General features: G+C 67.2%; 51 protein-coding genes and 2 tRNA genes (1 of these 53 running past the window's edge). 36 read left to right on the top strand and 17 right to left on the bottom strand.

Annotated elements, in window-relative coordinates; genetic code table 11:
* Both EEB19_RS03580 and EEB19_RS03575 read left to right on the top strand, forming a co-directional pair.
* Positions 1 to 963, top strand: partial view of an alpha-E domain-containing protein gene (locus EEB19_RS03580; protein ID WP_187583276.1) — the 3' portion only. 21 nt of this gene lie to the left of the window's left edge; the window shows 963 of its 984 coding nt (coding positions 22-984); the start codon falls outside the window, past its left edge; the stop codon is at positions 961 to 963.
* Complete coding sequence (locus EEB19_RS03575; RefSeq protein ID WP_187583274.1) at positions 960 to 1808, top strand: transglutaminase family protein; 849 nt, start codon at positions 960 to 962, stop codon at positions 1806 to 1808. The genes EEB19_RS03580 and EEB19_RS03575 overlap by 4 nt, the downstream gene beginning before the upstream one ends.
* Positions 1809 to 2071: 263 nt before the next feature.
* On the opposite strand, the gene EEB19_RS03570 is transcribed toward EEB19_RS03575, so the two are convergent.
* Both EEB19_RS03570 and EEB19_RS03565 read right to left on the bottom strand, forming a co-directional pair.
* Positions 2072 to 2491 (bottom strand): type II toxin-antitoxin system PemK/MazF family toxin, encoded by a 420-nt coding sequence (locus EEB19_RS03570; RefSeq protein ID WP_187583272.1) that lies wholly within the window; start codon positions 2489 to 2491, stop codon positions 2072 to 2074.
* Positions 2488 to 3156 (bottom strand): alpha/beta family hydrolase, encoded by a 669-nt coding sequence (locus EEB19_RS03565; RefSeq protein WP_187583270.1) that lies wholly within the window; start codon positions 3154 to 3156, stop codon positions 2488 to 2490. Before EEB19_RS03565 ends, EEB19_RS03570 begins: the two co-directional genes overlap by 4 nt.
* A 47-nt stretch (positions 3157 to 3203) precedes the next feature.
* On the opposite strand from EEB19_RS03565, the gene lepA reads away from it, so the two are divergent.
* Both lepA and EEB19_RS03555 read left to right on the top strand, forming a co-directional pair.
* The gene (gene lepA, locus EEB19_RS03560; protein ID WP_262365411.1) at positions 3204 to 5147 is read left to right on the top strand and encodes a translation elongation factor 4; all 1944 of its coding nucleotides are present in this window, start codon (positions 3204 to 3206) and stop codon (positions 5145 to 5147) included.
* Between the two features lie 4 nt (positions 5148 to 5151).
* Positions 5152 to 7191: a M3 family metallopeptidase gene (locus EEB19_RS03555; protein WP_187583268.1), complete on the top strand. Its 2040-nt coding sequence runs from the start codon at positions 5152 to 5154 to the stop codon at positions 7189 to 7191.
* A 38-nt stretch (positions 7192 to 7229) separates the two neighbouring features.
* Here the strand turns inward: EEB19_RS03555 and EEB19_RS03550 are convergent, their stop codons facing one another.
* A complete protein-coding gene (locus EEB19_RS03550) occupies positions 7230 to 9260 on the bottom strand; it encodes a glycoside hydrolase family 15 protein (RefSeq protein ID WP_187583266.1) in 2031 nt (676 codons plus the stop codon).
* A gap of 128 nt (positions 9261 to 9388) precedes the next feature.
* Here EEB19_RS03550 and EEB19_RS03545 point away from each other — a divergent pair, with 128 nt between their 5' ends.
* From EEB19_RS03545 to EEB19_RS03525, 5 genes are all read left to right on the top strand, one after another.
* Positions 9389 to 9589 (top strand): hypothetical protein, encoded by a 201-nt coding sequence (locus tag EEB19_RS03545; RefSeq protein ID WP_187583581.1) that lies wholly within the window; start codon positions 9389 to 9391, stop codon positions 9587 to 9589.
* A gap of 271 nt (positions 9590 to 9860) precedes the next feature.
* Positions 9861 to 10940, top strand: coding sequence for a sulfate ABC transporter substrate-binding protein (locus tag EEB19_RS03540; RefSeq protein ID WP_187583264.1), 1080 nt, complete (start codon positions 9861 to 9863; stop codon positions 10938 to 10940).
* Positions 10937 to 11791, top strand: coding sequence for a sulfate ABC transporter permease subunit CysT (gene cysT, locus EEB19_RS03535; protein WP_187583262.1), 855 nt, complete (start codon positions 10937 to 10939; stop codon positions 11789 to 11791). The genes EEB19_RS03540 and cysT overlap by 4 nt, the downstream gene beginning before the upstream one ends.
* A complete protein-coding gene (cysW, locus tag EEB19_RS03530; protein ID WP_187583260.1) occupies positions 11788 to 12720 on the top strand; it encodes a sulfate ABC transporter permease subunit CysW in 933 nt (310 codons plus the stop codon). The genes cysT and cysW overlap by 4 nt, the downstream gene beginning before the upstream one ends.
* Position 12721: 1 nt before the next feature.
* Positions 12722 to 13717 (top strand): sulfate/molybdate ABC transporter ATP-binding protein, encoded by a 996-nt coding sequence (locus EEB19_RS03525; protein ID WP_187583258.1) that lies wholly within the window; start codon positions 12722 to 12724, stop codon positions 13715 to 13717.
* Here the strand turns inward: EEB19_RS03525 and EEB19_RS03520 are convergent.
* From EEB19_RS03520 to EEB19_RS03500, 5 genes are read right to left on the bottom strand one after another with little or no spacing between them, the layout of a single operon-like run.
* On the bottom strand, positions 13675 to 14445 hold the full coding sequence (locus tag EEB19_RS03520) for a sirohydrochlorin chelatase (protein WP_187583579.1): 771 nt from the start codon (positions 14443 to 14445) through the stop codon (positions 13675 to 13677). The genes EEB19_RS03525 and EEB19_RS03520 overlap by 43 nt on opposite strands.
* A gap of 45 nt (positions 14446 to 14490) precedes the next feature.
* Positions 14491 to 15810, bottom strand: coding sequence for a sulfate adenylyltransferase subunit 1 (locus EEB19_RS03515; protein ID WP_187583256.1), 1320 nt, complete (start codon positions 15808 to 15810; stop codon positions 14491 to 14493).
* On the bottom strand, positions 15810 to 16763 hold the full coding sequence (gene cysD, locus EEB19_RS03510; RefSeq protein ID WP_187583254.1) for a sulfate adenylyltransferase subunit CysD: 954 nt from the start codon (positions 16761 to 16763) through the stop codon (positions 15810 to 15812). Before cysD ends, EEB19_RS03515 begins: the two co-directional genes overlap by 1 nt.
* Positions 16760 to 17509, bottom strand: coding sequence for a phosphoadenylyl-sulfate reductase (locus EEB19_RS03505; RefSeq protein WP_187583252.1), 750 nt, complete (start codon positions 17507 to 17509; stop codon positions 16760 to 16762). Before EEB19_RS03505 ends, cysD begins: the two co-directional genes overlap by 4 nt.
* A complete protein-coding gene (locus EEB19_RS03500) occupies positions 17506 to 19290 on the bottom strand; it encodes a nitrite/sulfite reductase (RefSeq protein ID WP_187583250.1) in 1785 nt (594 codons plus the stop codon). Before EEB19_RS03500 ends, EEB19_RS03505 begins: the two co-directional genes overlap by 4 nt.
* 480 nt (positions 19291 to 19770) lie before the next feature.
* Between EEB19_RS03500 and hemW the strand changes: the two genes are divergently transcribed.
* Positions 19771 to 20982 (top strand): radical SAM family heme chaperone HemW, encoded by a 1212-nt coding sequence (gene hemW, locus EEB19_RS03495; RefSeq protein ID WP_262365410.1) that lies wholly within the window; start codon positions 19771 to 19773, stop codon positions 20980 to 20982.
* Between the two features lie 29 nt (positions 20983 to 21011).
* On the opposite strand, the gene EEB19_RS03490 is transcribed toward hemW, so the two are convergent.
* Complete coding sequence (locus EEB19_RS03490) at positions 21012 to 21479, bottom strand: type II toxin-antitoxin system VapB family antitoxin (protein WP_187583575.1); 468 nt, start codon at positions 21477 to 21479, stop codon at positions 21012 to 21014.
* Positions 21480 to 21600: 121 nt separating this feature from the next.
* Between EEB19_RS03490 and hrcA the strand changes: the two genes are divergently transcribed.
* The 13 genes from hrcA (at position 21601) to EEB19_RS03425 (ending at position 34643) form a co-directional block, all read left to right on the top strand.
* Positions 21601 to 22635, top strand: coding sequence for a heat-inducible transcriptional repressor HrcA (gene hrcA / locus EEB19_RS03485; protein WP_187583248.1), 1035 nt, complete (start codon positions 21601 to 21603; stop codon positions 22633 to 22635).
* 87 nt (positions 22636 to 22722) lie between these two features.
* On the top strand, positions 22723 to 23883 hold the full coding sequence (dnaJ, locus tag EEB19_RS03480; protein WP_187583246.1) for a molecular chaperone DnaJ: 1161 nt from the start codon (positions 22723 to 22725) through the stop codon (positions 23881 to 23883).
* Between the two features lie 18 nt (positions 23884 to 23901).
* Complete coding sequence (locus EEB19_RS03475; protein ID WP_187583244.1) at positions 23902 to 24654, top strand: 16S rRNA (uracil(1498)-N(3))-methyltransferase; 753 nt, start codon at positions 23902 to 23904, stop codon at positions 24652 to 24654.
* Between the two features lie 13 nt (positions 24655 to 24667).
* Positions 24668 to 25447 (top strand): S9 family peptidase, encoded by a 780-nt coding sequence (locus tag EEB19_RS03470; RefSeq protein ID WP_187583242.1) that lies wholly within the window; start codon positions 24668 to 24670, stop codon positions 25445 to 25447.
* A 154-nt stretch (positions 25448 to 25601) separates the two neighbouring features.
* Positions 25602 to 27764: a PhoH family protein gene (locus tag EEB19_RS03465; protein ID WP_187583240.1), complete on the top strand. Its 2163-nt coding sequence runs from the start codon at positions 25602 to 25604 to the stop codon at positions 27762 to 27764.
* The gene (gene ybeY, locus EEB19_RS03460; protein WP_187583239.1) at positions 27761 to 28327 is read left to right on the top strand and encodes an rRNA maturation RNase YbeY; all 567 of its coding nucleotides are present in this window, start codon (positions 27761 to 27763) and stop codon (positions 28325 to 28327) included. The genes EEB19_RS03465 and ybeY overlap by 4 nt, the downstream gene beginning before the upstream one ends.
* Positions 28328 to 28329: 2 nt before the next feature.
* Positions 28330 to 29757 carry a hemolysin family protein gene (locus tag EEB19_RS03455; protein ID WP_187583237.1) on the top strand — a complete coding sequence of 476 codons (1428 nt, stop codon included), beginning with the start codon at positions 28330 to 28332 and terminating at the stop codon, positions 29755 to 29757.
* Complete coding sequence (locus EEB19_RS03450) at positions 29754 to 30113, top strand: cytidine deaminase (RefSeq protein ID WP_187583235.1); 360 nt, start codon at positions 29754 to 29756, stop codon at positions 30111 to 30113. The genes EEB19_RS03455 and EEB19_RS03450 overlap by 4 nt, the downstream gene beginning before the upstream one ends.
* Complete coding sequence (gene era, locus EEB19_RS03445; RefSeq protein WP_187583234.1) at positions 30110 to 31036, top strand: GTPase Era; 927 nt, start codon at positions 30110 to 30112, stop codon at positions 31034 to 31036. The genes EEB19_RS03450 and era overlap by 4 nt, the downstream gene beginning before the upstream one ends.
* Before the next feature lie 85 nt (positions 31037 to 31121).
* Positions 31122 to 32594 carry a YhgE/Pip domain-containing protein gene (locus tag EEB19_RS03440; RefSeq protein ID WP_262365430.1) on the top strand — a complete coding sequence of 491 codons (1473 nt, stop codon included), beginning with the start codon at positions 31122 to 31124 and terminating at the stop codon, positions 32592 to 32594.
* 33 nt (positions 32595 to 32627) lie between these two features.
* The gene (recO, locus tag EEB19_RS03435) at positions 32628 to 33386 is read left to right on the top strand and encodes a DNA repair protein RecO (RefSeq protein ID WP_187583230.1); all 759 of its coding nucleotides are present in this window, start codon (positions 32628 to 32630) and stop codon (positions 33384 to 33386) included.
* 13 nt (positions 33387 to 33399) lie between these two features.
* A complete protein-coding gene (locus EEB19_RS03430; protein WP_187583228.1) occupies positions 33400 to 34221 on the top strand; it encodes an isoprenyl transferase in 822 nt (273 codons plus the stop codon).
* Positions 34218 to 34643: a hypothetical protein gene (locus EEB19_RS03425; RefSeq protein ID WP_187583225.1), complete on the top strand. Its 426-nt coding sequence runs from the start codon at positions 34218 to 34220 to the stop codon at positions 34641 to 34643. Before EEB19_RS03430 ends, EEB19_RS03425 begins: the two co-directional genes overlap by 4 nt.
* Positions 34644 to 34778: 135 nt before the next feature.
* Here EEB19_RS03425 and EEB19_RS03420 read toward each other — a convergent pair whose 3' ends face one another.
* The 3 genes from EEB19_RS03420 to EEB19_RS03410 form a co-directional block, all read right to left on the bottom strand.
* The gene (locus EEB19_RS03420) at positions 34779 to 35195 is read right to left on the bottom strand and encodes a Fur family transcriptional regulator (RefSeq protein WP_187583223.1); all 417 of its coding nucleotides are present in this window, start codon (positions 35193 to 35195) and stop codon (positions 34779 to 34781) included.
* Positions 35192 to 35566, bottom strand: a complete 375-nt coding sequence (locus EEB19_RS03415; RefSeq protein ID WP_187583221.1) for a metalloregulator ArsR/SmtB family transcription factor — start codon at positions 35564 to 35566, stop codon at positions 35192 to 35194. The genes EEB19_RS03420 and EEB19_RS03415 overlap by 4 nt, the downstream gene beginning before the upstream one ends.
* A 69-nt stretch (positions 35567 to 35635) precedes the next feature.
* Entirely contained in the window at positions 35636 to 37114 is a 1479-nt protein-coding gene (locus EEB19_RS03410; RefSeq protein ID WP_187583572.1) for a M28 family peptidase, read from the bottom strand.
* Between the two features lie 205 nt (positions 37115 to 37319).
* On the opposite strand from EEB19_RS03410, the gene EEB19_RS03405 reads away from it, so the two are divergent.
* The 4 genes from EEB19_RS03405 to dnaG all read left to right on the top strand — a co-directional run bounded on the left by EEB19_RS03405 (position 37320) and on the right by dnaG (position 42690).
* Positions 37320 to 38708, top strand: a complete 1389-nt coding sequence (locus EEB19_RS03405) for a glycine--tRNA ligase (protein WP_187583219.1) — start codon at positions 37320 to 37322, stop codon at positions 38706 to 38708.
* 236 nt (positions 38709 to 38944) lie between these two features.
* Entirely contained in the window at positions 38945 to 39412 is a 468-nt protein-coding gene (locus tag EEB19_RS03400) for a cold-shock protein (RefSeq protein WP_187583570.1), read from the top strand.
* Positions 39405 to 40706, top strand: a complete 1302-nt coding sequence (locus EEB19_RS03395; RefSeq protein ID WP_187583217.1) for a deoxyguanosinetriphosphate triphosphohydrolase — start codon at positions 39405 to 39407, stop codon at positions 40704 to 40706. Before EEB19_RS03400 ends, EEB19_RS03395 begins: the two co-directional genes overlap by 8 nt.
* Before the next feature lie 52 nt (positions 40707 to 40758).
* Positions 40759 to 42690: a DNA primase gene (gene dnaG, locus EEB19_RS03390; protein ID WP_187583215.1), complete on the top strand. Its 1932-nt coding sequence runs from the start codon at positions 40759 to 40761 to the stop codon at positions 42688 to 42690.
* Positions 42691 to 42807: 117 nt separating this feature from the next.
* On the opposite strand, the gene EEB19_RS03385 is transcribed toward dnaG, so the two are convergent.
* Positions 42808 to 44208 (bottom strand): cutinase family protein, encoded by a 1401-nt coding sequence (locus tag EEB19_RS03385; protein WP_187583213.1) that lies wholly within the window; start codon positions 44206 to 44208, stop codon positions 42808 to 42810.
* Between the two features lie 471 nt (positions 44209 to 44679).
* Positions 44680 to 44756: transfer RNA gene (locus EEB19_RS03380), tRNA-Ile, on the bottom strand.
* 167 nt (positions 44757 to 44923) lie between these two features.
* Between EEB19_RS03380 and EEB19_RS03375 the strand changes: the two genes are divergently transcribed.
* The 6 genes from EEB19_RS03375 to EEB19_RS03350 all read left to right on the top strand — a co-directional run bounded on the left by EEB19_RS03375 (position 44924) and on the right by EEB19_RS03350 (position 50174).
* Positions 44924 to 45628 (top strand): GntR family transcriptional regulator, encoded by a 705-nt coding sequence (locus EEB19_RS03375; RefSeq protein WP_187583211.1) that lies wholly within the window; start codon positions 44924 to 44926, stop codon positions 45626 to 45628.
* A gap of 56 nt (positions 45629 to 45684) precedes the next feature.
* Positions 45685 to 47124 carry an allophanate hydrolase gene (locus tag EEB19_RS03370; RefSeq protein ID WP_187583209.1) on the top strand — a complete coding sequence of 480 codons (1440 nt, stop codon included), beginning with the start codon at positions 45685 to 45687 and terminating at the stop codon, positions 47122 to 47124.
* A complete protein-coding gene (locus EEB19_RS03365) occupies positions 47109 to 47816 on the top strand; it encodes a cysteine hydrolase family protein (RefSeq protein ID WP_187583207.1) in 708 nt (235 codons plus the stop codon). Before EEB19_RS03370 ends, EEB19_RS03365 begins: the two co-directional genes overlap by 16 nt.
* Before the next feature lie 40 nt (positions 47817 to 47856).
* Positions 47857 to 49455 carry a regulator gene (locus EEB19_RS03360; protein WP_187583205.1) on the top strand — a complete coding sequence of 533 codons (1599 nt, stop codon included), beginning with the start codon at positions 47857 to 47859 and terminating at the stop codon, positions 49453 to 49455.
* A gap of 100 nt (positions 49456 to 49555) precedes the next feature.
* Positions 49556 to 49628, top strand: a tRNA-Asn gene (locus EEB19_RS03355).
* Between the two features lie 120 nt (positions 49629 to 49748).
* A complete protein-coding gene (locus EEB19_RS03350; protein ID WP_187583204.1) occupies positions 49749 to 50174 on the top strand; it encodes a pyridoxamine 5'-phosphate oxidase family protein in 426 nt (141 codons plus the stop codon).
* A gap of 163 nt (positions 50175 to 50337) precedes the next feature.
* On the opposite strand, the gene EEB19_RS03345 is transcribed toward EEB19_RS03350, so the two are convergent.
* Positions 50338 to 51093, bottom strand: coding sequence for a GntR family transcriptional regulator (locus tag EEB19_RS03345; RefSeq protein ID WP_187583202.1), 756 nt, complete (start codon positions 51091 to 51093; stop codon positions 50338 to 50340).
* A complete protein-coding gene (locus EEB19_RS03340; protein WP_187583200.1) occupies positions 51050 to 52189 on the bottom strand; it encodes an acyl-CoA dehydrogenase family protein in 1140 nt (379 codons plus the stop codon). The genes EEB19_RS03345 and EEB19_RS03340 overlap by 44 nt, the downstream gene beginning before the upstream one ends.
* Positions 52190 to 52324: 135 nt before the next feature.
* On the opposite strand from EEB19_RS03340, the gene EEB19_RS03335 reads away from it, so the two are divergent.
* Positions 52325 to 53053, top strand: a complete 729-nt coding sequence (locus EEB19_RS03335; protein WP_187583198.1) for a hypothetical protein — start codon at positions 52325 to 52327, stop codon at positions 53051 to 53053.
* Here EEB19_RS03335 and EEB19_RS03330 read toward each other — a convergent pair.
* Entirely contained in the window at positions 53027 to 54262 is a 1236-nt protein-coding gene (locus EEB19_RS03330) for a TetR/AcrR family transcriptional regulator (protein WP_187583196.1), read from the bottom strand. The two genes, EEB19_RS03335 and EEB19_RS03330, sit on opposite strands and share 27 nt — an antisense overlap.
* Positions 54263 to 54458: 196 nt before the next feature.
* On the opposite strand from EEB19_RS03330, the gene EEB19_RS03325 reads away from it, so the two are divergent.
* On the top strand, positions 54459 to 55268 hold the full coding sequence (locus EEB19_RS03325) for an enoyl-CoA hydratase-related protein (protein ID WP_262365409.1): 810 nt from the start codon (positions 54459 to 54461) through the stop codon (positions 55266 to 55268).
* 105 nt (positions 55269 to 55373) lie between these two features.
* Positions 55374 to 56978: a fatty-acid--CoA ligase FadD5 gene (gene fadD5 / locus EEB19_RS03320; RefSeq protein WP_187583194.1), complete on the top strand. Its 1605-nt coding sequence runs from the start codon at positions 55374 to 55376 to the stop codon at positions 56976 to 56978.
* Positions 56979 to 57172 lie beyond the last annotated feature (194 nt).

Below are 57172 nucleotides of genomic sequence, written 5' to 3'. Positions count from 1 at the left end.
GAATCGCTGTACTGGATCGGTCGCTACGTCGAACGCGCCGACGACATGGCGCGCATCCTCGACGTCGCCATCCATCAGCTCCTCGAGGACGCGACCGTCGATGTGGACCGCCAGGCGCGGTTGGTGATCCAGGTCCTCGGATTGGAATCGCCGCCGTCCGACGACCCGCTCGACGTGTGGGCACTGACCGAACGGGTTGCCTACGACAAGGATTCGGTCGGGTCGATCGTCGACCTGATCAGGTCGGCTCGCGAGAACGCGCGCGGTGCACGCGAGGTCACGTCCAGCGAGATGTGGGAGTGCCTCAACACCACCTACAACGGACTCGGTGATGCCGAGCGTCGCGCACGCCGACTCGGTCCTCATGAGTTCCTGTCGTATGTGAAGAACCGCGCTGCCATGTTCGCAGGGCTCGCCGATGCGACGCTCAGCCACGACGACGGCTATCGGTACCTGCTGCTCGGTCGGTCGGTGGAGCGGGTCGACATGACCATCCGGATGCTGTTGTCGCGCGCCGGCGATCGCGTCAGTTCGCCTGCCTGGGTGAACGTGCTGGTGTCCGCGGGTGCGCACGACACGTTCCTGCGGACCTACCGTGGCCTGCTCGACGCCGAGAACGTCGTCGAGTTCATGCTGCTGGACCGGCTCTTCCCGCGGTCGGTCTTCCACGCGCTCAGCGTCGCGGAGAGCAATCTCGTGGATCTGGAGAAGCGTCCCAGCCGCGTCGGTGCGCAGGCCGAGGCCCTGCTGCTCCTCGGCCGTGCACGCAGTTCCCTGGAATTCCTGGAACCGGGCAACCTGCTCGACGAACTCCAGGATCGGCTGTTGGACCTGCAGGACACGTGCCGCGCGGTCAACGAGGCCGTCACCGGCCAGTACTTCCATGTGTCGCCGTATGTGTCGTGGGCAGATGCCCGGGTCAGCGACGCCGAGGACCACGTGATCGAGGAGAGTGAGCTGTGAGCTGGCGTCTGCGCGTCGTGCATTCCACCGGATTCGCCTACAAGAGTCCGGTGACCTCCTCCTACAACGAGGCCAGGCTGACTCCGCGAAGTGACAACCGGCAGAACGTGATCGTGAATCGCGTCGAAACCGTGCCCGCCACGAGGTCCTACCGCTACACCGACTACTGGGGGACCGCGGTCACCGCGTTCGACCTGCACGCCCCACACGAGGAGTTGGAGGTGTCGGGGATGTCGGTGGTGGAGACCGAGGCGGGGGAGCGTCCGGCGCCGGAGGATCAGGCGGGTTGGGACGACGTCCGCAGTGAGTACGTCGAGGATCGCTACGACGAGATGCTTTCGTACACGACCTATGTGCCGAAGAACCGGCAGCTGACGTCGGCGGCGAACCGTGTGGTGAAGGGCCTCGGACCGGAAGAGGCGGTCGAGGCGGTCTGTCGCTACGTGCACGAGGAGATGCAGTACGTCCCCGGCACGACCGGTGTGCACACGACGGCCGTCGACGCGTGGAACGAACGCAAGGGCGTCTGTCAGGACTACGCCCACCTGTCGCTGTCGATGCTGCGCAGCCTGGGCATCCCGGCGCGCTATGTGTCCGGCTACCTGCATCCGAAACCCAATGCGGGCATCGACAAGACCGTCGAGGGACAGAGCCACGCGTGGATCGAGGCGTGGACCGGTGGATGGTGGGGATATGACCCGACCAACGACACCGCGATCTCCGAACAGCACGTGTCCGTCGGTGTCGGCCGCGACTACTCAGATGTGTCTCCGCTGAAGGGCATCTACACCGGCGGTGGCGCAACGGATCTCGATGTGGTGGTGGAGATCACGCGGCTGGCGTGAGGTTTCGACACGCGTCGGGCTCGCCCGCTCGCACGTCGCTACTCAACCAGCGGGTGGGAACGTCGGGCTCGCCCGCTCGCACGCCGCTACTCAACCAGCGGTGGGGGAGCGCTCCACCCGCTGATCGAGTAGCCTCCGAGCCGTTAGGCGAGGCGGCCCTCCCTCCCGCTGATCGAGTAGCCTCCGAGCCGTTAGGCGAGGCGGCGCACCTTTGCTGTTGATCGAGTAGCCCCCGAGCCGTTAGGCGAGGCGGCGTATCGAGATCACCGCCACCCGAAGCGATTCCGCAGCTCGACCGCGACGAGGTCGAAACGGGACCGTTCGAGGACGGCGCCCTCGCGGCGGATGTCGTTCTCGGGCACGGCGAGTACCCGATCGAGCCGGACGAAGCTCGAACGATGCTGCGCATCCCAGACACCGGTCCCGAGTTCCAACCAGTCCGGGTCGTCGCGGTGATAGTCCTTGCTCGACAACATCAGACCGAGCAGATGAGACCGGTCGGCGTCGGTCCGGTCTCGACCGACCACGAGGACGGGCCGATCCTTGCCCCGATGTGGGTCGTCCTCGAAAACCACCCAGGTCCAGACGATCTCACCGGGGTCGGCTGCGCCGTCGAGATCGGGAGCGTAGATGATCTCGCGGGCGACGTCCGCCGTCGGATGGGCCGGTGGACGTCTGATCATCGGCGACCGCCATCGGTGAGCAGGAACTCGACCACGGCATCGGCGGTGAGCGCGGCGGTCGGTTTCCGGTCGGGCTTCAGATCGTGGCCGACCTTCTCGATCTCCACCACCCGGGTGGGCCCGGCGATGAGGGCGACTGCGTCGGCCATCTCGGCCGTCGTCCCGAACGGATCGGTGCTGCCGTGCACGATCACGGTCGGCGTGGTGACCGACGGCAGGTGCTCGGTCCGCAGGCGCTCGGGCTTGCCCGGTGGGTGCAGTGGGTAGGAGGTGAGCAGCAGCCCGTCGGCGAGCTCGGCGTCCTCGGCCACCGCCATCGACGCCTGACGGCCGCCGTAGGAGTGGCCGCCGACGATCAGCGGGCCCGACGATTCCCCGCGAAACGCGGCACACGCCGCGACGATGCCCTCGCGATCGGCGGCCGCGGTCGACGGGCTCGGTGGGCCCTTGGGTCGGCGCTGCCGGTACGGCAGGTCGATACGGGCGACGACCAGACCGCGGTCACAGAGTTCGGCGGCGATCGCACGCAGGATGACGGCGTTGCGGTCACCGCCTGCGCCGTGCGCGACGACCGCCACCCCGCGGGGATCACCGTCAGGTCTGGAGACCTCGGCCACGACCCCGTCTGCGTCGTATGAGCTGGTCTGGCGGCCGGTAGAGGTCATGGTGATCACCGTAGCGGTGAGCGTCGCCGACGACGGCGGGGCGACTCATGAGAAACTGGTACGACGACGTGGACCGGGCCGGTCCCTGTCCTGTCCACGCGACCCGTGCCGCACGTTCGAGGAGCAGTTCGATTCCCACCTTTGCCGACACCACCTTCACCGACCCCGCGCGGATCCGGAACTTCTGCATCATCGCCCACATCGACCACGGCAAGAGCACGCTGGCCGACCGGATGCTGCAGCTCACGGGCGTCGTCGAGGAGCGCCAGATGCGCGCGCAGTACCTCGACCGGATGGACATCGAGCGTGAGCGCGGCATCACCATCAAGGCGCAGAACGTACGTCTGCCGTGGCAGGTCACCGGCGACGACGGGGTGACGACCGACTACGTCATGCACCTCATCGACACCCCAGGGCACGTGGACTTCACCTACGAGGTCTCCCGGGCGCTCGAGGCCTGTGAGGGTGCGGTCCTGCTCGTCGACGCCGCGCAGGGGATCGAGGCGCAGACACTCGCCAACCTCTACCTGGCGATGGACAACGACCTGACCATCATCCCGGTGCTCAACAAGATCGACCTGCCCGCCGCCGACCCCGATCGCTACGCCGCGGAGATCGCCCACATCATCGGCTGCGACGCCGACGACGTCCTGCGGGTCTCCGGGAAGACGGGCGAGGGCGTGGGTGCGCTGCTGGACGAGGTGGTCAAGTTGATCCCGCCGCCCGTCGGTGACGCGGATGCGCCCGCACGCGCAATGATCTTCGACTCCGTCTACGACACCTATCGCGGTGTCGTCACCTACGTCCGTGTCGTCGACGGCAAGATCGTCCCGCGCGAGAAGATCGCCATGATGTCGACCGGCGCGACGCACGAACTGCTCGAGGTCGGCATCGTGTCACCCGAACCCAAACCGACCAAGGGACTCGGCGTCGGCGAGGTCGGCTACCTGATCACCGGAGTGAAGGACGTTCGCCAGTCCAAGGTCGGTGACACCGTGACCACCGCCCGGCACGGCGCGACCGAGGCACTCACCGGGTACCGCGAGCCTCGTCCGATGGTCTACTCGGGTCTCTACCCGATGGACGGCTCCGACTACCCGGTCCTGCGGGAGGCGCTGGACAAACTGCAGTTGAACGACGCAGCGCTGACCTACGAGCCCGAGACCTCGGTGGCCCTCGGCTTCGGCTTCCGCTGCGGCTTCCTCGGACTCCTGCACATGGAGATCACCCGCGAGCGCCTCGAGCGTGAGTTCAACCTCGACCTCATCTCCACGGCGCCCAACGTGGTGTACCGCGTCGTGATGGAGGACGGCGCCGAGCACACCGTCACCAATCCGTCTGACTGGCCCGACGGCAAGGCGCGCCACATCTACGAGCCGGTGGTCAAGACGACCGTCATCGCGCCCAGCGAGTTCATCGGCGCGATCATGGAGTTGTGTCAGTCGCGCCGCGGCGAGCTCGGGGGCATGGACTACCTGTCCGAGACCCGCGTCGAACTGCGTTACACCCTGCCGATGGCCGAGATCATCTTCGATTTCTTCGACGCCCTGAAGTCCCGCACCCGCGGATACGCCAGCCTCGACTACGAGGAGGCCGGTGAGCAGGAGGCCGACCTGGTCAAGGTGGACATCCTCCTGCAGGGCGAGGCGGTGGACGCGTTCAGTGCGATCGTGCACCGCGACGCCGCGTACGCCTACGGCAACAAGATGTCGACGAAACTCAAGGAACTCATCCCGCGCCAGCAGTTCGAGGTGCCGGTCCAGGCCGCGATCGGATCGAAGATCATTGCGCGCGAGAACATCCGGGCGATTCGCAAGGACGTGCTCGCCAAATGCTACGGCGGTGACATCAGCCGGAAGCGCAAACTGCTGGAGAAGCAGAAAGAAGGCAAGAAGCGGATGAAGACCATCGGTCGCGTGGAGGTGCCGCAGGAAGCGTTCGTCGCCGCACTGTCGACCGACGCCGTCGGGGACAAGCCGAAGGGGAAGTAGCGCCATGGCGGACAGCCGCACGATCAATCCCGTCCTCGCCGCGAGCTCACTGCCGCACGGGCTGCCTGACTTCGCGTCGATCAGCGATGACGACTTCCTCCCGGCGTTCACCGAGGCGATGACGTCGCAGCTCGCCGAGATCGAGGCCATCGCGACCGACCCGCGGCCGGCGACCTTCGCCAACACGATCGAGGCCCTCGAACTGTCGGGCCGCGATCTCGCGCGCGCGAGCGGGGTCTTCTTCAATCTCGTCGGACCCGACACCAATCCGCAGCGAAACGAGATCTCCCAGCAACTCGCGACCCTGCTGACCGATCATGCGAACACCATCGCAATGGACGGCCGGCTCTTCGGGCGGATCAGCTCGCTGTTCGATCACATCGACGATCTCGGCCTGACCGAAGCGCAGGAGCGGTTGCTGGCCAAGCGATATCGAGAATCCGTGCGCGCCGGTGCGGGCCTCGGTCCCGACGAGCAGGCCCAGATGCGGCAGATCTCCTCGCGCCTGGCGTTGCTGACCACCACGTTCTCCCAGAAGATCCTCGACGACACGAACGCCTCGGCGGTGTGGGTCGAGGAGGTGTCCGCGCTGAGCGGACTCTCGGACGGGGAGATTGCCGCGGCGCGCCGTGCCGCCGCCGACGCGGGGCGAGACGGCGGGTACCTCATCACGTTGGAACTGCCCACGAGTCAGTCCGTCCTCACGTCCCTGACCGATCGCGCCGTGCGACAGCAGGTCTTCGACGCGTCGATCGCGCGATGCTCCCGCGGGAACGAGCACGACACCCGGGCGCAGATCCTCGAGATCGTCACGCTGCGGGCGCAGCGGGCCCGCTTGCTCGGCTACACCTCGCACGCCGACTACGTGATCGCCGAGGAGACCGCACCCGATCCGGCGGCCGTCGTCGGATTGCTCGGTGAGCTCACCGAATCCGCGCTGCGCGCGGGCGGACGGGAACTGACGAGACTCAACCGGTTGACCGACGAGGAGATCGGACCTGCCGACCTGACGTTCTGGCTCGAACGCGAACGCCGATCGTCGGCGTCGGTTCCCCTCGATGATTTCGCCCAGTACTGCGAACTCGACACCGTGGTGGAGAAGGGTGTCTTCTACGCTGCCGGTGTGCTGTACGGCCTGCGATTCGTCGAGCGTCCGGATCTGCACGGCTATCATCCGGACGTCCGGGTCTGGGACGTGATCAACGATGCGGGACGCAGCATCGGACTCTTCCTCGGCGACTACTACGCCCGGCCGTCCAAGAGGGGCGGTGCGTGGATGAACAACCTCGTGGATCAGTCTGCGGCCCTCTCGATGACGCCAGTCGTCGTCAATGTGCTCAACCTGACCCAGCCGGATGTGGGAGAACCCTGCCTGCTGAGCATGGATCAGCTCACCACCCTGTTCCATGAGTTCGGACACGCGCTGCACGGGCTGCTCTCGGCGGTGGACTATCCGTCGCAGTCGGGGACGTCGGTGCCGCGCGACTTCGTCGAGTTCCCCTCGCAGGTCAACGAGATGTGGGCGCTGCACCCGGATGTGTTGTCGCACTATGCCCGTCACCACGAGACCGGGGAACCGATCCCGGCCGAGCTGGCCGAGGCGGCGCGGGCGTCGGCCAACACCGAGAGTGCCCACGGCACCATCGAATACCTGGCAGCCGCGCTGCTCGACCTGGCGTGGCACCGGATCACAGCCGATGACGAGGTCACCGACGTCGAGGCCTTCGAGCGAGACGCCCTGCGCGCCGCGGGATTCTCCGGCGACCTCATCCCGCCCCGATATCGCAGCGCGTATTTCAACCACATCTTCGGTGGCGGCTACTCGGCGGGCTACTACTCCTACATCTGGTCGGAGGTCCTCGACGCCGAGACCGAGCAGTGGTTCCTCGCCGAGGGCGGACTGCGGCGCGCGAACGGGCAGCGGTTCGCCGATTCGACCCTCTCACGCGGTGACAGTGTCGATCCGCTTGTGGCACACGAGAAACTGATCGGACGAGCACCGGAGATCGGGCCGTTGCTGACGCGGCGTGGACTGACGGACTGAAGGTCCTGCGATCATCGTCCGCCGACGCCCGGTGGATCTCACTGGTGCGCGGGCTGGAAGGTCCCGTGGCTCGCGGCCTCCTCGGCGCGGATCACGTGCATGACCGCGTTGATCAGGGCCAGGTGGGTGAAAGCCTGCGGAAAGTTGCCGAGATGCTGGCCGGTGCTCGCGTCGATCTCCTCCGCGTAGAGCTTGAGCGGACTCGAGTAGGAGAGCAGTCGCTCGCACAGGTTCTTGGCCCGCGGCAACTCACCGATCTCCACGAGCGCCGAGACCAGCCAGAACGAACAGATCGTGAACGTGCCCTCCTCGCCGGAGAGCCCGTCGTCGGTCTCCTCGACGCGATAGCGAAGGACCAGTCCGTGGTCGGTGAGCTCGTCGGCGATCGCGAGCACAGTGTTGCGGACACGGTGATCATCGGACGGCAGGAAACGCAACAGCGGAACCAGGAGCAGTGACGCATCGAGGGCGTCGTCCCCGTAGCGCTGGGTGAACACCCCACGGTCGTTGACCCCGTGCTCGAGGATGTCCTCGCGGATCTCGTCGGCGATTCCGGCCCAGGTCTTCGCGTAGGACTTCTCGCCGTGCAGTGCGGCCAGGCGTGAACCGCGGTCGAGCGCGACCCAGCACATGACCTTCGACGATGTGAAGTGCTGGGGCTCGCCCCGGACCTCCCAGATGCCGCGATCGGGTGCGCGCCAGTTCTTCACGGCCTCCTCGACCTGCGCCTTGAGGACCGGCCACAGGGTCTCGGGGACTGCCTCGTTGGACTTGGTGTTGAGATACACCGAATCCAGCATCGTGCCCCAGATGTCGTGCTGCGCTTGGTTGTACGCGCCGTTGCCGATGCGGACGGGCCGCGCCCCCTCATATCCCGAGAGGTGATGGAGTTCTTCCTCCTCGAGCGTTCGCTCACCCCCGACCCCGTACATCACCTGCAGCGGATGGTGCTCGGAATTGGTGACGCCGGAGACATCGGCGATGAACGAGAAGAAGTCGTCGGCCTCGCGGTCCAGACCCAGTGTGTATAGCCCCCACAAGGCGAACGTCGAATCCCGCACCCACGCATATCGGTAATCCCAATTGCGTTCGCCGCCCGGTGTTTCGGGCAGTGAGGTCGTCGCCGCCGCCAACAGCGCGCCGGTCGGCGAGTAGGTCAGGCCCTTGAGCGTGAGTGCCGACCGCTGCAGGTGCGTGCGCCAGGGGTGATCGGGGAAGGTACCCACGTTGATCCATTGACGCCAGCACTCCGAGGTTGCCCACATCTTCTGGGCGGCCTCCTCGAAGTTCTGCGGTGCCGGTTGGCGCGACCAGGACAGTGCGACGAATCGGTCGTCGCCCTCGACCAATCGGGTCCGGGCCCGCGCCTCACGGCCTTCGAGTCCGAGACGCAGGTCGGTCGTGAGTTTCAGTGTCGGGCCGGGTCTGGTGGTGTCGACGCCGGTCGCGATGGCCTCACCGTAGGCCGGTCCGGAGTACTCCCACACCGTGTTTCCACGGTGATAGTCGAACGCCGGTTCGCAACTCATCGACAACTCGACGGTGCCGGACACGCACCGGACCGTCCGGAGCAGGATGTGCTCGGCGTCCCAGTCGGTGGGCGTACGGCGGTGCGTCGTCGAGCGGCGTTCGTTGTCGTGCCACGGTCCCATGACCAGGGCGTCGCGTACGACGATCCATCCGGTCTCGGTCTGCCAGGTGGTCTCGATGATGAGGCTGCCCGGCAGGTAACGGCGGTCGACCGGCACATTGACGCCGTAGGGCGCGAGGCGGAAGTGACCCGCGCTGCGGTCGAGGATCGCACCGAAGACGCTCGGCGAGTCCGGCCGCGGCACACACATCCACTCGACGGCGCCATTGCGCGCGATGAGGCAGTTGGTCTCGGTGTCGGACAGAAACGCATAATCGCCGATGGGCGGGAAGGCATTGTGCGACGCCGTCGCCGGCGAGAACGCGGTGGCCTCCGGGTCCACCGGGCCGGAATCGGTGTCGGGTCGGAGGGAGCCCGCCTGGTCGGCCGTGCTCGCGACGGGCAACGGGGTGACGGCGGCGTCTTCCGGTGGGGTCATGGCTATATCATTGCCACCGGGCACTGTTGTCGCCACTCGACCTCGGGTGGGACCGGAGGCTTTTAATTCAGCCTGAGTGAAACTCGGGCCGATGTCCGATTCGCGTGAAGCGTGGAGATGAGGTGAACATGACGACGCTGGCCAACTGGTGGGACGGTGTCGAGGAGTGGCTGACGGGTCTGTCCTTCGTCCCGCAACTTCTCGTGACACTGATCGTCGTGATCCCGCTGGCCGTGCTGATCGCCGCCGTGCTCAATGTGCTGGTGGACACGGTCTCGACGCTGATCGACCGCCGACGGTTCGCCGACGACGACGGAACGGGGCTGTAACCGATGATCCGCTCGCGGGTGACTCTCGCCCTCATCGCACTCCTCCTGCTGGTTCTGCTCGCCTGGGTGCTGACCCGCTAACACGGCGTCCGGATTCGGCCAAACGACGGCTCTGACATGCGTCGGACCCTCACCGCGCGTTGCTAGCGTCTACGGGTCGGAGAAGAGTGTGTCGGACGCGTCGGGTGCGAGTCCGGGCCGTCCACAGACGGTGTGAGGCCGGGAGGATCGTGTGGCGAGATCGGTGATCGTGCGGAGGTTGCGGGCCGCCATGGCCGTTGCCGTCGCCGGGGTGATGATCGCGAGCGTGTCCGCGTGTGGCGCCGGCTCGACCGACGAGCCCGGCGGGGTCGACATCTCGAGCGGCAGCCGGCACCTGAACCTCGTAGCCTACGCGGTGCCGAAGCCTGGCTTCGACGTCATCATCCCCGCATTCCGTGCCACCGAGACGGGCCGTGACATCGGTTTCTCCCAGTCCTACGGAGCCTCCGGCGACCAGTCGCGCAAGGTCGCCCGGCACGTGCCCGCCGACGTCGTCAACTTCTCGGTCGAGCCCGACATCACCCGCCTGGTGAAGGAGGGCGTCGTCGATGAGGACTGGAAGAAACAGGCGCCCAACAACAGCACTCCGTTCGGATCCGTGGTCGCACTCGTGGTGCGCAAGGGCAATCCCAAGAACATCCGCGACTGGGACGACCTCCTCAAGCCGGGTGTGCAGGTCGTGACGCCCAACCCGGGGAGTTCGGGTTCGGCCAAGTGGAATCTGCTCGCTCCGTACGCGGCGAAGAGCGATGGTGGCCGCAATTCGCAGGCCGGGCTGGATTATGTGGCCGACCTCGTCCGCGATCACGTCACCGTCGTACCCAAGTCCGGTCGCGAGGCGACGACAGCCTTCGAGCAGGGACAGGGCGACGTGCTGATCAGCTACGAGAACGAGGCCATCATGCTCGACCGCGCGAATGCGACGTCGCCGGCCGATCAGCAGGTCGAGTACGTGATCCCGCCGCAGACCTTCAAGATCGAGAACCCGGTCGCCGTCGTCAATACATCCACCGACAAGACCGGTGCGAACGCGTTCGTCGACTTCTTGTTCACCCCCGAGGCGCAGCGACTGTGGGCGAGCGAGGGCTTCCGTCCGGTGCTGCCCGACATCGTCGCGCAGACGGCGAACGAGTTCCCCGGGGACATCGCGAAACTCTGGACCATCACCGAACTCGGAGCCGTGCTCGGTGAGGGGACCGCGGAGGAGAACGACGGCAAGGACCTCACAGGCTGGAAGGCCGTCGACAGCGCCTTGTTCGGCTCGAAGGGCGACATCACCAAGATCTACAACTCGGGAGGGCGCCAATGAGCACGCAGGCGGTGGATCATCCGAACCCGCCCGGTGGATTCCTCGGCAGGTCACGGACTTTCAGCGGTGTCTCCCCGATGGGAGTCGGGGTGGCGTGGTTGTGGCTCAGCGTGATCGTGCTGCTGCCGTTGGCCGCAATCACCGTGCAGGCGTTCACCGACGGCTGGGGCGGATTCTGGGACGCGATCAGTGACCCCAATGCACTGGACGCCCTGTGGATCACCGTCGTCGTGTCCGTCGTGGTCGCGCTCATCAACGTGGTCTTCGGCACGTTGATCGCCTGGGTCCTGGTGCGAGACGAGTTCCCGGGCAAGGGTTTCGTGAATGCGATCATCGACCTGCCGTTCGCGTTGCCGACGATCGTCGCCAGCCTGGTGCTGCTCTCGCTGTACGGACCCAACAGCCCGATCGACATCCAGCTCAATGCGACCAAGCCCGCTCTCGTGATCGCGTTGACATTCGTGACGCTCCCGTTCGTGGTCCGCCAGGTCCAGCCGGTCCTCATCGAACTCGACACCGACGTCGAGGAGGCGGCGGCCGTCCTCGGTGCGAGCAACTGGGTGACCTGGACCAAGATCGTCCTGCCTGCTCTGCTGCCCGCCATCCTGACCGGAGCGGGTCTGGCGTTCACGCGCGCCATCGGCGAGTTCGGCTCCGTCGTCCTGATCGGTGGCAACATCCCCGGTGACACCCAGGTCGCCTCCCAGTACATCCAGCAGCAGATCGAGATCGACGAGCCGGTGAACGCCGCGGCCGTGTCGGTGATGTTGCTCCTGATCGCATTCGTCGCCCTGCTTGTCCTGCGGGTCGTCGGCCGGCGTCAGTCCGTGCGGGAAGGACAGGATCGATGAAACTCTCACCCTTCACCCGGTACACGCTGCGGGCCATCGCCCTCGTCTATCTGTTCATCCTGCTGATCGTCCCGGTGGGGCTCATCTTCTGGCGATCGTTCGAGCACGGCCTCGGCCAGTTCTGGGAATGGATCACCACACCCGCCGCGATAGCGGCGTTGCAGCTGAGCTTGCTGATCGTGGTGATCGTGGTCCCGCTCAACGTGATCTTCGGCATCGTGACCGCGCTGGCACTGGTGCGAGGCCGATTCCCCGGCAAGGGTTTTCTGCAGGCCGTGGTGGATCTCCCGTTCGCGGTCTCGCCGGTGGTCGCCGGTGTCGCCCTGATCCTGTTGTGGGGCTACGGGGGATGGTTCGGCGGGATCGAGAGCACCGGGTTCCGGATCATCTTCGGCTTCCCGGGCCTTGTGTTGGCGACCCTGTTCGTCACGCTCCCGTTCGTCGTTCGCGAGGTCGAGCCGGTGCTACGGGAGATCGGTACCGAGCAGGAACAGGCCGCGGCAACCCTGGGCGCCAACGGCTGGCAGACGTTCAGCCGCATCACACTCCCGGCCATCCGGTGGGGCCTCACCTACGGCGTCGTGCTGACCGTCGCGCGCGCTCTCGGCGAGTACGGGGCGGTCACGATGGTGTCGTCGAACTTCCCCGGTATCTCGCAGACACTCACGCTGCTGGTGAACTCGCGCTACACCGACGACTACAACGAGTTCGGTGCCTACGCCGCGGCGACACTGCTGATGCTCGTCGCGATACTGGTGCTGGTCGCGATGACTCTTGTCGAGCGACGGGCCAAGGGCCGCTACACGGAGGCGAGCACCACCTATACCGGCAGCGACGAGGCCACCGAGGTCGAAGCCGACCTCACCCCACCGCACGGACCCCGATCCATCGACGCTCAGCAGATCGTGCACCACAAGGAAGGCGTGTGACATGTCCATCTCGGTTATCGGTGCGAACAAGCGGTACGGGGACTTCGCAGCGCTCGACGACGTGTCGATCGACATCCCGGCGGGTTCGCTGACCTCCCTCCTCGGACCGTCGGGATCCGGCAAGTCGACACTGCTCCGTGCGATCGCCGGTCTGGACAGCCTCGACTCGGGAACCGTCATCATCAGCGGCACCGATGTGTCGGGAGCGGCACCGCAGAAGCGCGACATCGGGTTCGTGTTCCAGCATTACGCGGCGTTCAAGCACTTGAACGTCCGCGACAACATCGCGTTCGGTCTAAAGATCCGCAAGCGTCCCAAGGCGGAGGTCGACGCCAAGGTCGACGAACTCCTCGAGATCGTCGGACTCACCGTGTTCCAGAAGCGGTTTCCGTCCCAACTGTCGGGCGGTCAGCGTCAGCGGATGGCGCTGGCCCGGGCGCTGGCCGTCGACCCTCAGGTATTGCTCCTCGACGAACCCTTCGGCGCCCTCGACGCCAAGGTGCGTGAGGACCTGCGAAAGTGGTTGCGCCGCTTGCATGAGGACGTCAACGTGACGACCGTTCTCGTCACCCACGACCAGCAGGAGGCGCTCGACGTCAGCGATCGCATCGCGGTGCTGAACAAGGGACGCATCGAGCAGGTCGGTTCGCCCGACGACCTCTATGACCGACCGGCGAACGAGTTCGTCGCGTCGTTCCTCGGATCGACCGTGCGGCTCAACGGAGAGTTGGTGCGCCCGCACGACATCCGGATCGGTCGCAATCCCGAGCTGGCGTTGCCGGCGGCGGACGCGTCACTCGACACCGGTGTCATCAAGGCGACAGTGGCGCGTGTGGTGAACCTCGGCTTCGAGACCCGCGTGGAGCTGATCTCGGGAGCCACCGGCGACGAGTTCCAGGCGCAGATCACCCGCGGGGACGCCAACGCCCTGAATCTGCAAGCGGGGGAGACGGTCTACGCCCGGGCGACGAAGGTGGCCGCACTCACCGAGTCCTGACTCGCGACGTGGTCGGTGGAGGCTGCGACCCAGTAGTGGTGGCAGACCGCGTCGACCACGTCGGGGTGGGCACCGAGCGGCCCGGCGACCAGGGATGCCGGGGCATGCTCGTCGAGCGCGGATTCGACACGTTCGGTGAGCAGACCCGCGGACAGGAAGTACGGGCTGACGGCGATACGCTCGGCGCCGGCGGCGCGTAGGCGTCGCACGGCGGCGCGCAGCCGATGGTCGCGCGCACCGAGTTTGGTCGCGAAGACGACCTCGACCGGGCGGTGCACAAGCATCGACAGTTCGATCGCCCGCCGTCGGACGTGGCGGTCCGCAGACGGATCCGAGGAACCGACCGCGGTGAGCAGGATGCCCGCACGCTCGGACCGCACATCGAGACCGGCCTCGATCAGCCGGTCGGCGAGCGCCTGCGCGAGCGGGAACGTCCCGATCACGTCCGCCTGCACCACTCTGCGCCGGGGCCGGGAGTGCTCCTCGATGATCGCGGGAAGATCCACCTTGTGGTGATATCCCGCGGCGAACAGCAACGGCACCACCACGCAGTCACCGTCGACATCATCGAGCGCGTCGCCGACCAGCGGTACGTCGAGGTCGAGGTAGGCCAGCCGCACGTCGACCCCGGGCATGGCCTCCGACACCGCGTGCCGCACACGGCGAGCCGTCGCGCCGAACCGCGGATCGCGGCTGCCGTGCGCGACGAGGAGCAGGGTGGGTGTCATCGTCACGGGGGTCTCAGACGGTTGTGGGCGGAATGGGGTGCGGACTCAGACGAGCTCGGGTGTCGCCGACAGGTGGAGGTTCTCCAGCGCGTCACCGACGAGCCCGGCACCGAGGGTGTTGCCGCCCTGCGGATCGATCAGCAAGAAGCTGCCCGACTCGCGGTTGACCTGATAGTCGTCGGCGGCGATCGGCTCGGCGGTCTGGATCGCGATGCGCCCGATCTGGTTGAGCTCGACGGTGTCCGGCGAGTCGACCAGTGCGAGGTTCTGCTCGTCGAAGAGCACTTCGAGTCCGCCGACGATCGCCTGCGTCGTCCGGGTGCCGTGCTTGAGCAGCAGGCGCGCGCCCGGCCGCAGCGGCTTCTCGGCGAGCCAGCAGACGGTTGCACTGAACTGCTGCACCGGCTCCGGGGCGTCACCGGCTGTCGCGATCAAGTCGCCGCGGGAGACGTCCACGTCGTCGGCGAGCAGGATCGTCACGCTGCGCCCGGTGTGCGCGGTGGCGAGCTGGCCGTCGGCGGTGTCGATCTGGCTGACGGTGGTGCGGGTGCCGGCAGGCAGCACGACGACCTCGTCGCCCACCGAGACGCGCCCGGCCGCGATCTGTCCGGCGTAGCCTCGGTAATCGGGGAATTCCGGTGTGCGGGGCCGGATCACGTACTGGACCGGGAAGCGCAGGCCGACATGCTTGCGGTCCGTCACGTTCGGCACCGTCTCCAGATGCTCGATGAGCGTGGGCCCGTCGTAGAAGGGGGTCGTCTCCGAGCGGACGGCGACATTGTCGCCGTGCAGCGCCGACACCGGGATGGCGGTGACCTGCTCCGGGGACCAGCCCAGCGACCGGGTGAGTTCCGCGAACTCCGCAGAGATGTCGGCGAACACCGACGCCTGGTCCTCGACGAGGTCGATCTTGTTGACCGCCAACACCAACTGTGGGACCCCGAGCAGCGCCATCACCGCGGCATGGCGGCGCGTCTGCGCCACGACCCCGTTGCGGGCGTCGACCAGCAGGATGACCAGCGATGCGGTCGACGCTCCGGACACGGTGTTCCGGGTGTACTGCACGTGGCCGGGTGTGTCGGCGAGCACGAACGACCGTGCCGGCGTGGCGAAGTAGCGGTATGCGACGTCGATGGTGATGCCCTGTTCACGCTCCGCGCGCAGGCCGTCGACGAGCAGCGAGAGGTCCGGCCCCTCGAGCCCGCGGTCGACCGAGGCCTTGGTGACGGCGTCGATCTGGTCGGCGAGCACCGATTTGGTGTCGTAGAGCAACCGGCCGACGAGGGTCGACTTGCCGTCGTCGACGCTGCCCGCGGTGGCGATGCGCAGCAGGTCGGGGGCGGGACCGGAGGAGGTCGTGGTCATCAGAAGTATCCTTCGCGCTTGCGGTCTTCCATGGCGGCCTCGGACACGCGGTCGTCGCCGCGGGTGGCGCCACGTTCGGTCAGCCGCGATGCGGCCACCTCGGCAAGGACGGCGTCGTTGTCGGCGGCGTCGGACAGCACGGCGCCGGTGGACGAGCCATCTCCGACGGTGCGGTAGCGGACTGAGAGCCGTTGCAGCTCTTCGTCGTCGCGCGGACCGCCCCACGGCCCGGGGGTCATCCACATGCCGTCGCGCAGATAGACATCACGCTGGTGTGCGTAGTAGATCTGCGGCAGCAGGACCTGTTCGCGGGCGATGTAGCGCCACACGTCGAGCTCGGTCCAGTTCGACAGCGGGAAGACGCGGACGTGCTCTCCCGGAGCGTGACGACCGTTGTACAGGTTCCACAGTTCGGGGCGCTGACGCTTCGGGTCCCATTGGCCGAAGGCGTTGCGCAGCGAGAAGATCCGTTCCTTGGCGCGGGAGCGTTCCTCGTCGCGGCGGCCGCCCCCGAAGACGGCGTCGAAGCGGTTCTCGGTGATCGCGTCGAGCAGTGGGATGGTCTGCAGCGGATTGCGCACCCCGTCCGGGCGTTCGGTCAGCCGTCCGTCGGCCAGATAGTCCTCGACCTTGGCGACGTGCAGACGGAGGTTGTGACGCTCCACGACCTGATCGCGGAACTCGAGCACCTCCGGGAGGTTGTGACCGGTGTCCACGTGCAGCAGCGAGAACGGCAGTGGGGCAGGCCAGAACGCCTTCAACGCCACGTGCAGCAGGAGCGTCGAGTCCTTGCCGCCCGAGAACAGGATGACTGGTCGTTCGAACTCGCCGGCGACCTCGCGGAAGATGTGGATCGCCTCGGACTCGAGTGCATCCAGGGTCGTGAAGTCGTCGGTGGTCTCGAGGATCGGCTCGGCGGCGGTCTCGGGAGCGGAGGTATCGGCAACGGTCATGCGTGGAGCCCACATTCTGTCTTGGCGCGTCCGGCCCAGCGGCCGCTGCGCGGATCGGATCCGGGTTCGGGTTTGGCCGTGCACGGGGCACAACCGATCGAGGGGTAGCCGTCATCGACGAGCGGGTTGACCAGCACACCGTTGCTGTCGATGTAGTCCTGCATGGTCTCGTCGGACCACGCGGCGATCGGGTTGATCTTGACCAGCCCGAAGCCCTCGTCGAAGGAGATGAGCGGCGCATTGGCGCGAGTGGGTGCCTCCACGCGCCGGATGCCGGTGATCCAGGCGTCGTAGCGCGCCAGTCCGGCCTTGAGCGGCACCACCTTGCGCAGCCGGCAGCACTCGCCGGGATCGCGGGCGAAGAGGTTGCGGCCCAACAGTTCATCCTGCTCGGCGACGGTGTGCTCGGGGGTGAGGTTCACCATCTCGACGCCGTAGACCTGCTCGACGGCGTCGCGCGTGCCGATGGTCTCGGCGAAGTGATAGCCGGTGTCGAGGAACAGCACCTTGACCGGCGAACCGGCGAGCAGGTCACGGTCGACGTGCTTGACCGACAGGTCGACCAGCGCGGCGTCCTGCATGTTCGACGCGACGACGAAGTTGTCGCCGAAGGTCTCCGCGGTCCAGCGGATGAGCTCCTCCGGAGACGCATCGGCGCCGAGGTCGGCCGCACCCTTCTCCGCAATCGCCCGCAACTCGGATTCGGAGTGCCGGCGCCCGGTGGTGGCGGACGTTGACGTGGTCATCGCAATGCCTCCTCATCAGCACGAACGGCCCACTGCGCGAACCGCTCTCCTTCGTCTCGCTGGTCCACGTAGTTCCGCACGACGCGATCGATATAGTCGCCGAGCTCGGTCGAGAGGACCTTGTGTTGACGCAGTTTGCGACCGAAACCGGAGTCCTGGCCGAGGCTGCCTCCGAGGTGGACCTGGAAGCCGTCGGTCTGATTGCCGTCCTCGTCCTCGACGAGCTGACCCTTGAAGCCGATGTCCGCGACCTGCGAGCGCGCGCAGGAGTTGGGGCACCCGTTGATGTTGACCGTGATCGGGACGTCGAGGGCCGAGTTGATGTCGGCCAGACGCTCCTCGAGTTCGGGGACCAGCCGCTGCGAACGCTTGCGGGTCTCGGTGAACGAGAGCTTGCAGAACTCGATGCCGCTGCACGCCATCAGGTTCTGGCGCCAGTTCGACGGACGTGCCGACAGGCCCAGCGCGCCGACCTCGGCGATGAGCTGCTCGACCTTGTCGTCGGGGATGTCGAGCACGACCAGTTTCTGGTACGGGGTGAAGCGGATGCGGTCGGATCCCGCGCGCTCGGCGGCATCGGCGACCGCGGTGAGGATCGAACCCGAGACGCGACCGGCGATGGCGGCGAATCCGATGGCGTTGAGGCCGTTCTTCTGGCGCTGCACACCGACGTGATCGCGAGGCCTGGTCAGCGGTTCCGGCGCAGGGCCGTCGATCAGCTTGCGGCCGAGGTATTCGTCCTCGAGCACCTGACGGAACTTCTCGATGCCCCAGTCCTTGATGAGGAACTTCAGACGGGCCTTGGCGCGCAGTCGGCGGTAACCGTAGTCGCGGAAGATGGCGACGACGCCCTCCCACACATCCGGGACCTCGTCGAGCGGAATCCAGGCGCCGACCCGTTGCGCCAGCATCGGATTGGTGGACAGGCCACCTCCCACCCAGAGGTCGAGGCCGGGGCCGTGCTCGGGATGGTTCACGCCGATGAACGCGATGTCGTTGGTCTCGTGGGAGACGTCCTGCAGACCGGAGATCGCGGTCTTGAACTTGCGTGGCAGGTTCGAGTACTGCGGGTCACCGATGTAGCGGCGCACGATCTCGTCGATGGCCGACGTCGGGTCCAGTACCTCGTCGACGGCGTCGCCGGCCAGTGGCGAACCCAGCACGACGCGTGGGCAGTCACCGCACGCCTCGGTGGTCTTCAGTCCGACGCCCTCGATCCGCTCCCAGATCGTCGGGACGTCTTCGATGCGAATCCAGTGGTACTGGACGTTCTCGCGATCGGAGAGATCCGCGGTGTCGCGGGCGAACTCGGTCGAGATCTGCCCGAGCGTCCGCAACTGCGCCACGTTCAACGCGCCCGCGTCGCAGCGGATGCGCATCATGAAGTGGTTGTCCTCGAGGATGTCGATGTTCTCGTCACCGGTCCAGGTGCCGTCGTAACCCTCTTTGCGCTGGGTGTACAGGCCCCACCAGCGCATACGTCCGCGCAGGTCCTGCTTGTCGATCGAATCGAAACCCTGCTTGGAGTAGATGTTCTCGATCCGGGCTCGCACGTTGAGCGGGTTGTCGTCCTTCTTGACCTGCTCATTGGGATTCAGCGGCTCGCGGTATCCGAGCTTCCACTGACCTTCGGCCCGACGCTTCGTGGGGCGGGCCTTGCGGGCCGGCCGCTCACCGCGTGCGGCGGGCTTCGTCCCCTCGGCTGCCCGGCCCTTCGACGCGGTGGGCTCGTCAGTCGAGTCAGAGGTGGTCACGGAAAGGTCATCGGTGGTGGACGTCATGAAGTCTCCTGCGCTGACGCGCACACGTCAGCAGTCACGAAATGGTGGGCTGGAAACGTGCCGGCGTACCCGCGTAGATGCGGGGACTTCTCAGGGCCGAACCGTCGTCGGTCGACGACAGGGGAGCACGTCGTCTACGGACGACAGAATGCGCTGCAGACGCGCTTGAGATCGATGTGGCGTCGAGCTGCGAGCCACACCCCTGGGGAAGTCACGCCGTTCATAGTGCCACGATCACCCTTGTCGCGTCTACTTGGGGTTATTTTCCCTCACGGTGATGCAAATGCCCACCGCACGGGTCACTTGTGGGTTTCAAGGCTGGTCCGGCGGACGATATTCCCGCGACGGCGGCCCCTCCCCGAGATGCCTGATCGCAGTCGTCGCGGAAACATCGCCATGAGCCGATTCCCGCCACGTCTGCGGGATCGGTTGGGGTGGGGTTGTGCGCGGCGGGCGCGGCGTCGCGCGCATGATGGACAAGTGGGAGTCGAGTGTGAATCGGACGTCGAGGACGTCGTCGCGGCCGCGTGCGGCGCCGTCGATCCGTCGACCCCGTTGGGCCTCTATCTCCACGTCCCGTTCTGCGCCACCCGGTGCGGCTATTGCGATTTCAACACCTACACGGCCGGGGAGCTGGGGAGTTCGTCGTCGCCGGAATCCTGGCAGCAGGCCGTCGGCCTCGAGTTGGAAGCGGCTGCGCGACTTCTCGATCCGACCCGCAAGGTGTCGACGATCTTCGTCGGCGGGGGGACGCCGTCACTCCTGGGCGCCGATGGACTGGGTCGGCTCGTGCAGTCCGTGCGCGACAATTTCGACCTCGACGACGACGCCGAGGTGACCACCGAGTCCAACCCGGAGTCGACCTCTCCTGCCTTCTTCGACGGACTATTGCGGGCGGGATTCACCCGCATATCACTCGGAATGCAGTCCGCGGCGCCACATGTGCTGGCGACACTGGACCGCACCCACACGCCCGGACGTGCGGTGGCCGCGGCCCGGGAGGCCGCGGCGGCCGGTTTCGACCACGTGAACCTCGACCTGATCTACGGCACGCCGGGGGAGAGTGACGCGGATCTGCACGCGAGCCTCGATGCGGTGCTGTCCACGTCGGTCGATCATGTATCGGCGTACGCGCTGATCGTGGAGGACGGAACTGCCCTCGCGCGCCGGATTCGTCGTGGAGAACTGCCCGCCCCGGACGACGATGTGCTCGCCGACCGCTATCGGATCCTCGACGACCGCCTGCGCGCCGACGGATTCGATTGGTACGAGGTCTCGAACTGGTCGAGGTCGGCCGCGGCGGAATGCCGGCACAACCTGGCCTATTGGCACAGCAGCGACTGGTGGGGCATCGGACCCGGTGCGCACTCCCACGTCGGCGGTGTGCGGTGGTGGAACGTCAAGCATCCGGCGCGCTACGCCGCCGGTCTCGCCGAGGGACATCTGCCGATCGGCGGGCACGAGGTGCTGTCCGACGAGGACCGCCATGTCGAGTCGGTGATGCTCACCGCCCGGTGCCGGGGTGGCCTCGCCGTCGACGAACTCACCGCCGAGGAGTACCGGCGCGCGGCCGAGTTCGTCGCCGACGGATTGATCGAACACGTCGGCAGCGTCGGTGCGCGACTCGTCCTCACCGACGCCGGTCGGCTTCTCGCCGACCGTGTCGTCCGGGAGATCCTGGTCGCGGGCTGACGACGGTGTGACTCACGCGGGGTGACCGGTCACCACTCGGGTGCTGCCGAACTGCTGGGCGGGAGCGTCCAGCCCGTGCTGCGAGCGCTGCGACGGTGGGCGCCCGGTGGTGTCGTCGGTGGTGTCGGCGCCCGTCCCGGCGACGGGAGTTCGGCCGTGTCGAGGCGATCCTCGACCGACTCGGCGGCGGGATCGAGTTCGAGTGCGTCGAGATCGAGCATCCGCGCGTGGATGATGTGGCGGTTACGCAGCGCCGACCGGACGGCGCGGTGGAGTCCGTCCTCGAGGTAGAGATTGCCCTGCCACCGGACGACGTGGGAGAACAGGTCGCCGTAGAACGTGGAATCCTCGCTGAGCAATTTGTCGAGCGCCAGCACGGTCGTAACGGTGGTGAGTTCGTCGAGGCGGAACTGCCGTGGCGGGATCTTGGCCCAGGCCCGCGCGGACAACCCGTGGTCGGGATAGGGCTTACCCTCCCGCACCCCCTTGAAGATCATCGAGCACTTCCCTGAGTCCGGCGCGGCCACCCGGAACGGATCCAGCGGGTTGCGCGCAACGGTTCGTAAGATGGACGTCACCTACTGTATGGCAGAGTTGTCGAACCGGGAGGTGCGTCGCATGTCGACTACAGACGATCGACGGTTCGAGATCCTGCGTGCCATCGTCACGGACTTCGTCGACACGCAGGAACCCATCGGTTCCAAGGCGCTGGTCGAACGTCATCAGCTCGGAGTCTCCAGCGCGACGGTCCGCAACGACATGGCCGTCCTCGAGGCCGAGGGCTACATCGCCCAGCCGCACACCAGTTCCGGCCGCATCCCGACCGACAAGGGCTACCGGATGTTCGTCGACCGGATCAGCGAGATCAAGCCGCTGTCGGCGGCCGAACGCCGCGCGATCCTGTCCGTCCTCGACTCCGGCGTCGACCTCGACGACGTGTTGCGCCGCTCGGTCAAGCTCCTCGCACAGCTCACCCGGCAGGTCGCGGTCATCCAGTACCCGGTGTTGTCGACGGCGACGGTCCGACACCTCGAGGTGGTATCGCTGACACCATCGCGTCTGCTCCTCGTCGTGATCACCGACACCGGGCGGGTCGAGCAGCGCATGGTCGGGCTCGCCGACGATCTCGCCGACGACGACTACATCCGGCTGCGTGACATGTTCTCGGCGGCACTGCACGGCAAGCGTCTCGAGGCGGCGTCGGCAGCCGTGGCCGAACTGGCCAACGAGGCGCCCGACGACATCCGGGACGCCGCGATCACCGTGGCGACGGTACTGGTGGAGACGCTCGTCGAACGCGGCGACGATCGCCTGGTCCTCGGCGGGACGTCGAATCTGGCGCGGTCGGCCGCCGACTTCGCGCCGGCCGCGGGTGGCATGGACACCGTTCTCGATGCGCTCGAGGAGCAGGTCGTGGTGCTCAAACTGCTCGCCACGAGTCAGAGCATGGGTGCGGTGACCGTGCAGATCGGAGAGGAGACGCAGACCGAGAACCTGCGTGGGACCTCGGTCGTGTCGACAGGGTACGGTGCATCGGGCACTGTGTTCGGCGGCGTCGGCGTGGTCGGTCCCACACGCATGGACTACCCGGGAACAATCGCGTCTGTCGCAGCCGTTGCGAAGTATGTCGGCGAGGTGTTGTCCGATCGGTGACCTGTGCGGCCGCATGCGCGGCCCGGGTGACGGCCGATCCGACCGCCGGCCCTGTGAGACCAGATGAGATAGAGGACCGAGACGACTGTGGCACGTGACTACTACGGCATCCTGGGCGTGGACAAAGGCGCCAGCGACCAGGAGATCAAACGCGCCTACCGCAAGAAGGCGCGTGAGCTCCATCCCGACGTCAACCCGGGGGAGGAAGAGCGTTTCAAGGAGGTCAGCGCCGCATACGAGGTGCTGACCGATCCCGAGAAGCGTCGCATCGTCGACGCCGGCGGTGACCCGTTGGCCGGTGCCGGTGCAGGCGGGTTCGGTGGCGGATTCGGCAGCGGTGGTCTCGGTGACGTGTTCGAGGCGTTCTTCGGCTCCGGCGGTGGGTTCGGGGGCGGCGGATTCGGTTCGGGCCGCGGACCGCGCGGTCGCGTGCAGCCTGGTGAGCCGGCGCTCGTGGCCGTCGAACTCGACCTCGAGGAGTGCGCATCCGGGGTCAACAAGGAGATCACGGTCGACACGGCGATCCTGTGTGACCTGTGCAAGGGCGCGGGTACCCACAACAACTCGAAGCCGACGACCTGCGACACGTGTAAGGGCGCCGGCGAGATCCAGGCCGTGCAGCGTTCGTTCCTCGGGCAGGTCATGACCGTCCGTGAATGCCCCACCTGCCACGGCGTCGGCGAGGTCATCCCGGATCCGTGCCGCAAGTGCGGTGGCGACGGCCGGGTGCGGTCGCGTCGCACGATGACCGTGAAGATCCCCGCGGGCATCGAGAACGGCATGCGTGTCCGGCTCTCCGGCCAGGGTGAGGTCGGTCCGGGCGGCGGTCCTGCCGGCGATCTGTACGTCGAGGTCGGTGAGCGTGCCCACGAGGTCTTCGTGCGCGACAAGGACGACCTGCACTGCACCATCCGCGTACCGATCGTCGACGCCGCTCTCGGTGGTGAGATCGATGTCGACACCATCCTCGGTGGGTCCGCGCGTGTCTCGATCGCCGCGGGCACCCAGCCCGGACAGGTCGTCAAGGTGCGGGGACAGGGTATGCCGCACCTGAACACCGGCGTCCGCGGGACGCTGCACGCCCACCTCGACGTCGTGGTCCCGACCCGTCTCGACTCCGCGCAGACCGAGGCGCTCAACCGGTTCCGCGCGGCCTCCGACGATCATGTCGAGGTCGTCACGTCGTCGGGGAGCAGCGCTTCGAGTGGCCTGTTCTCGCGACTGCGCAACGCGTTCGCCGGACGCTGACGAGCGCGGGGCGCCGACGTGAGTCCACCCCTGTTCTGGGTCGATGAGGTCCCCCGCGTCGGTGCCGAGATCACCCTGTCCGGTGCCGAGGGGCGTCACGCCGTCACCGTGACACGGATCGCTGCCGGTGAAGACGTGGTCGTCGGGGACGGCCGCGGTTCGACCGCGCGCTGCGAGGTCGTCGCGATCACCGCGAAGGACTCCCTCGTCGCCCGCGCGCACGCCTATTCCTTCGTCGATCGGCCGCGGCCGACGGTGACGGTCGTGCAGGCACTGCCGAAGGGGGAGCGGTCGGAGTTGGCGGTCGACCTCGCGACCGAGGCAGGTGCGGATCGGATCGTGCCATGGCACGCCGCGCGCTGTGTCGCCCGATGGACCGGGAAGGTCGACAAGGGGCGCGCCAAGTGGGAGGCCGCGGCGTCGTCTGCGGCCAAACAGAGTCGACGCCCCTGGATTCCCGACATCGGGCCCCTCGCCTCGACGACCGACGTCCGCGCGTTGAGTTCGGACGTGATCGCGCGCGGCGGAGTCGTCGCCGTCCTCCATGAACACGGCGCGGTGGGTCTGCGCGATCTCCCGGTTGCCGACGTCGCCGAGATCGTTCTGATCATCGGCCCCGAAGGCGGCCTCGACGACACCGAGATCGCCGACCTCACGGCTCTGGGCGCCACATCGGTGATCCTCGGACCACAGGTGCTCCGCACGTCGACGGCCGCCGCCGTCGCGCTGGGCGCACTCGGTGTGCTGACCGAACGCTGGTCCACGACATGACTCGGGAGTTGTGATGAGGAAGTGTGCGGCACACCGCACCAAGATCGAATATGGTTCTGCGCCATCGCAATTCGGTCACGTCTACTACCCGCTCGACGGCGTCGGTGCGGACGATGTCGTGCGTCCGGTGGTGCTCGTCCACGGCGGTTACTGGACCACCGAGTTCGGCCTCACCATCGAGACCGCGATCGCCCGGCTGTTCGCCGAACGGGGAGCGGTGGTGTGGAACGTCGAATACCGGCGCGTGGGTGAACCGGGTGGCGGCTGGCCGACGACCGGTCGGGACGTCGTCGCGGCCATCCGCGCCCTCGACGGCCCGGTCCCGGCGGCGCTGCCCGCCGAGATCAACGAGCGGGTGGACTGGGGCTCGGTCGCCGTCGTCGGGCATTCGGCCGGCGGCCAGCTCGCGGTGTGGTCGGTGTCGCAGCTGCGTGCACGGACGGACACGTGTGCGATCACGACCGTGATCGCACAGTCGGCGGCCCTGGACCTCGAGGCCGGCGCCGACCGTCCGTCGATCCGCGGGCTGATGGGCCGGCCGGCCGACGAGATCCCGCATCGCTACCGCGACGCATCGCCGTTGTGTCAGGAGCCGTTCGACGCGCACGTCGTGGCGCTGCACGCCGAGGACGACACCGCCATCCCGGTCGAGTCGAGCCGGCGCTATGTCGACGCGGTGACCGCACGAGGTCAGTCCGCGGAACTGATCGTCGTTTCGGGTGAGGGGCATGACGCCTTCGTCGATCCGCGTAGCGCGTCGACGCGACAGACCGTGCGGCTGCTCGGTCTGTGACACCGCTGGGTGCCTCCGATCGTCGACAGCAGGGCCCGCGGCCCTGCCGTACCCGGGAATATTGCCTGGGAGATGCGCGGTTCAATCGCGTTAGACTGGCTGCATCCCGGCGATACGGACGCGCCGAGAAGACCCCTGAGGAGTGATTTCATACGTGAGTGACGACAATCCCGACGTGAGCACGCCGACGAGCCGAACTCTTGCGGGCCGATCTGTCACCTCCAACGTGGAAGTCTCTCCCGAGGTGGTCTTCGGTCTGCTCGGCACCAGCGACGTCAATCTGCGCACTCTCGAACAGCTGCTCCCCGCCGACATCCACGTCCGCGGCAACCAGGTCACCCTCACCGGTGTGCCAGCCGACGTCGCCGCGTCCGAGCGGGTCATCGCCGAACTCGTCGATCTGGTGGGTCGTGGTACGCCGCTGACCCCCGATCTCGTCCGACACAGCGTCTCGATGCTGTCCGAAGGCTCGGCGGAGTCGCCCGCAGACGTCCTGTCACTCGACATCATCTCAAGGCGCGGGAAGACGATCCGGCCGAAGACGCTCAACCAGAAGCGCTACGTCGACGCCATCGACAACAACACCATCGTCTTCGGACTCGGACCTGCCGGCACCGGCAAGACCTACCTCGGGATGGCGAAGGCCGTCCAGGCCCTGCAGTCCAAGTCGGTCAACCGCATCATCCTCACGCGTCCGGCGGTCGAGGCCGGCGAGCGGCTCGGCTTCCTGCCCGGCACGCTGAGCGAGAAGATCGATCCGTATCTGCGGCCGCTGTACGACGCGCTGCACGACATGATGGATCCCGAGGCGATCCCGAAGCTGATGGCGGCGGGAGTCATCGAGGTGGCGCCCCTGGCATATATGCGTGGCCGGGCGCAGCCCCTGTCGACGCGCGTGCTTACCCCGACGGGCTTCCGTCCGATCGGTGACCTCGTGGTGGGCGACGAGGTGATCGGCTCGAATGGGTCCCCGACCGAGGTGCTGGGCGTGTACCCGCAGGGATTCAAGGACATAGTGCGTGTGACCACTCAGGACGGTGCGACGACCTTGTGCTCGACCGATCACCTCTGGTCGGTCTACACACGCGGCGATCGTCGGCGTGGCAAGGGCCCGCGCGTCCTCGCCGCGAAGGAGATGATCGGAAACCTTCGAGCAGCGCACTACCACCGCTACGAGCTGCCCGTTCTCGCCGCGCCGGTGTCGTTCGACGCCCGGCCCGTGCCGTTCGATCCGTACGCCCTCGGCCTGATGCTGGGCGACGGTTGCATGGCGGGCATGGCCACACCGTCGTTCACGACCGCTGACCCGGACCTCGTCGAGGCTCTGGTCGAGGCGATCCCGGGCATCCGGGCCCGGCGGAAGTCGGATGTGGACTATGTGTTGAACCGGATCACCACTCCGGGTGAGGTCATCACCATCGAGAACCCCGTCACGGGTGCGATGCGTGCCCTTGGCCTGTGGGGTAGCACGTCCGCGACGAAGTTCGTGCCCCCGCGGTACCTCCAGAACTCTGCCGATGTCCGGCTGGCGGTTCTCCAGGGTCTTCTCGACACCGATGGCGGACCGGTCGGTCAGGCGGGCCGCACCTGCCGTGTCCAGTACACGACGACCTCCGATCGGTTGCGCGACGATGTGGCCTTCCTGGTCCGCTCCCTCGGCGGGGTGGTCTACACGCGCACCCGTGCCGCGGCCGGCCGGGCGCCTGGCCACGCGGGGGGAAGAGACGTGCCCTATCGGCATGATTCGCACGTGCTCGACATCCGGCTGCCCGCGGGACTCGCCCCGTTCCGGCTCGCCCGCAAGGCAGCGAAGTACGCCACGGGTGCGTGCAAGGAACCCAAGCGCTACATCGAGAGCATCGAGGAAGCCGGCACAGAGGAGGCAGTGTGCATCCGGGTGGCCGCCGATGACTCGCTGTACGTGACCGAGGATTTCCTGCTGACCCACAACACGCTCAACGATGCCTTCATCATTCTCGACGAGGCGCAGAACACCACCGGCGAGCAGATGAAGATGTTCCTCACCCGGCTCGGTTTCGGGTCCAAGGTGGTCGTCACCGGCGACACCACGCAGGTGGATCTGCCGGGTGGTGCGCAGAGCGGGTTGACCGCCGCGACGCGCATCCTCGACGGGATCGACGACATCCACTTCTCACACCTCACCAGTGCCGACGTCGTCCGACATCGCCTCGTCGCCGACATCGTCGACGCGTACGGCCGTGCCGAGGAGAACGACCGCGGACGGCTGCGTGACGCCGACCGGCTATCGGGCAACCGCGCGTCCCGGCGCGCGGCGAACCACGGGCGTCGCTCATGAGCATCGAACTGGCGAACGAATCCGGCGTCGAGGTTCCCGACGACCTCATCATCGCCGCCGCGCGGTTCGCGATCGTCGCGATGGACGTGAACCCGGCAGCCGAGCTGTCGGTGCTCCTCGTCGACGAGGACGCGATGGCCGACATGCACATGCAGTGGATGGACCTGCCCGGACCGACCGACGTGATGAGCTTCCCGATGGACGAGCTGGTCCCGGGAGGTCGTCCGGATGCGGCCGAGCCCGGCCCGGCCATCCTCGGTGACATCGTGCTCTGCCCGGAATTCGCGGCACAGCAGGCGAAGTCGGCGCGGCGCTCGTTCGAGCACGAGTTGTCGATGCTGACCATCCACGGCGTCCTGCACCTCCTCGGCTACGACCACGCCGAGCCGGAGGAGGAGAAGGAGATGTTCGGGCTGCAGAACCGGATCCTCGAAGAGTTCTACGCCGAACGTCATCGGCTGGCACAGAACCGTCGGCAGTCCGACCGCGACACCAAGCTGCTGACCAACATCGGCTTCGCCGAGACCGCTCTGCCCGAGAACGCCGCGCGCGAGGAGGAGTGAGGGTGCCCGACGACGTCTGGTTCGTCGTGGCCGCGCTGCTCCTGGTGCCGCTGGGCGGGATCTTCGCCGCCATCGACGCCGCCTTGTCGACCGTGTCCATCGCACGGGTCGAGGACATGGTGAAAGAGCAGCGTGCGGGCGCGATCCGATTGGCCTCCGTGCTGCAGGGACGCGGCACCTACGTGGGTCTGGCCGTGTTGTTGAGGGTGACCTGCGAGACGGCCTCGGTGGCACTCATCGCGCTGGTCCTGACCGATTCGATCGGGGTCGGGTGGGGGCTGTTCGCGACGATCGTCGGGATGGCGGTCGTGTCGTATGTGGCCGTCGGCGTCGGTCCGCGCACCCTCGGACGGCAGCACGCCTACACGATCGCGTTGTCGTCGGCGATCGTCGTGCAGGCCATCGGCCTGCTGCTCAAACCGGTCACCCGGTTGCTCATCCTCGTCGGTAACGCCGTTACCCCGGGCAAGGGATACCGCAACGGTCCGTTCGCCACCGAGGTCGAACTGCGCGAAGTCGTCGATCTCGCCGAGGCCAGCGGAGTGGTCGCCGCCGACGAGCGGCGGATGATCCAGTCGGTGTTCGACCTCGGCGACACGAACGCGCGCGAGGTGATGGTGCCGCGGCCCGAGATGATCTGGATCGAGCGCGACAAGACCGCCGCACAGGCGATGAATCTGGCCGTGCGGTCGGGGCATTCGCGAATCCCGGTGATCGGTGAGAACCCGGACGACATCGTCGGCGTCGTCTACCTCAAGGACCTCGTCGCCGGCAGTGCACAGCAGCTCTCCGGGCGCGTCGACGACGTGATGCGAGAAGCCCAGTTCATCCCCGACTCCAAGCCCCTGGACAAGGTGCTCGCGGATATGCAGCGCACCCGCAACCACATGGCGCTGCTGGTCGACGAGTACGGCGGCATCGCCGGCCTCGTCACCATCGAGGACGTCCTGGAGGAGATCGTCGGCGAGATCACCGATGAGTACGACACCGACGAGGTGGCCCCGATCGAGGATCTGGGCGACGGCTCCTACCGGGTGTCGGCGCGACTGCCGGTCGAGGACCTCGGCGAACTGTTCGGCCTGGACATCGACGACGACGAGGTCGAGACGGTGGGCGGGCTCATCGGCCTCGAACTCGGCCGCGTGCCCTTGCCCGGCGCGCGCGTCGAGTCCGACGGTCTGCTGCTGATCGCCGAGGGCGGACCGAACCGCCGCGGTCGCCAGCGCATCATCACGGTGCTGGTCAGCCGGACCGACGAACCCGAGACGGACGCCACCTCCGACGACGACCGTGAGGACACGGACACCGACGTGGCCGACGATGATCGTTCCGATCCGCCGAACGGTACGGAATACTCCATGTCCAGCCGCGGCCGGTCCTCCGACCGTTCCCGCGCCGACGACAATGACAACAGCGAGGACCGACAGTGACCCCATCCCCGAGCGGGCAGCCCGATCTGTCCGACGAGGACCAGAAGCTCGTCGTGCTGGCCAGAGGCGCTCTCGCCCGCGCCGAGACGTCCTCGGCGGCGGCGGTCCGGGACGGCGACGGCCGCACGTACGCCGGCGCGCCGGTGTCGACGTCGACGCTCACGCTCTCCGGTCTGCAGGTCGCGGTCGCGACGGCATTGTCGAGCGGAGCCCGGGCCTTCGAGGCCGCCGTGTTGGTGAACGGTGACGCCGACGATCCCGGGATGGTCACCCTGGCCGAGATCACCCCGTCGGCCTACGCCGTGGTGACCGATCTGTCGGGCCGGCCCACCGGCCGAACGGACGGTCGAGGATGACCGAGTTCCGGTCCGGCTTCGTCTGTTTCGTCGGCCGACCGAACACCGGCAAGTCGACGTTGACCAACGCGTTGGTCGGCGAGAAGATCGCCATCACCTCCAACCGGCCGCAGACCACCCGGCACACGATTCGCGGGATCGTGAATCGTGATGACGCGCAGCTGATCCTGGTCGACACGCCCGGACTCCATCGCCCGCGTACCCTCCTCGGGCAACGCCTCAACGATCTGGTCCGCGACACGTACTCCGAGGTCGACGTCATCTGTGTCTGCGTGCCTGCCGACGAGGCCATCGGCCCGGGCGACCGGTGGATCGTCTCGCAGGTGCGTCAGATGGCCCCGCGCACCACGATTCTCGGCGTCGTCACCAAGATCGATCGGGTGACCCGCGACAAGGTGGCCGCGCAGCTCGTGGCGCTCGCCGAGTTGCTCGGACCGACCTCGGAAGTCGTTCCCGTGTCCGCGAAGTCGGGTAAGCAACTCGACGTCCTGACCGACGTGCTGGTCAGTCTGATGGAACCCGGCCCGGCGTTCTACCCCGACGGTGAGCTCACCGACGAGCCCGAGGAGGTGCTGATGGCGGAGTTCATCCGCGAGGCCGCCCTCGAAGGCGTCCGCGATGAGCTGCCGCACTCATTGGCCGTGGTGATCGAGGAGATCATCCCGCGCGGCGACCGAGACAACGCTCCGGATGAGGCCGCCGGTCCCACGATGGTCGACGTGCACGCGATCCTCTACGTCGAGCGGGACAGCCAGAAGGGGATCATCATCGGCCACCGGGGTGCTCGACTCAAGGAGGTCGGGACCGTGGCCCGCGCCCAGATCGAGAAGCTACTCGGCACCAAGGTGTATCTGGATCTCCACGTCAAGGTCGCCAAGGACTGGCAGCGCGATCCGAAACAGTTGGGACGCATGGGCTTCTAGGTACACGTAGTCGGTCGGCGATCGAGGGGAGAGCGGCATGGGCAGACACGAGAACTCCGACGACGGCGAGGCCGGAACCGAGCAGATGGGCCAGGGTCTGCACTCCACGTCGACTGCTCACGATGCCGAGGCGGGCACGACCATCGCCGGGGTGTTGCGCTCACCGCGGTTCTGGCTGGCGCCGCTGATCCTGGTCGTCGTCATCATGTCGCTGATGGCCGCGCTGTACATGGGTGCCGTCGCCGATCCGCAGAAGAATCTGCACGACTTCCCGATCGCTCTGGTGAACGAGGATCGCGGCGGTGAGGTCGACAACCCGGACGGTGGCACCACGAAGCAGAACTTCGGTGACCAGGTCGCCGACGCGATGGTGCCGACCGCGGCGAAGAGCGGTATAGCCCTGCATCGCACCGACCGCGTCACCGCCCTCAACGAGCTGAACTCGGGCAAGGCCTACGGGGTCGTCGTGATCGGTCCCAACTTCACCAACCGTGCGGTGAGCCTGGGCCGGGCGGCCGTTCTCCAGGCCAAACCGGATCCGATGGCGATCGACGTGTTCATCAACCGCGGTTCCGGGACCTTCGCGTCCGCGGTCACCACGACCTTCGCCGACGAGCTGTCGACACAGGTCAACGCGCAGGTGGGAGAACGTCTGACGGCGACCGTCCGGCAGTCGCTCGTCCGCGCCGGCGTCCCGTTCAGTGGCGCTGCGCAACTCGCGCTGTCGAATCCGGTCGACGTGAAGGTCGTCGAGCCCACCCCGTTGCCCGACGGGTCCGGGAACGGGTTGTCGGCGTTCTACTACACGCTGCTGCTCCTCCTCGCAGGCTTCACCGGGGCGATGATGGTGAGCATCGTCGTCGACGGCATGCTAGGCCAGACACCCATCGAGTACGGTCCGTTCTACCAACTGCGCCAACGTCTTGCGATCTCCCGATGGGGGACGCTCGCCGCGAAGTGGACGGTCATGGTGCTTGTCGCGGTGGTGCAGTCGGCGCTGTTCATCGGAGTGTGTACCGCGGTCGGCACGTCCCTGCCGAATGCCTTCTCGCTGTGGATGTTCTCGGTGCTCGCGATCTCGGCCGTCGGGATCTCGGCGAGCTCGATGATGGCGGTCTTCGGCAATCCCGGCCTGCTGGTCAATCTGACCTTCTTCGTGATCCTCGGTCTGCCGTCGTCGGGCGGGACGGTGCCCCTCGAGGCGAGTCCGCGCCTGTTCGCGTGGATCGCGGCGGTCGAACCCATGCACGTCGTGTACCTCGGGTGCCGGGCGATCCTGTATTTCGACGCCGATTTCGACGCCGGCCTCGCCAGATCGGTCATCCAGTGCGCGGTCGGTCTGCTCGTCGGGGCGTTGCTCGGGTGGGGTGGCACCAAGCTCTACGACCGCAAGGGCTGGCATCGCTTCCCGGGCGGGATGACACTGCCACCACGGCTCGCGCGGATCGCGGACAGCACCGGCATGCCGACGATCACCACGCCGTCGCCCGCGCACGTGGCCGGCGTCGGCGCCGGGCGTCCCGGCGACGAGGGCGAGGGTCGGCACGTGTCGGGGTAGGCCACCGTCGGTGGTCGGTGGAAGAATGGCCCGGTGAGGTTCTACCGGGATGAGGCCGTCGTGCTTCGCCAGCACAAGCTGGGCGAGGCCGATCGCATCATCACGTTGCTCACGCAGGACCACGGACTCGTGCGCGCGGTCGCCAAGGGAGTACGCCGGACGCGTTCCAAGTTCGGCGCCCGTCTCGAACCGTTCGCTCACGTCGACGTCCATCTCTATCCGGGACGCAATCTCGACGTCGTGACCCAGGTCCATACATTGCACGTCTTCGCCGACACGATCGTCGCCGACTACGGCCGCTACACCACCGCATGCGCGGTCCTGGAGACCGCTGAGCGACTTGCCGGCGAGGAACGCGCACCCGCTGCCCAACTGCATCGGCTCACCGTCGGCGCGCTCGCGGCGCTCGCGGAGAGCCGACGGCCGAACGAACTGATCCTCGACGCCTACCTCCTCCGGGCGATGCACTGTGCGGGGTGGATGCCGACCCTGGACGTTTGCGCCCGATGCGCCCAGCCGGGTCCTCATCGCGCCTTTCACGTCGCCGCCGGTGGCGCGGTGTGCATCCACTGTCGGCCGCCGGGTTCGGCGACGCCGTCGCCGGGAGTGCTCGACCTGATGGACGCGTTGTTCCGCGGACAATGGGAACACACGGACGGGGTCAGCACCTCGATGCAGCGCCAGGCAAGCGGACTCACCGCGGCCCATCTGCAATGGCACCTCGAGCGTCAGTTGCGAACCCTGCCGCTCATCGAGCGCGAGGCACCTCATAGGCTGGTGGACACCGCGTGAGAGGAGACGGTTGATGGCGTTACGACCCGGTTCACGATCGGGGAGTCGACAGGCCCGACCGGAACCCGTCGCCGTCCGACCGCCCGATCCACACCCCAGCGGAGCCCAGCCGCCGAATCTCCAGCCCGAGCTGATACCACGGCATGTCGCCCTGGTGATGGACGGCAACGGACGATGGGCCCAAGACCGTGGGCTCCCGCGGACCGAGGGCCACAAGCGGGGCGAGGCCGTCCTGATGGACACCGTCTGCGGCTGTATCGAACTCGGGGTGACCTGGCTGTCCGCCTACGCGTTCTCGACCGAGAACTGGTCGCGGAGTCCCGACGAGGTGCGCTTCCTGATGGGCTTCAATCGCGATGTCATCCGTCGTCGGCGTGACGAGATGAACGAGATGGGTGTTCGCGTCCGGTGGGCCGGTCGCCGACCGCGACTGTGGCGCAGCGTGATCCGCGAACTCGAGGTCGCCGAGGAGATGACCCGCGACAACACCGTGATGACCCTGACGATGTGCGTCAACTACGGCGGCCGGGCCGAGATCGCCGATGCCGCCAAAGAGATCGCCCGCCGTGCGGCGGCCGGACAACTCGATCCGGAGCGGATCACCGAGGCGTCGTTCGCCCGCTACCTCGACGAGCCGGACATGCCCGACGTCGACTTGTTCCTCCGGCCGTCGGGGGAGCAGCGGATCTCCAACTTCCTGCTGTGGCAGTCGGCGTACGCCGAGATGGTCTACCAGGAGAAGCTGTTCCCCGACTTCGATCGTCGCGACCTCTGGGCGGCATGCGTCGAATATGCCTCCCGTGACCGCCGTTTCGGTGGGGTCATGCCGCGATGACGGATTCGGTGGCTGCGTCGGCGGAACTGCTGGCCCGCGTGGTCGCCCTCGTCGGCGAGTTCGGCGAGGTCGGTGACGTCGACCGGGATTCGGTTGTCGCGCAGGTTGGTTCGACGAGGGCGTCGATCCGTGCGTTGAGTCTCGCGCCAGGACTCGAGGTGCTCACGGTGACCCAACTGGTCGCGGTGAACCTACCCAACACCGACGACCTCCGCGACGATGTGGAGAGCTATGACGCGCAGTTGAGTCTGGGCGCGCTTCGGCGCTCCGATCCCGACGGCGTGACCACAGATGTGTTGCAGTACTACACTTTTCCGGCGGGATCGCTCGACGACATCCCATTGTTGACGGTGCTGCACATGGTGTTGTCGGCCGGTGCGGACGCCGCGGTGCGCCTGTCCGGGGGGCAGGGCCCTTCGTGACGGTTGCGAGCCCGTTCCTCAGGGTCGGTGACGCTCGCAAGCTCGCTCCTCAGGGGTCGGTGACGGTTGCGAGCTCGCTGCTCAGGGGTCGGTGGCGGTTGCTGCTCAGGGTGGTGACGCTTGCAAGCTCGCTCGTCAGGGGGCGGTGACGCAGTCGCCGCAGTAGCCGAAGACCTCGACCGTGTGGTTGATGTCGGTGAAACCGTGTTCGGCGGCGACGCCGGCAGCCCACTTCTCGACCGGTTCGGCCTGCACCTCGACCGTGGTGCCGCAGCGGCGACACACCAGGTGATGGTGATGCCCGGACGAGCAGTGGCGGTAGCGGGTTTCCCCCGAACCGTCCCACAGCACGTCGATCTGACCCGCCTGGCTCAGCGCCTGCAGATTCCGGTAGACGGTCGTCAGCCCGATCGACTCGCCCCGCGCCTTCAGCTGATCGTGCAACTCCTGTGCGGAGACGAAGTCGTCGCCGGCGGCGAGTGCGTCGGCGATGGCCGCCCGCTGTCGTGTCGAGCGCACACCGGTCACCGGACGGTCCGGTTGCGTGGTCACGACGACACCGCCCGGTCGTCGGCGGTGCCGGAATCGAGCGGCTCCTCCATGGCGTGCACGAGGGCGTCGGTGACGATGTGCGCGAGGTGCTCGTCGACGAGTTCGTACATGATCTCCCGGCCGTTGCGGTTGCCCCGCACGACTCCGGCGTCCTTCAGCACGCGCAGATGCTGACTGACCAGCGGCTGACTGAGCGACAGTGAACCGACCATCTCGTGTACGCACTGCGGACGTGTGCGCAGGAGGAGCACGATCGCGACCCGGGTCGGTGAGGCGAGTGCGCGCAACAGATCACTGGCCGCCTCACAGTCCGCCGCACCGGCGACGGGGTCCGGGCCGGTGGCTGCGCAATCACGATCTGACGACTTCATCGCCTCCATACTAAAGGAAGTCGTTTTCATTTGACCTCACCCAGACATGGGCACCCATCGGCGCGGCGATCAGCAGACCTCGGGGCCAGACGAGAGCGCACACGTGGCCACCGCGTAGCCGACGGCCGATGACGAGATCGCCAGCGCGTCGGCGTTCACGTTGTCGACGGTGTCGCGGGCGCTGTGATAGTTCGGATCGAACGGTGTACCCGCCCGGCCACCCCACTTCCGCGCTTGTTCCGCGGACTTCTCCTGCTCGGCGCCGGTCTCGGTGCCCCCGATCGGGATCCCGGCCTCGGCGAACGGCGCGTAGTCCGACCGCCCGACGAGATCCGCGGGCGCGGTCGGAATCCGCCTGCCCTCGTAGAAGCGGCTGAACACGGCCTCGATCCGATCCGAACCCGACGGCCCGGGACCGGCACCGCGCCGATCCGAGTCATCGCCGTCGAGCACGAAGAATCCCGCATTCGGCGAGCCGAGCATGTCGAAGTTCAGATACGCCGAGACCGACTCGCGGGCGCGCTCGTCGAGCGACTCGACATAGCGGCCGGACCCGATCAGTCCCTCCTCTTCTGCACCCCAGAAGGCGAAACGCACGCCACGAGGCGCCGACGGCGTCGAACCCATCCGCAGTGCCGTCTCGAGAACCGCGGCCGCACCGGTGGCGTTGTCGTTGATGCCGGGACCGGCGTCAACGCTGTCGAGATGGGCGCCGGCCATGACGACGTCATCGCGCGCACCCGTCCGTGTCTGGGCGATCACCGAGCGGGACGCGACGGTCGTCGTCCGTGCGGTCGTCGACAGGGTGACCGACGGAGCGTTCCGCACCCGGTCGCCGGCGACGCGGTCGACCCCGACGACGGGGATCGAGGTGGTGTTGTCCGCTCCGAGTGTGGCGCCGACGAGCGGCTCGTCCGAGGAGTTCACGACCACCATCCCGACGGCACCGGCAACGGCGGCCAGCGTGGCCTTCCGGGTGAAGGTGCACTCGCCGCGCCCGACGACGACCACCGTGCCGCGGCTGTCGGCGGGGTAGTCACCGGGAGCACATCCGACCCCTTCGACGGTCACTGGAGATCCGGTCACCGGTTTCCCGTCGGTGCCCCTGGTGTACTGCAGAGCGGTCGCGCGCACATCGGCGCCCCCGGCGGTCAGCGACGTCGTCCCGGCATCGAAACGCGGATAGTCGAAGCCGGGAGTGGTCACGTCGAAACCGGCGCCACGCAGCACCTGCGCGACGTGATCGACCGAGGCGTCGTAGCCGGGGGTCCCGGCGGCCCGATTGCCTCCGTGGGCATCGGCGATCGACTGCAGTGCGCGGATGTGGCCGGTCACCGCCGCGCCGGTCACCGCCGACGCCAGGGAGTCCGGACTCAGGTCGGTGACGGTCCCGACCGCCGACGACGGTGCCGAGGAGCTCGGAGACGACGATCCGCCGGGGGTCTCTCCGCCTTGCCCGCCGCATGCCGCCGCAGCGGTGACCACCACCCCGAGAGCGAGGAGGCGCAACGAGTTCCTCCCGGACCGACTGCTCACCTTCACCCGCATCACGGCACCAGGGTAGGCGGGCGCCGGAACAGAACGGCGCGATGTCGGGGCGGGTGCCGGGGTGTGGTCGGCTGCGATTCCGTCGACGCGCGGTGCGGCGGCTACCCTGTAGGGGTTGCCGTGTCGTCAGGTGGCGATCGTCCGCCGACGACACCGTCGACGTCGAACCAGACCTGCCCGCCTACTCGTTGGAGATCAGTTAACCGTGGCCGCCCAGTCCAACCGCGTCGAAGCCGTCGTCAATCTCGCCAAGCGTCGAGGTCTGGTGTTCCCGAGCGGAGAGATCTACGGCGGCACGAGGTCTGCGTGGGACTACGGTCCGCTCGGTGTCGAGGTCAAGGAGAACATCAAGCGTCAGTGGTGGCGATCGATGGTCACCAGCCGCGACGACATCGTCGGACTCGACTCGTCGGTCATCCTGCCGCGTCGCGTGTGGGAGGCCTCCGGGCACGTCGAGGTGTTCACCGATCCGCTCGTCGAGTCGCTGCACACGCACAAGCGTTACCGTGCGGATCACTTGATCGAGGCGTACGAGATCAAGCACGGTCATCCGCCGGCCAACGGTCTCGCCGACATCAACGACCCGGAGACGGGGCAGCCGGGCAAGTGGACCGAGCCGAGGGCGTTCAGCGGTCTGCTGAAGACCTTCCTCGGACCTGTCGACGACGAAGAGGGTCTGCACTACCTCCGGCCGGAGACCGCGCAGGGCATCTTCGTGAACTTCAAGAACGTGATGACCACCGCCCGCAAGAAGCCGCCGTTCGGCATCGCCCAGATCGGCAAGAGCTTCCGCAACGAGATCACGCCGGGCAATTTCATCTTCCGTACTCGTGAGTTCGAGCAGATGGAGATGGAGTTCTTCGTCAAGCCCGGCGAGGACGAGGAATGGCACCAGTACTGGATCGATCAGCGGTTCGACTGGTACGTCGACCTGGGCATCGATCCGGAGAACCTGCGCCTCTACGAGCATGCGCAGGAGAAGCTGTCGCACTACTCGAAGCGCACCGTCGACGTGGAGTACAAGTTCGGTTTCTCCGGCAACCCGTGGGGTGAACTCGAGGGTGTCGCGAACCGGACCGACTTCGATCTGTCGACCCACAGCAAGCACTCCGGCGAGGATCTCTCGTTCTTCGACCAGGCCTCCGGCGAGCGCTACACGCCGTACGTCATCGAACCAGCAGCGGGACTGACGCGGTCCCTGATGGCCTTCCTCTGCGACGCCTACACCGAGGAAGAAGTGCCGAATGCCAAGGGCGGCACCGACACCCGCACGGTCCTGCGCCTTGACCGCCGCCTCGCGCCGGTCAAGGCCGCGGTGCTCCCGTTGTCGCGCAACGAGAAGCTCTCGCCCAAGGCGAAGGATCTCGCGGCGGAACTGCGCAAGCACTGGAACGTGGACTTCGACGACGCTCAGGGCATCGGCAAGCGCTACCGCCGACAGGACGAGATCGGCACACCGTTCTGCGTGACCGTCGACTTCGACACCCTCGACGACCAGGCGGTCACCGTCCGTGAGCGCGACACGATGAGCCAGGAGCGGGTGGCCCTCGACAAGGTCGTCGAGTATCTGGGTGGCAAGCTCCTGGGTGCCTGACCCCTTCGCGGCTCGCTGCGCTCGCACCTCAGGGAGCGAGTGGCTTCGCCCAGGTCCCTGAGGAGCCCGCGACGGAGGAGCGAGTGGCTTCGCCCAGGTCCCTGAGGAGCCCGCGACGGAGGAGCGTGCGTCACGAAGGGTGCGGACCTGCGGATATCTGTCATAGTTGAGTGTGGAGTTGCCGCGCGCCCGGGCATGGGGTCCGGGAGGGAGCGGTGAGGAGAGTGAGTGCAGCAGTGTCCGTCAGCGGCAAGGTCGTCCATTACGACGCGAATCGGGGATTCGGGTTCCTCGCACCGGAAGCGGGCGGGGCCGATGTGTTCCTGCACATCAACGACATCGACATCGACGAGAACGCGCTCAAGCCGGGTGCCAAGGTCGAGTTCGACATCGAGGAGACCGACCGGGGGACCAAGGCGGTCAACGTCGCGGTCACCGAGGCCGCGCCGGCCGACGAGTCCGGTGGTGGGTTCCGCGGGCACCGGCGTGACAATCATGACCACGGTCGCTCGCACGATCGGGACCGTGATCGCGATCGGCCCCGGCGCCCGCGCGGCGGCGGGTCGCTCGACGCGGCGTCGTTCACCGAAGAGCTCACCGAGCTGCTCCTCGATTCCGCCGACGACCTGACGGCAGCCCAGATCATCGCGATCCGGCAGCGTGTCACCGACTTCGCGGTCGGCCGGGGATGGGTGCTTGACTAGCACCACAGGTGCTCCCGCCATCCCGCCGACGGCCGACTATCGCGACGAGGCCGTCGAGCGGATCGTGCCGGAGGCGCCCAAGGTGGCGAGCCTGCCCGGTACCCGTACCGACCATCGCAGCGATTTCGCCCGCGATCGCGCGCGCGTCCTGCATTCGGCGGCGCTGCGTCGTCTGGCCGACAAGACCCAGGTCGTCGGTCCACGCGAGGGTGACACCCCGCGTACCCGATTGACCCATTCGCTCGAGGTGGGTCAGATCGGTCGCGGAATCGCGATCGGACTCGGTTGCGAACCCGATCTGGTGGAACTCGCGGGTCTGGCCCACGACATCGGCCATCCGCCCTATGGGCACAACGGTGAGCGGGCCCTCGACGAGGTCGCCACCGACATCGGCGGGTTCGAGGGCAACGCCCAGAACCTGCGCATCCTGACCCGGCTCGAGCCCAAGCTCCTCGATGCGGCAGGTCGCAGTGCAGGTCTGAACCTCACGCGTGCGTCGCTGGACGCCACCCTGAAGTACCCGTGGACGCGCTCGGGTCCGGGCACCAAGTTCGGCGCCTACGACGACGACGCCGGGGCACTCGCGTGGATTCGTCGGGATGCGCCGGGCACACAGCGGTGCCTCGAGGCCCAGGTCATGGACTGGTCCGACGACGTCGCCTATTCGGTGCATGACCTGGAGGACGGCGTGATCGCCGACCGCATCGATCTGCGCACCCTGGGTGATCCCGCCGATCAGCGTGCCCTGGCGGATATCGGCGTCCGAGAGTTCGACGGACTCGAGGCGGGCGCACTGATCGATGCCGCCCAACGGCTTTCGCAGATGGACATCGTCAACGCGGCCGGCGGATACGACGGCAGCCTGGACAGCGCGGTCGCGCTCAAGCGCCTGACGAGCGAGCTGATCGGCCGGTTCGCGTCGGCCGCGATCACCGGGACGCGCGCCGTCGTCGGCGATCGCCCGGTGGCCCGCTACGACGCGGAGCTGACCGTGTCCCCCCTCGTGGCGGCCGAGGTCGCGATCCTCAAGACCCTGGCGCTGCGGTTCATCTTCTCCAACGAGCGGCACAAGGCGACCCAGCACCGTCAGCGCGAGCGGATCCATCGCGTCGCGGTCTGGCTGACTGCTGCGGCGCCAGGTGGACTCGACCCCATCTTCGTGCCGCTGTGGCAGGAAGCGGCCGACGACGACGCGCGCCTACGGGTGATCGTCGACCAGATCGCCTCGATGACCGAGGGACGACTCGAACGCACCGATCGGCAGAACTCGGGAGCTCAGGCGCACCTGGGGTGAGCCGCGGACGTGCTGTGCCGGCACACACCCGGTGATCACTACACTGGTCCGCGTGCCAGGCCGAATCCCCGATCGCGACATCACGGCAATCCGTGAGCAGACTCGGATCGAGGAGATCGTCGGCGACTACGTCGCGTTGCGTCGGGCGGGCGCCGACAGTCTCAAGGGGCTGTGCCCCTTCCACGACGAGAAGTCGCCGTCGTTCCACGTCCGCCCGAATCACGGTCACTTCCACTGCTTCGGCTGCGGTGAGGGCGGCGACGTCTACAGCTTCCTGCAGAAGCAGGAACACATCAGCTTCGTCGAGGCCGTGCAGCAGCTCGCCGACCGGATCGGCTACCAGATCCACTACGAGGGCGGCGGCACCGCGATCGTCCGTGATCGCGGCACCCGAGCACGGCTCGTCGCGGCGAATGCGGCCGCACAGAAGTTCTATGCGCAGCAGTTGCAGTCGCCCGAGGCGCAGAAGGCCCGCGACTACCTGACCGAGCGGAACTTCGATTCCACGACAGCGGTCACTTTCGGATGTGGTTATGCCCCGGCCGGCTGGGACACGATGACAAAGGCGCTCCTGTCGCAGGGCTTCGAGTTCAGCGAGCTCGAGGCGGCCGGGCTCTCGCGCGAGGGCCGCAAGGGGCCGATGGATCGTTTCCACCGACGACTGCTGTGGCCGATCCGCAACCTCGGCGGTGACATCATCGGCTTCGGCGCGCGCAAGCTGTTCGACGACGACAACCTCGGCAAGTACATGAACACGCCGGAGACCATGCTGTACAAGAAGTCTCAGGTGCTGTTCGGTCTCGATCACGCGAAGAAGAACATCGCCAAGGGGCATCAGGTGGTGATCGTCGAGGGCTACACGGATGTGATGGCGATGCATCTGGCCGGCGTGACGACCGCCGTCGCGTCCTGCGGCACCGCCTTCGGCGAGGACCACCTCGCGCTACTGCGGCGTCTGATGATGGACGACTCGTACTTCCGGGGCGAGGTCATCTACACGTTCGACGGCGACGAGGCCGGGAAAGCGGCCGCGCTCAAGGCTTTCGAGGGTGAACAGAGCATCGCCGGCCAGACCTTCGTGGCGATCGCCCCCGACGGGATGGATCCCTGTGAACTCCGGCAGGACAGCGGCGACGGAGCGGTCCGTGATCTGATCGCGCGCCGCGTGCCGATGTTCGAGTTCGCGATCAAGGCCTTGCTCTCCGACCACGACCTCGACACCGCCGAGGGCCGCGTGCACGCGTTGCGTGACACGGTGCCGGTGGTGGCCCGGATCAAGGACATCGCGCTGCGCGACGAGTACGCGCGCCAGCTCGCCGGATGGGTGGGCTGGGAGGACGTGGCCCAGGTGCTGGGCCGCGTGCGCGAGGAAGGTGCGCGGCACGCCCGCACGAACGGGTCGTCGGGACCTGCCCGCGGGCGCGGGGAGCGCGTCACGTCGATGCGCCGGCAACGTCCGGAGGCGGCATCCGCGCCGCCGACCGCGCGTCCCCTTCCGGCGGATCCGCGGTTGTGGCCGCAGCGTGAAGCGCTCAAGGCCGCGCTGCAGTATCCGGCGATCGCCGGGACGGTGTTCGATTCGCTACCGGTGGAGTGCTTCACCGAGTCGGCCTACGCCGCCATCCGGACCGCGATGTCGGCACTCGGTGGCACGTCCACGGGCATGGGCGGTGCGGAATGGGTCGATGCCGTGCACAACGCTGTCGACGATCCGGTTCTCGGGCCGCTGGTGACCGAGCTCGCCGTCGAGTCGATGCCGGTGGCGGAGAACAACATCTCGCGCTACATCTCGAGCGTGCTGGCACGTCTGCAGGAGGTCTGGGTAGGTGCCCAGATCGCGGACATCAAGTCCCGGCTGCGTCGCATGGCTCCCGGCGAGGACCCGGACGGTTACAACGCGGTCTTCGGCGATCTCGTCGCTCTCGAGGCCTATCGTCGCAGTCTGCTCGAGCAGGCGGTCGATCCGGATGTCGACGCCGGCTGACGACGACCGTCCGGCAACCCTCGTGTGACGCCTGCGCGGATCTGTCGAGCCGGCGCCGAGCACGTCACGTGGTCATGACAGCTGTGAACGCGACCCGATCGGTCGGTGGAGGGCACGTCAGCCGGTGCGTGAGATGGCTGTGGACAGCCAGTCGCCCAGCCAGTCGAGCGCGCTGCGGCCCTGGTCGTCGACGATGAGCGAGCCGTATCGGACGTGACTCTCGGACTTGTAGAACTGGGCGGCGCGGAGGCCGTCGGTGACGATCGTCCGCGGGTCGGTGATGGCGTATCTCGCCATGATCGAGGTGGCGCTCGTCGCGAGTCCCGCCACGTCGGGGGCCACGATGTCGATGCCGTTCCCGGTCCGCGCCGTCGCGGTCACGAGACCTGTGCTCATCGAGGCGAGTTCGCGTCCGATCTCGGTGAGCTCGGCGGGTGTGGTGGTCGTCGTGGGCAAGGTCTTCGCCCCAGCGTGCACCGCGACCGATCCGGCGGCGGTCCAGGTGAGTTCCTGGATCTTCCCCACGAGATCGGCGGCGCGCTCGATGTCGACGTGTGCGAGTGCAGCGGCCAGCAGCGACAGCGTTCTCATCAGCCCGGTCGTGTCCGGGATGAGGGCGAGGGTCGCGGAGACCTCGGTGAAGTCGACGGAAGCCGCAAGCGTGACCAGCGGGCGCAGGTCGGCATTCACGGTGGAGGACACCGTGTGTGCGCGAGCGAGATCCCCGGCAGCCAGCAGCGTGGGCAGAGAGGCGAACCCGTCGATGATGCGAGGGAACGGGATGGACGTGAGGATCGACACCGCGTTCGCGGCCTCCCGCACCGCCCCGATCGCTTGTTCCGGCGTCTTGCTCAACGCAGTGCCCAGCTTGCCGAGGAACGGATTGCGGTCCTTGTCGATCGAGCAGTACAGATCGTCGGTGGCACAGATGGACGAGACCTTGCCGAGGAGAGTGCCCATGCCCAGGGGGCGTGGATCGGCGATCCCGACACCGTCGGCCGCGGGACCGATGACCGTCTCACCCGACGTCCCGGCACGCGGATCGGCGAGCAGGGCGACACCGACCACCCTGTCGGCGGCGATCGGGCCGAGCTGATTGCCGATGGCGGCTGCGAGGTCGCCGGCCGCATCGGCACCCTGGCTGTAGCCGGAGATCGTGAACTTCGCATCGGGGAAGCGCTCCGCGTAATCCCGGAGGACCCGGGCCGCGTTGTCGAGGGCGGTTGCCTTGCTCGCCCCGTAGCTCTCGCCGTTGTCGAAGGCGCGCGCGACATACGGGAGGAAGTAGATGGTCGCCGCCGAACCGTGATCCCGTCGGATGCGGTCGGCGATGGGCTTCAGGGCACCGAGGGCGCGGAAGGGATTCGCCGACGAGTCGGTCTCCCACGTCCCGGGGATGAACAGGTTGAAGCTACGGCCGACGCTCGCGTCGGTCGGGTCCGCGCCGGCGGTCGCCGGGGTGGCGGCAGCGGCGGCTGCCGCACCCGCGACGACGACACACGCGACAAGGCGTCGCATCGTGGCGGTCTGTGAATGCCTGGGGGAGGGGAGGTTTCGGACCGACAACCGTGATTCTGTCATCGTTGCTTCCGCGAGCAGGGGAGGGGGCGAGTGGAGAACGAGGCCGAGAGGGTTTGCGGGTGTGACGGACGAGATGATTATGGCGAAGAATACCCCCGGGCTGTTCGGCGACACGGTGAATTCATCTCTTCGGTGCACATTGGCTGCCGATTGGCATGGATGCAATTGCGTTGCAACGTTTTTCCAGCGTTCCGGGAGGTGACTGGAGAGGCTGATGTGACCAGTGTGGCGGTTGGGATGTCGGAATTGCAACCGACGTTGAGTGAACACCGTTGCGGCGCTGCCCTTTTGGGCGGTCATGCCCGTCGGTGCTCTGTCGGCGTTGCGAAGGGTGCTCGCGCGTAGGACGTTTGGTGGATCGTCGATCGGGTCGCACCGGGGCTCGTCGTGATCGTGCCCTCGGGGTCGTGGTGGGGCGGGTGGGGCTCGAACCCACGACCAGCGGATTATGAGTCCGCGGCTCTAACCGACTGAGCTACCGCCCCCGGTGAGCGCGCCCGCGCGGCGCGCCCGCCGGTGGACATTATGGCAAGCCGCCGGGGGAGTCCGTCGACGAGGTCGCCCTCTGCGCGCGGTCCGCGTCCGTGGCGGCATCGTGCACCGCCGTCACACTAGACTGCAGGCATCACTCCGACGACAGGATGAGGAGCTCATGGCCGGGGCCGACGGGGCGAAGGTGGACATCGAGCTCCCCGAGAGCCTGGTGGATGTCGCCGGTCGCCGTGTGCGTGACGCCATTCTCTCCGGTGCGTTGCAGCCCGGACAGAAGATCGTCGAGGAGACGCTGTGCGCCGACCTCGGTATCAGTCGTGCGCCCTTGCGTGAAGCCCTGCGGCTCCTCGCCCAGCAGGGCCTCGTCGAGCATCAACCGCGGCGCGGGACCCGCGTGTCGGAGTGGTCGCCGCAAGACATCGTCCAGCTTTTCGGGCTGCGTCAGGTCCTCGAGAGGTTCGCGGTGGAGTCGGCATTGCCGCTGCAGAATCCCGACAGTCAGCTGGCGCCGGTCCGGGCTGCGGTCGACGAGATGCGGCGTGCGACCGACGACCTGGCCAAGGACGACGCACACCGTCGGTTCCACGCGGCGGTGGTGGGGTTGGCGGGCAATCGCCAGCTCGACATCGCCCTCGAGCCGATTCTGCTCAAGCTGCAACTGCCGATGGCGGTGAATCTGCGGTCGGAGACGATCGAGCACCACGGCCCGGGCGATGGGGTGAAACGCCATCTGGCGATTCTCGAGGCCCTCGAGACCAACGATCCCGAGGCGGCGATCGCCGCGCTCCGCGACCACGGACATCTGCACTACCTCGACCTCGTAGTCGCCCCCGACGACTCGAGCGGCCAGCTGCCGAGCAGCTAACACAACCGACACACAGTCGATCCGCAGGCGCCATAATTCTGTCGACAATCGACGGTATGACCTCTTTCTCCCGGCCCGCTCCCGGGCCCACTCTCGGTCCGTCGGTGGCCGAGATCCTCGAGAGCCATGTGAGCGGCAGCGGCTCACCCACGCGGACGGCCCGGATGGTCGCCGATGCCATCGATGCCCGTGGCGACGACGGCACCTGGTTGTCCACGGTGCCGCGCGACGAACTCCTCGCCGCGGCGTCGGCCATCGAGAATCGTCCCGGAGCCCGTGGCCTGCCGCTCTACGGCGTGCCGTTCGGGGTGAAGGACAGCATCGACGTCGCGGGCGTGCCGACGACCCTGTCCTGCCCGGGCTACGCGTATGTCGCCGAACGCACGGCACCCGCGGTCCAGCGGCTCCTCGATGCGGGCGCCCTCTACGTCGGCAAGACCAATCTCGATCAGTTCGCAACAGGTCTGAACGGCACCCGGACGCCGTACACGATCCCGCGCAGCGTCTACGGCGGCGAGATGATCTCGGGCGGTTCGAGTTCGGGCTCCGCCCTGGCCGTGGCGCTCGGTCAGGTTCCGTTCGCCGTCGCCACCGACACCGCGGGATCGGGACGGGTGCCCGCGGCGCTGAACGGCATCGTCGGCTACAAACCGTCGCGCGGACTGATCAGCACCGTCGGACTCGTCCCGGCATGCAAATCCCTCGACTGCATCACCATGATGGCCGGATGCGTCGACGACGTGGACCGCGTGATGGCGGTGATGGCCGGTCGCGACGACGACGATCCGTGGTCGAGGACGGCCGGGTCCGAGTTCCCGGGAGGGCCGATCCGCGTCGGTCTGCCACCGGTTGGCGAGCTCGACTTCTTCGGTGACGACGCGATGCGGGCTGCACATCTGGCGTTCCGGAAACGACTCGGACATCGCGGCTTTCCGGTGGAGGTCGAGATCACCGAAGTGTCCCTGGCGCCGTTCCTCGCAGCCGGCGAACTGCTCTACGCCGGCCCGTGGGTCGCCGAGCGGCTCGTCGTGTTCGGTGAGTTCCTGTCGGAGCATTCCGACCAGATCCATCCGGTCGTGCGCGACATCCTGCGCAGCGGTGAGAAGTACAGCGCGGTGGACGCATTCACCGCTCTGCAGACGTTGCAGGAGTTGCGCGCGGAGGTGGGGCGACTGTGGGCAGGGATCGACGCCCTCGTCGTGCCGACGATCGGCCGTACCTTCACCGTCGGCGAGGTGCTCGACCGCCCGATCGAGACGAACACGATGCTCGGTCATTACACGCATTTCGGCAATCTCCTGGACCTTCTGGGCGTCGCCGTACCTCAGGGCGAGACCACCGATGGACGCCCGCACAGCGCGATGGTCCTCGGTAACGCCCTCGCCGACGACACGGTGTTGCACCTCGCAGCGGCACTGCTGGACGAACCGCGGATCACTCCCGCGCTGTCACCGAACATCCACACCGAAGGAGCTGCCGCATGGACGCCATCGTGACCATCCCCGCCCGACCGGGACCCATCGACCTGGACCTCGCCCACACGGCGCTCGTCATCATCGACATGCAGCGGGACTTCCTGCTGCCCGGTGGATTCGGTGAGACTCTCGGCAACGACGTCGGCCAGTTGCAGCGTGTCGTCGAGCCGTTGACGGGACTGTTGGCGGCGGCGCGCGAGGCCGGCATGCTCGTCGTCCACACCCGGGAGGGCCACCTGCCGGATCTGTCGGACTGCCCACCGGCCAAGCTGAACCGGGGTGCGCCGTCCAAGCGGATCGGCGATCCGGGTGCGTTCGGGCGCATCCTGATCCGTGGGGAGTACGGCCACGACATCATCGACGAACTCGCCCCTACCGCCGACGAGGTGGTGATCGACAAGCCCGGAAAGGGCGCGTTCCACGCCACGGACCTCGGTGCCGTGCTCGCGACTCGCGGGATCACCCAACTGCTGATCACCGGAGTCACCACCGAGGTGTGCGTGCACACGACCACACGCGAGGCCAACGACCGCGGTTACGAATGTGTCGTCGTGTCCGACTGTGTCGGTTCGTATTTCCCCGAGTTCCACCGTGTCGGTCTGGAGATGGTCGTCGCTCAGGGCGGGATCTTCGGCTGGACCGCCCCCAGCGACGCCCTCATCGCCGTGCTCACCGAACAAGCGGCAACGTCGCCGTCCGCCCCCATCTCCTGACACTCCGAGAAGTGTTGTCGTCGAAAGGAAACCGACGCCGATGAGTACCTCCACCGAAGCCGCGCCGCCCGCCGATCCGCCGTCGCCGCCGACTCCCACCTCCGTCTCGTGGTGGACCCGAGGTGACACCAACGCCTTTTTCGGGTTGGGCTTCAACATCCTCGTCAACGTCCTCACGTTGACCGGGTTGATGATCGCCGTGGTCAAGATCCCGGCGGGCGATGTTCTCGGCACCGTGCTCCCCGCACTCGGGGTCGCACTCATCCTGGGCAACCTCTACTACACGTACCTGGCGCGTCGGCTCGCCAAGCGTGAGGGCCGCGACGACGTCACCGCGCTGCCCTACGGTCCCAGCGTTCCGCACATGTTCATCGTCGTCTTCGTGGTCATGCTGCCGGTCTATCTCGCGACCGGCGACGCGATGCAGGCGTGGGAGTCGGGCCTCGCGTGGGCGTTCATGATCGGCGTGATCGTCATGATCGGTGCTTTCGTCGGCCCGTACGTCCGCAAGATCACGCCGCGGGCGGCGATGCTCGGCACACTCGCGGGCATCTCGATCACATTCATCTCGATGCGGCCGGCGGCCCAGATGTGGGAGGTCGCCTGGATCGGCCTGCCGGTGCTCGCGATCATCCTGATCGGGTTCTTCACCGACGTCCGACTGCCGGGCAACATCCCGGTGGGTCTCGCCGCACTGCTGGTCGGTACCGCGATCGGATGGATCGGCGGCTACATGTCGGTACCGGACCTGACACAGGCGGTCTCGGACATCGCCGTCGGCATCCCGGATCAGCGGTTCGACATGCTCTTCTCCGGGCTCGGTGACCTGGCCCCGCTGCTCGGCACCGCGATCCCGCTCGGGGTCTACAACTTCACCGAGGCCATGAGCAACGTGGAGAGCGCCGCGGCCGCCGGTGACAACTACAACCTGCGCAGTGTGCTGCTCGCCGACGGTGCGGGTGCCTGCATCGGCGCGGCCTTCGGTTCGCCCTTCCCGCCGGCGGTCTACATCGGCCACCCCGGATGGAAGGACGCGGGCGGGCGCACGTCCTACTCATTGGCAAGCGGAATCGCCATCGGTGTGCTGTGTTTCGTCGGACTGTTCGGTGTCCTCGAGGCGCTGCTACCGGTGCCCGCGATCGTGCCCATCCTGCTCTACATCGGTCTGTTGATCGGGGCCCAGGCGTTCCAGGCGGTCCCACGTCTGCACGCCATCGCCGTCGTCGCGGCGATCCTCCCGAACCTCGCGCAATGGGGCTCCGGGATGATCGACAATGCGTTGTCGGCCGCGGGGACCACGGCGGCCGAGGTCGGCAACGATGCGCTCGGCAACGCCGGCGTGGTGTACGACGGCCTGCAGACGCTCGGTGAAGGGGCGGTGCTCGTCGGCCTTGTGCTCGGTGCCATCGTCACCTTCATCCTCGACAAGAAGTTCCACTTCGCGGCGATCGCCTGCGGGGTGGGGGCCGCGCTCTCGTTCATCGGTCTGATCCATGCGCCGGAAGTCGCCTGGGCCGCCAATCCGGAGGTGGCACTGGGGTACCTGTTCTTCGGCGTGGTGTGCATCGCCTACTGGTTCCTACCCGGCGCGCGGACCCCGGTGACCGTCGACGAGGCCGACGTCGTCGCAGGCCACTGACCGCAACGCGAGGCCGCGGAGGCACCGGAGAACAGACCGTGCAGGCGTTTTGTTCTCCGGTGCATCCATGCGCTAAAGTCAGCACTCGGTTCGAGAGCATTCCCCCATAGCTCAATTGGCAGAGCATTCGACTGTTAATCGAACGGTTACTGGTTCGAGTCCAGTTGGGGGAGCAACCACAACGCCCGTCACCTGCAGCAACAGGTGACGGGCGTTGTTCGTCTGCCATGACGTCGGGAACTGTCGGTGGAGATGTTTCCGGAGATGTCACAGATTCCTCCTACGGTGGGGTCATGGCACTCTCCACGAACGACCGCGAAGCATTCCTGGCCCAGCCCCACATCGCCGCATTGTCGGTGGAGGCCGGGCCCGACAGGGCGCCACTCGTCGTGCCCATCTGGTATCAGTACGAACCCGGTGGTGATCCGTGGTTCCTCACCGGGACCGCATCACGCAAGCTCGACCTGATCCGGGCGGCCGGACGGTGCACGCTGATGGTCGAGACGATCGAACCGTCGATCCGCTACGTCGCGGTCTCGGGAGAGATCCTCGACTACTCAGACGGCACCCGGGATCAGCTGACCGAGATGGCCGCGCGTTATCTGCCTGCCGACAAGGTCGACGGGTACGTCGAGTTCGCGTCTGTCGATCACGGCGATCAGACGAAGGTGGTGCTCGCACCGCGGCAATGGATCTCGTCGGATCTCGGCACTGTGTGAGGTAGCCGGCGGCGGATCGCCCGACATATACATCAGCGCCGCCCAGGGCGAGACTGGTCGTCGGGGGTGACCAGCCCCGCCCTCGGCGGCGCCGTGGTATCCGAGCGTACCCGACGCGGACCGAACTCTCCGCAGGGGGCCGAGCACTGCTCGTCGTACTCGCTCAGGCGGTCTCGTCCGACCCGGTCGAGTCGTCCCAGATACCGGTCGCCTCCAGGTGGCGCGTCAGCCGGGTGGCGCCGTCCGTGAACTGTCGGCGAGTCTGTTCGACGACCTGGTCGCGATCACCGGCGCGGTAGGCCTCGATCAGCTTCGCATGCGAGTCGACGGCCACCTCGCCCCACTCGGGGTCGGTCGCGTAGAGCTTTGCGGGCGTGTATCGCGTGGCGCTCAACAGGAACCAGGCGAGCTTCCCTCCGGCCGCGACCAGATTGTGCGACCGGTGGAACTCGAACTCCGCGGTGGCCACCTGCTCTCCATCACCGGAGGCCAGCGCGGCGCGTAGCTGCTGGTTGTGCCATTCGAGGTCGGCGACCTGCTCGGCGGTGATCGCCGAGGCGGTGCGCAGCGCGAGCTTGACCGCGATCTCACCCTGCAGCCAGAACAGATCCTCGACGTCGGTCCGATTCAGTTCGGCGACGATGTACCCGCGATGGGGCGCGAGATTGACCATGCCCTCACCGCGCAGGGTCAGCAACGCCTCGCGGACCGGTGTGACGCTGACCCCGAGGCGTTCTGCCGTCTCGTCCATCCGCACATACTCACCGGGGCGGATCGCGGCGGTCATGATCTGCTCACGCAGGTGGGCCGCGACCTCTTCGGACAGCTGCGGTCGGCGCCGGAGTCGCTGCCCCGACGCCGGGCGCACCGCGCGCTCAGAGCCCGAAGGTCTTGCCGATGATGTCGCGCTGGATCTCATTTGTGCCACCGTAGACGGTCGAGATGATCGCGCCACGCATCAAACGCTCGGCGTCGAACTCGGTTGCATATCCGTAACCGCCCATCATCTGCATCGCGTCGATCGTCATCCGCTTCGACGTCTCGGTGGCCTTGAGCTTGGCCATCGACGCTTCGCGCGGCAACAGTCGGGTCGGGTCGTCGTCGGCTTGCTGGGCCACCGAGTAGACGAGGAGCTTGGTGCACTCGATCTCGGTCGCGAGGTCGGCCATTCGGTGCCGCAGCGCCTGGAAGCTGCCGATCGGCCGGCCGAACTGCTTGCGTTCGGTGATGAACGACAGCGTGTCGGCGAAGGACCGCTCGGCCACGCCGAGTTGCATCGCGGCGAGGATCAGGCGCTCGGTGTTGAGTCCGGACATCAACTGATCCCAGCCGTTGCCGACCTCGCCGACCACGGCCGAATCCGGGATCTCGCAGTTCGTGAAATACAGGTCGTTGACCTCACGGCCGCCGAGGGTGTCGATTCCCTTGATCTCGAGCCCTGGTGTGTCGGCCGGGATGTGGAACTGGGTGAGTCCCTCGTGCTTCTTGCCGGTCTTCTCCGTACGTGCGATCAGGAGGATGGAGCGGGCGAAATGCGCGTTGGAACACCAGGTCTTCTGACCGTTGATCACCCAGCCGCCGTCGACTTTCTCGGCCCGGCAGCTGAGATTCGCGACATCAGAACCGGCTTCCGGTTCCGACATCGAGATCGACAGGGAGTCGCCCGCGGCCACTCCCCTGAGCACCTCCTTCTTGAGTTGCTCGTCGGCGAACTTCTGATAGGCGGCCGCGGTGATCAAGGTCGGTCCGATCCCTCCGATCGGCGCCATCCCGCGCATGGCCTCTTCCAGCAGGATGCACATCTCGACGTTGCCGGCGGCGGCGCCGCCGTACTCTTCGGGGACCAGGATCCCGGTCCAGCCGAGTTCGGCCATCTTGGCGTACAAGACCTGTGAGTGCAGGTCGGCGCCACCGTCGGTGAGGGCGTCGCGCTGTTCCCGCGTCCCGGACTCGCGCTTGCAGAAGTCGGCGATCGCCGCCGCGAACGCGGCCTGTTCGTCGGTGAGGTTCGGCATCGGAGCTCTCCCGTCCGGCGCGCGCCGCGGCGGCCTTCGCCGCGTCGTCGCCTGTCGTCACGCTAACACATCACATATATGTGATATGAACACTCCGTGAGCTGGACCACACGGCCCGATCGCTACATTGGTCGCATGCCGAAGTCCCAGCGACCGTCCGCGGTCGAGGCGAATGATGTCGCCGAGGTCGTGCAGGCGGACGCGACCCCACTCGACGGCGAGGAGTTCCTCGCCGCGAATCGTGCCAGCCGTGAACGCCTGCGCGCCGAGGCGGCGGAGAAAGCGGAACGCAAGTCCGACAAGCAGAGTGCGCGCGATCGCGTGCCGGGCAAAGTGCCGTCGGCCACTACCGGCACAAAGGCACGGAACGCGATCATCGTGCTGGGGGCGCTCGTGGTGATCCTTGCGGCGTCGACCGCGTACTTCGCGTACGGGATGGTCCAGGCCGACCGTCGGGCGGAGGCGTCCGGTCCGTCAGCCGCGGACCGCAGTCAGGTCATGGATCTCGCGCGGACCTACGCGTCGAGTCTGGCGACGTACGATCCTGCCGACTACGGCGATCTCGATCGGAGGATTCGGGAGGTCTCCACCCCCGATTTCGCGAAGACCTACATCACATCCTCGCAGGATGCGCGCCGTGGTAACGCGGACGCGCGTGGCACGTCGCGCGCGGAGTCCAAGGATGCCGGTCTGCAAACGATGACGGACACAAAAGCCGTCGTGCTGGTGACCCTCGATCAGACAGTGACCTCACCCGAGGTGAATTCGCAGGTGCCCGACGGTATCCCGTATCAATCGCGGGTGAAGGTCACGCTGGAGAAGCGTGATGGTCGCTGGCTATTGTCCGACTTCGACACCGTCTGACCGGTACCGGGAACCGAGCAGGACGCGTAGGGCCAGCGCCGAGATCTGCTCGGGGGCCGGGCGACGCCGGGGCCGGGTGAGGTCGATCGTGACGTTGAGCGCCGCCTGGACGAGGAACCGTGCCTGTACCGATGTCAGATCGGCACGCGCTCGGGTGAGCCACGCAGCCCATTCCTCGACGTTGATGCGCTGCTGGCTGCGCAGTTCGGTGCGTTGCGCGGGCGCGAGGTTGCCGATCTCCTTCACATAGACCGACAGCATGTCGTTGTTCGTGCAGGACAGGCCGACATACCGATTGACCAGTGCGACCAGGGCCTCCTCGGGCGTGCTCGACGACGACAGCGCATCGGCGATCATCGCCGTCACCCGATCGGAGGTGCGCCAGAAGGCGGCGAGCAGGATCGCGGACTTGCTCTCGAAGTGCCGGTACACGCCCGAGGCGGGAAGGTCGGCGGCGCGGGCGATGTCGTCGATGGTGACCTCACGAAACCCGTGCGCCGCGAACAGTTTCGTCGACTCGGCCAGCAGCACCTCGCGTCTGGAGGTGGGGGACAGGCCGGTGGTCGGCGAGTCCTCGACTCGGGGATGTCCCGCCGGGACCGGGGTGTCGATCAGCGACATGGCTGCGGCCGAGATCAAAGCGTCGATCTGCCGGTGTCCGAGCGCGGCGCGGTGGGTCGCCGGGCTGGCCACCGTGCTCGTCATCGCCGCGGTGATGAGGTCGGCCGAGTCGTGATCGAGGGCCGGTCGGGCCGCCCGCACGACTTGTCGGATGCGTCGATGCTGGCCGACGACGATGTCGCGCACATGGCGTGCATCGTCGCCCTGCAGGTAGTCGGCCTCCCAGTGGTACAGCCCGCCGGTGCGGCGGTTCTCGATCGCCGCACCGGTGAGCGCCGAGAGAAGTCCCCGCAGCTCGAGTTCGGGGTCGTCCGGTTCGGCGGGCACCTCGCCGACGGCGGTGGCGAGCTCGTCGGCGAGCATCCGCGCGGTCTGGGCGAACAGCGCGTACTTGTTCGGGAAGTGGCGGTACAGCGCCGGTGCCGACATCCCCGCCGCCTCGGCGATGTCGTCGAGGCGAACCGCGTGATAGCCGTTGTCGCTGAACGCCTTGGCGGCCGCGCGCAGGATGATGTCACGCCGATCTGGGGGCCGGCGTCGTCGAGCGCGGGCCGGGGACGCTGGCGTGGTCGCCGGTTGGGCAGGCATGAGCACCGAGCCTAGCCGGAGTCGTTGTTCACCACGACGATTTGCCACTTCCACGATGAACATGCAGGAAAATCGCCACTTCCGCTCCGATAAGTTAATGAGTATTCTCGTGATCTGGGTCGCACTGTGGTAGTAGTGTGGTCGACACCCGGCCTGGTTCGGGTCGGGACGAACAGTGGTGAGGGGCGAGTTGGCAGTGAGCGACAACGTGGCCGGTGGCGACGAGATCCGGGTCAGTGTCGATGACCGAGGGGTGGCACGGATCGAGATCCACCGGCCGCACCGGATGAATGCGTTGAACGGCGCCGCGACCGGCGTCATCATCGGCGCACTCGAGGAGTGGTCGGCCCGAGATGACGTCCGTGTCGTGGTGATCGACGGCGCCGGTGGCAGTTTCAGCACCGGCGCCGACGTCATCGACATCGCCGCCACGGCGGGGGAGAACGCGGGTGGCGGGCTCGACCCGACGCAGGCGCGCGGGGTGATCTCCGGTGGTTCGGATCTGGCCCGGGCCGTGCGGGGCGTCGCCGTACCTGTGATCGCGGTCGTGGACGGACCGGCCGTCGGGATCGGCGCATCACTGGCGTTCGCGTCCGACCTCGTCTACGCGACCGAGCGGTCGTACTTCCTGCTCGCGTTCATCAACATCGGGCTGATGCCGGACGGTGGCGCGTCGATGTCGGTGGCTGCCGCGGTGGGACGCGCGCGGGCGAACGCGATGGCGCTGCTCGGTGAGAAGTTGCCTGCCACAGAGGCTTACGATGCCGGTCTGATCACGAAGATCGTGGCCGACCGGGAGGCGTTGGACGCCACTGTCGATGCGACGGTGGCCAAGCTGGTCGCGACGTCGGCGAGCGCGCTGCGGCTGACCAAGGAAGCCCTCGACGCCCACACGATGGGTGACTTCGATGCCGCCCTCGACCGCGAACTCGAAGGACAGACGACGCTGCTGCAATCCGCGGAGTTCCAGGCGGCGATGGCTGCCTTCGCCGGCGCCAAACCCTGACCCGCTCACCGATACCCGATTTCATCAATCGATTCATGACCGTGTGGCCCGCCGAACGCGCCGGCGCACAGTCGCAGAACTCTCACCCCACAGAGGAGATCAGACATGACCGCCACCGTCGACTCGACCAGCGACCTCACCACGGAGCCGCTTCGGTCCCGCCGTAATCACTGGAACAACCAGGTCCGCCGACACGCGTTCACCACACCGGACAAGCCGGCGCTGAAGTTCCTCGGGAACGTCACCACGTGGTCGCAGCTCGAAGAGCGCTCGCGGGGTTTCGCGGCCGCCCTGAGTCGTCGCGGCGTGCAGTTCGGCGACCGTATCCTGCTCGTCCTGCTCAATCGCAGCGAGTATGTCGAGGCGGTACTGGGTGCCAACCTCATCGGCGCCATCCCGGTGCCGGTGAACGTGCGCATGAGCCCGGCGGAGATCGCGTTCCTGGTGTCCGACAGCGGCGCGAAGATCATCGTCACCGAGGCGCTGCTGGCACCGCTGGCCGACGCGGTCAGCGCCTCCACCGGCGCGATCGACGCGACCATCGTGGTGGGCGACACCGACAACCCGGCGCATCTGAAGTTCGAGGACCTCGTGTCCGAGGACTCCTCGGATCTGCCCGAGATCGACGTGCCCGAAGAGACCGTGGCATTGATCATGTACACCTCCGGAACCACCGGAAAGCCCAAGGGCGCCATGCTGACCCACACGAACATGCAGGCGCAGGCGGTCACCTGCCTGCAGGCGCTGCAGACGCGGCCCGACGACATCGGTTCATGCGTCGCGCCCATGTTCCACATCGCCGGCCTGGGGGCCATGGCACCGCTGTTCTACATGGGTGCACTCTCGGTGATCCATCCGCTCGGAGCGTTCGACCCGAACGACATGCTCGACACCTTGGAGCAGGAGGGCACCACGTCGATCTTCCTCGTGCCGGCCCAGTGGCAGGCCGTGTGTGCCGCGCAGCAGACGAAGCCGCGGAACCTGCAACTCAGGGTGATCAGCTGGGGCGCCGCCCCGGCGTCGGACACCGTGCTGCGAGCCATGGGCGAGACCTTCCCGGATGCCCTGAACGTCGCGGTGTTCGGACAGACCGAGATGTCGCCGATCACCTGCGTGCTCGAGGGCACCGACGCGTTGCGCAAGATCGGCTCCATCGGCAAGGTGGTCCCGGCGGTGACCGCGCGCGTGGTCGATCCGGAGATGAACGACGTGATCGCCGGGCAGGTCGGCGAGATCGTCTATCGCGGCCCGAACATGATGAAGGGCTACTGGCAGAACCCACAGGGCACCGCGGACGCGTTCCACGGCGGCTGGTTCCACTCGGGCGATCTCGTGCGGCAGGACGAGGAGGGCTTCCTCTACGTCGTCGACCGCGCCAAGGACATGATCATCTCGGGTGGCGAGAACATCTACTGCGCCGAGGTCGAGAACGCACTCTTCGGTCACGTCAAGATCTCCGAGGCGGCCATCATCGGTCGCGCACACGAGAAGTGGGGTGAGGTCCCGGTGGCGGTCGTGGTCCTCGCTGAGGGTGTCGACGATCTGACTCTCGACGAACTCGAGCCGTACCTGAACGACAACCTCGCGCGGTTCAAACACCCGAAGGATCTCGTCATCGTCGACGAACTGCCGCGCAATGCCGGTGGCAAGGTCGTCAAACCGTCGCTCCGATCGACCTACGGCAGCAAGGATGCGGGTCTGAAGGACTAGTCACGGATCGGCCCGTGGCGCCGGGCCGGCCGGCGGAAGCGAGCCGCACCCCACTCATCGGTGAGGTGCGGCTCGTCGGCGTCCGGGTCGTCGTCGGTGGATCTGGGGGCCCAGAATTCACAACTAGAACACGTTCCATTTCTGCCTCGGAGTGACTAGGGTCTCTTCTAGGTTGTCTTGCGTCTGTCGGGGGG

Origin of the sequence: Gordonia sp. OPL2, assembly GCF_003797825.1 — a bacterium.
Classification (GTDB): Bacteria; Actinomycetota; Actinomycetes; order Mycobacteriales; family Mycobacteriaceae; genus Gordonia.
The sequence above is the reverse complement of the archived record's forward strand: the minus strand, read 5'-3'. Positions and strand labels throughout refer to the sequence as shown.

What these genes read in the sequence shown, in the direction of transcription:
- EEB19_RS03340 (WP_187583200.1), bottom strand. Translation starts at nt 52,189, where the DNA reads ATGCCGAACCTCACCGACGAACAGGCCGCGTTCGCGGCGGCGATCGCC.
- fadD5 (WP_187583194.1), top strand. Translation starts at nt 55,374, where the DNA reads ATGACCGCCACCGTCGACTCGACCAGCGACCTCACCACGGAGCCGCTT.
- EEB19_RS03430 (WP_187583228.1), top strand. Translation starts at nt 33,400, where the DNA reads ATGGCGTTACGACCCGGTTCACGATCGGGGAGTCGACAGGCCCGACCG.
- EEB19_RS03545 (WP_187583581.1), top strand. Translation starts at nt 9,389, where the DNA reads ATGACGACGCTGGCCAACTGGTGGGACGGTGTCGAGGAGTGGCTGACG.
- EEB19_RS03555 (WP_187583268.1), top strand. Translation starts at nt 5,152, where the DNA reads ATGGCGGACAGCCGCACGATCAATCCCGTCCTCGCCGCGAGCTCACTG.
- EEB19_RS03350 (WP_187583204.1), top strand. Translation starts at nt 49,749, where the DNA reads ATGGCACTCTCCACGAACGACCGCGAAGCATTCCTGGCCCAGCCCCAC.
- EEB19_RS03385 (WP_187583213.1), bottom strand. Translation starts at nt 44,208, where the DNA reads ATGCGACGCCTTGTCGCGTGTGTCGTCGTCGCGGGTGCGGCAGCCGCC.
- EEB19_RS03520 (WP_187583579.1), bottom strand. Translation starts at nt 14,445, where the DNA reads ATGACACCCACCCTGCTCCTCGTCGCGCACGGCAGCCGCGATCCGCGG.
- EEB19_RS03490 (WP_187583575.1), bottom strand. Translation starts at nt 21,479, where the DNA reads ATGATCTTCAAGGGGGTGCGGGAGGGTAAGCCCTATCCCGACCACGGG.
- EEB19_RS03440 (WP_262365430.1), top strand. Translation starts at nt 31,122, where the DNA reads ATGGGCCAGGGTCTGCACTCCACGTCGACTGCTCACGATGCCGAGGCG.
- EEB19_RS03410 (WP_187583572.1), bottom strand. Translation starts at nt 37,114, where the DNA reads ATGCGGGTGAAGGTGAGCAGTCGGTCCGGGAGGAACTCGTTGCGCCTC.
- lepA (WP_262365411.1), top strand. Translation starts at nt 3,204, where the DNA reads ATGAGAAACTGGTACGACGACGTGGACCGGGCCGGTCCCTGTCCTGTC.
- ybeY (WP_187583239.1), top strand. Translation starts at nt 27,761, where the DNA reads ATGAGCATCGAACTGGCGAACGAATCCGGCGTCGAGGTTCCCGACGAC.
- EEB19_RS03515 (WP_187583256.1), bottom strand. Translation starts at nt 15,810, where the DNA reads ATGACCACGACCTCCTCCGGTCCCGCCCCCGACCTGCTGCGCATCGCC.
- EEB19_RS03330 (WP_187583196.1), bottom strand. Translation starts at nt 54,262, where the DNA reads ATGCCTGCCCAACCGGCGACCACGCCAGCGTCCCCGGCCCGCGCTCGA.
- cysW (WP_187583260.1), top strand. Translation starts at nt 11,788, where the DNA reads ATGAAACTCTCACCCTTCACCCGGTACACGCTGCGGGCCATCGCCCTC.
- EEB19_RS03550 (WP_187583266.1), bottom strand. Translation starts at nt 9,260, where the DNA reads ATGACCCCACCGGAAGACGCCGCCGTCACCCCGTTGCCCGTCGCGAGC.
- EEB19_RS03415 (WP_187583221.1), bottom strand. Translation starts at nt 35,566, where the DNA reads ATGAAGTCGTCAGATCGTGATTGCGCAGCCACCGGCCCGGACCCCGTC.
- EEB19_RS03500 (WP_187583250.1), bottom strand. Translation starts at nt 19,290, where the DNA reads ATGACGTCCACCACCGATGACCTTTCCGTGACCACCTCTGACTCGACT.
- EEB19_RS03505 (WP_187583252.1), bottom strand. Translation starts at nt 17,509, where the DNA reads ATGACCACGTCAACGTCCGCCACCACCGGGCGCCGGCACTCCGAATCC.
- EEB19_RS03365 (WP_187583207.1), top strand. Translation starts at nt 47,109, where the DNA reads ATGGACGCCATCGTGACCATCCCCGCCCGACCGGGACCCATCGACCTG.
- EEB19_RS03375 (WP_187583211.1), top strand. Translation starts at nt 44,924, where the DNA reads ATGGCCGGGGCCGACGGGGCGAAGGTGGACATCGAGCTCCCCGAGAGC.
- EEB19_RS03525 (WP_187583258.1), top strand. Translation starts at nt 12,722, where the DNA reads ATGTCCATCTCGGTTATCGGTGCGAACAAGCGGTACGGGGACTTCGCA.
- EEB19_RS03570 (WP_187583272.1), bottom strand. Translation starts at nt 2,491, where the DNA reads ATGATCAGACGTCCACCGGCCCATCCGACGGCGGACGTCGCCCGCGAG.
- cysD (WP_187583254.1), bottom strand. Translation starts at nt 16,763, where the DNA reads ATGACCGTTGCCGATACCTCCGCTCCCGAGACCGCCGCCGAGCCGATC.
- EEB19_RS03345 (WP_187583202.1), bottom strand. Translation starts at nt 51,093, where the DNA reads ATGAGATCCAGCGCGACATCATCGGCAAGACCTTCGGGCTCTGAGCGC.
- EEB19_RS03470 (WP_187583242.1), top strand. Translation starts at nt 24,668, where the DNA reads ATGAGGAAGTGTGCGGCACACCGCACCAAGATCGAATATGGTTCTGCG.
- EEB19_RS03370 (WP_187583209.1), top strand. Translation starts at nt 45,685, where the DNA reads ATGACCTCTTTCTCCCGGCCCGCTCCCGGGCCCACTCTCGGTCCGTCG.
- cysT (WP_187583262.1), top strand. Translation starts at nt 10,937, where the DNA reads ATGAGCACGCAGGCGGTGGATCATCCGAACCCGCCCGGTGGATTCCTC.
- EEB19_RS03360 (WP_187583205.1), top strand. Translation starts at nt 47,857, where the DNA reads ATGAGTACCTCCACCGAAGCCGCGCCGCCCGCCGATCCGCCGTCGCCG.
- EEB19_RS03335 (WP_187583198.1), top strand. Translation starts at nt 52,325, where the DNA reads ATGCCGAAGTCCCAGCGACCGTCCGCGGTCGAGGCGAATGATGTCGCC.
- EEB19_RS03565 (WP_187583270.1), bottom strand. Translation starts at nt 3,156, where the DNA reads ATGACCTCTACCGGCCGCCAGACCAGCTCATACGACGCAGACGGGGTC.
- EEB19_RS03425 (WP_187583225.1), top strand. Translation starts at nt 34,218, where the DNA reads ATGACGGATTCGGTGGCTGCGTCGGCGGAACTGCTGGCCCGCGTGGTC.
- EEB19_RS03540 (WP_187583264.1), top strand. Translation starts at nt 9,861, where the DNA reads ATGGCCGTTGCCGTCGCCGGGGTGATGATCGCGAGCGTGTCCGCGTGT.
- era (WP_187583234.1), top strand. Translation starts at nt 30,110, where the DNA reads ATGACCGAGTTCCGGTCCGGCTTCGTCTGTTTCGTCGGCCGACCGAAC.
- hrcA (WP_187583248.1), top strand. Translation starts at nt 21,601, where the DNA reads ATGTCGACTACAGACGATCGACGGTTCGAGATCCTGCGTGCCATCGTC.